This window comes from Paenibacillus qinlingensis, assembly GCF_013204845.1.
Lineage (GTDB): Bacteria > Bacillota > Bacilli > Paenibacillales > NBRC-103111 > Paenibacillus_E > Paenibacillus_E qinlingensis.
Genome location: NZ_JABMKY010000012.1, coordinates 173,015 through 223,530 on the forward strand (window position 1 = coordinate 173,015; position 50,516 = coordinate 223,530).

A 50,516-nucleotide genomic window follows, 5' to 3' on the forward strand; every position below is an offset into this window, starting at 1 on the left:
TTCTTCCCGTTGCCGTCTTGACCAGCTTCATCGCTGCTTCTACGGCATCGGCTCCTGTAGGTCCACAAAATTGAATACGGGCGTTTTTGGCAAATTCAACTGGCAGTATATCAAAGAGTTCGTCTACAAAATTCTCTTTAACCGGCGTAGTCAGATCTAGCGTGTGCAACGGCAGACCTGTCGTTAAGACTTCTTTCATCGCTTCGATTACGACCGGGTGATTGTGGCCTAAGGCAAGTGTTCCTGCTCCTGCAAGACAATCGTAATAGGTTCGGCCATCTGCATCTTTTACCTGAATACCTCTGGCCTCTGTAATAGCAATAGGGATTTTTCGAGGATACGTTCGTGCATTAGATTCCCTCCTCCTCTGACTTTCAAGATATTTCGCATTGCCCTTCATAAATTGATTGTTCCTCCTTTGGGAAAATGATCATGAAATGACTCTTGCTCCATTCTGGCGAAGAGGGTTGGTAATAATTTACACAACTCACCGCCATTGTAAATGATAATCATTATCAATGCAACCCTATATTTTTCTCTTTTTTATTGACCTTTGACCGAACATAATGAGTAGTCATACGGAGAGTGACCTTACACTGACGATTTGTGGATACCTTTCTGCATTGGACAAACAGGTAAAAACTCTCCCCATACAAACCTATTTCCCCCCGTGTTCTTCCCCTCAAGAACTAACAAAAAATTGGTAGTTGACAATTATATTTCCTTGATTTAACATTTATTAGTGATAATGATTCCCATTATCAGATTAAAACCAGTTCTGAAACAAGCTGACTGTTATAAAGCTGATGCCACAATTTGAAATACTTAGCGAAAAAGCCCGATATCTCTTCACGCCTAAGCGCTAGATATCGAGCTTTTTTTAGAAAATAGAACGAATTCTTGCCATTGCCATCCGAAACAGTTCCAGACGAAAAGAAATGGGAATGCATTGCTATGCCATGCTGTCCTTAACTTACGTTCTTCGCAAAAAGCGAACAGCACGACTGACCAGTGCAGGAAGCACCGAAACATGTCCTTCCCCTTCAAACTCGTAAAAGTCCACATGAAGCATCTCTCTTGGAAAAAGCGCTAGGCGCTCATAAAGCTCTCTTGCATTCTCACTCATGTTACTTGGATGCTCCCGCTCCAGTTCTGCGGTGGTGATGAGCAGCTTGTGGTTCGCCTGTCTGAAGCCGAGATTAGCCGTGTATTGATCTTCTTGTTCCTTCAGCATGACCTTGTTCCAGTGAATCGAAGGGCTGCCAGCTATATAGGTCTGGTACGTTTGAGGCTGCGTGAACAGCGTTTGCAGAACGAAAAGCCCACCCAGTGAATGACCAAAGATTGCTTGTTGCTTCGTATTTATCGGGTAATCGCGTTCGATGCGTGGTTTAAGTTCCTGCTCAATAAATGCTCGGAAAGCATCTGCGCCTCCAAGCTGTGGCAGGACAGCATCTTTGTTGCGTACAGGTAAAGCGTCCAGCACTTCTTGAGGCGTTGGCATCGTAAAATCATAAAACCGCGAGGAATCGAACGGCTCATTCGTCGGATAACCGATTCCTACCACGACTGCTGGGTAGACGCCTGTCTTTTCTGGGACTCGTGATTGTACACGCAGCGCTTCAACCATCGTGGCAAAAAGCGCATTCGCATCCAGCAAATAGATAACTGGAAATCCTTCAGGCGGTGCTTCTTGCGCCGGCTTGAATACATAAATTTGATAGGGCTGCTCTCGTGTAGCGCTATGAATAAGATATTGCTCGGTGTTCGGTAATGTAAAAGACTGACGGACAACTTCACCCGAAGTTGTAGGGGTCTTGATGGATGAATCGGCTAAACGGGTCATTAGGTTTCCTCTCTTCTCCTCTCGTTTCAGGGGGAACGATCAGGCTGGATCTAGTTTGGTTATGGAGCAACTATCGAAACATACATTGATAATCATTCTCATTGTTGATTATAGAGTATGGTAAACACATCGACCATGAACAATATCCACATAATGGAATGGACAATGTTCAGGTTAAATCAACAGGGCAGGTTGATGGAGATGGTGGGATTGAGATGGATTGGGATGGATTGCCCAGCTGCTTTCCAGTGAAGGAATTGGGTTAATCAATCGGAATCTATGAACGGCATGTTGATTTAGCAATCTAGAAGTGCTGAATTCCTCTTAAAGTGCGTTGAGACGTTCTGTTGGTGGGAGGCAATGAGTTTAAGTAGCTTGTTTGGCGTTTGACATGTTCCCCACTCCCTGCGAAGTATTAACTGTAAAAACTCCAGTTGTTATCTCTGGAATCTCTGGATCTTCCTGTTTAACTGGATTTCCTACATCTATTTCTACCGATTTGGCCAATATTCGCGATTTTCGCCCAAATTAGCTACATGAAATCCAGCTATTTGTTATAAAGTGTATTTTTACGCCACATTAACTGGAGGAAATCCATCTAATCCACTCAGAGTCTATAAACGCCCAGTCTTTTTTAACAATCAAAAGGTGCTTAATTCCTCTTGAGGTGTGTTCAAAAGCTATGTAGATGGGGATGAGAGGTTCATGTAGCTTGTTTGTCATTGGTGAGTATAAGGTGCGTTGGAACGCTGTGTTGGTGAGAGGCAAGGAATTTAAGTAGCTTGTTTGTCATTGGTGAGTATAAGCTGTGTTGGTGGGAGACAAAGAGTTTAAAGTAGCTTGTTTAGCGTTGGTGAATATAAGGTGCGTTGGAACGCTGTGTTGGTGGAGAAAGGTGAATCAAGAAGATTGTTTGGCGTTAATCCCCCCCACCCTGTCGGAGGAGTAACTGTAAAACCTCCAGTTAAATTCTTTAAAATCCCTCAATATTGAGATTTAACTGGATTTCCTACATCTATTTCTGTCGATTTGATCAATATCCGCAATTTCGGCCCAAATTAGCTACATGAAATCCAGCTATTTGTTAGAAAGTGTGATTTTCCACCACATTAACTGTAGGAAATCCATCTAATCCACTCAGAGGGGAATACGACAGGCTATTTGCCCGCCTCTAGGTTAGCCAGCACAGCCAATCCTTGCTCCGTTCTGCTCTACCTCCCTTGCTCATTCTGCTCTGCCTTGCCTTACACTTCCCTGTCTTGCTCGACCTGACCTACTTTGCCTTCCTTCCCTGCTCTGCTCTGCTCTGCTCTGCCCTTCCCTGCCCGCCCCAAACAACACAAAGCCGCCCCCTCCCAGGGGCGGCCACGAATCTCTATCGGCGATGCTTATTCCGATAGAGCAGCCAAACGAAGTACGGCACGCCAATAATGGCGATGACGACGCCGACGGGCATCTCAACCGGCGCGAACGCCATTTTGGCGATGAAATCGGAGATCATCACCAAAAGCGCGCCGACTATCGCGCTGACGGGCAGCAGCCGACGATGCGTTATGCCGACGAGTCGGCGAGCGATATGCGGCGCCATGAGGCCGATAAACCCGATGCCGCCGGAGACGGATACGCAGGCACTGACGATACCGATGCTGCTCAGCAGCAGAATCGCTTTCTCTTTGTCCACGGCTGCGCCCAGCCCGCGGACGCTCTCTTCATTCAGCTGGAACACATCCAGCACAAGGGATCGCCAGATCAGAACTGGCGTCAATACCAGCAACCATGGCAGCATGGAGAGGATATACTTCCAGTTCGCGCTATAGATGCTGCCGGATACCCAGACGGCAGCCATCTCGAAATCTTTGGCATTCATTTTGAGCGTAATGAACACCGTCACTGCCGATAAGCCCGATGCAATCGCGATTCCTGTCAGCAGAAGCCGCTGCGAATCTAGCCTTCCGTTCTTTTGAGAGAAGACATAGATTAGAAGCGCTGCGCCCAGGCCACCTACTAAGCCAACAAGAGGCATGGCCAGAATGGCCCCCCAGCTCGTTCCTTTCACCTTCCCTTGAAAGAAGAACAGGAAGATGACCATCGCCATCCCCGCTCCCGCGTTGATACCCAGGATGCCGGGATCGGCCAAGTTATTCCTAGTCAAGCTCTGCACGACCGTTCCTGCCATCCCTAACCCCATTCCCACCAACATAGCAATGACGATGCGTGGAAGTCGGAACTCCAAAATCACAAGATCATAATCATGCTGCGGATCAATTCGCAATAGGGTCTTACATACATCCTTCAACGTAATATCGAAGGCCTCGTTCGTCAGAGACATATACGCCGTCAATAACAAGAGGCTAATCCCGATAACGACTTGCAACGCGTAACGTCGATCACTCCTTTTATCGATTGCTCTCCCCTCCTCGCGTACGGATGAGATAGAGGAAGAACGGAACACCGAGTATAGCGGTAACGACGCCAATCGGCATCTCGAATGGATAGTTGAGGTAACGGCTCAACACATCACACAGCCCTAAGAATACAGCACCGATCACAGCCGAACATGGGACAATCCATTTGTAATCAATACCCGTTAGAAAACGAGTAATATGAGGTACAAGTAGACCGACGAATCCAATTTTACCTGCAATAGCCACGGAAATACCTGTCAGCAAAACGACACTTAATGTCGTTAACAGTTTAACTTGCAACGTTTTCTGCCCTAGCGATACAGCGATTTCGTCTCCTAATGAGAAAATCGTTACCGACTTGGACATCCAAATCGCGAGCCCCAAGCCTACGACAGCAAAAGGAACCGCCAGCATAATCAGCTGCGGGTCTAATTGATGCAGACGTGCGTTGTACCAGAAGCTAATATTTTGCGAAACTTGGAAATACATCGCGATCGCCGCAGACACACTACTGAGAAATGTCCCTATTAACGTTCCCAGAATCGCTAATCGCACAGGTGACAATCCCCCCGGCAATAGTGAAGCTAGCCCGAATACAATAACGATGCTTAACGCCGAGCCCGCAAAAGAGGCCATAATCATAGCCATCATCGAGGAATACGGTGCAATGACCATACAAACGGTTACCGCAAAGGCTGAGCCATCGGATATGCCCATGATTGAAGGGGATGCCAGATAATTCCTGGTCATCCCCTGCATGAGAGCGCCCGACACCGCCAGGAAAGCGCCGACGAGCAGCGCCCCAATAACCCTGGGTAGTCTAGCATGCCTAATAATCTGATGATCGACATTGCCCGGATCAAAGTGCACAAAGGCCTCAACGATACGGCTCATATCAATGCTTTTCGCCCCATAGGTAATGGACAGCACGATCGTAAAAACGATCGCGAAAGGTGCTGCCAACAAGATGAGGGTTGGTGCGGGAACTCTCCATTTCATAGCGCTACACTCACTTTGCCCCAACTATTTTAGAGCCATTAATCGCTTCTAGGAATTTAATTTTGCTGTAAGCTGTACCACCTTGTAAAAGTGGATCTACAAGATTGGTATATAATTGGCCATTTTTAACGGCATTAATGTTTTTGAAAATAGGGTTGTTTTTCAAGTCTTCAAACACTTTCGGTGTATCCTTGTTCTCTTCCTCAGAGAATTCAACGATTAAGTAATCTGGGTTCATTTCGGAAAGCTTCTCAAGAGAAATATTGGCCTGTGCTTTCGCTGCTTTTACTTCTGCTGGAACCGTTGCACCTAACTCGGCATAGATGGATGGATTGAAGAATACATCCTCCGGATAGATGAATAAGCTGCCTGAACGAACGCGAAGCGCCAATACCTTTTTGTCTTTGAAAATAGGACCGATCTTCGTTTTCAAAGCTGCCGAATCCGATTTGTACTTATCTAGCACTTGCTTCGCTTTATCTTGTTTACCTGTCAATTCACCAAGTAACGTCAAGTTATTCTCCCAATCTGTTGCGATGTGGGATACTGGAATCGTTGGCCCGATTTTTGAAATTTTCTCGATCGTTTCGGCAGGGAATTTCGTACTCATAAGGATAACATCTGGTTTCAGCTTCAAAATCGTTTCGAGGTTCGGCTGCGTTTTCTCGCCTACGCCCTCTGCTTTATCCGTAATTGGTGCGAATACTGCTGGGAATTTGCCACCAACCGTTAGTGCACCAACTGGTTTCACGTCTAGAAGCAAGGCATCTTCCAATGACTCAAGCGCACCCGTAATAACGAGTTTATCCGCTTTCGCAGGAACTGTGTACTCTTTACCAACGTATTTGATGACTCTTGGTCCTGATGGCGTTGCTGCGGGAGCAGCTGTTGGTGCAACTGTAGCAGTTGGAGCTGTTGTACCTGCTGCTGCAGGAGCCGTTTCTGTTTTTCCCCCGCCACATGCCGTCAATCCTAATAGAACCAATGTCGTAATACCGATTGTTGCTAACTTTTTCATTTTTCTTAAATCCCCTCTCTATCCGCTACGAATGATAATCATTCTCATTAAATTATAAAAGAAGTTGCCCATGTCGAACATGGACAATATACGGAAGTTCTCATGTACGATTGTCACATAAATGCTCACGAAGGTCTTCAACCATACGCTCCATGGCATAAGCAGAGTACTCTCGCCACGGATCTGAGGAGATAAGGTGAAGGCGATTTCTGCGCACAACCTTCAAATCCTGCCACAAGGCAGACGTTTTGATTCGCTCCCAGTGCTGCAAAGTCTCTGATTCCTGCCGTATATTCAGAAGCAGATGATCCGCATCGAGATGAGCCAACTCTTCGAGCGTCAAGCTTCGGTTATTCGCATACTGCTCTGCCCCTGAAGGCGACTGCAACCCCATATCTCGGAAGACATCTCGCATTCCACGTGTCGGGTATAGGAAGAAGCTATCGCCCAACAAGCTGGCAATCAATACATTGTCATTCTGAAGCACTTCGTGCAATCGCTCTCGTACTAATTTAACTTGGCGGTTATATCCTTCCATCCACACAACGGCTTCATCTAAAGCACCCACAATTTGCGCCGTGGCGTGCAATTGCTCCTGCCAGCTTTTATCATACAGAGGTACAATATGAACGGGGGCAATTTGCGACAAACGCTCCTTCTCCTTGGTTGCCAACTGGTCCGTGGTAATAATGAAATCCACCTGACTGTGCTCCAATGCTTCCACGTTCGTTTCCCAATCCTCATTAAACCGGTAGCCACTTAAGTGCAACGGGATATCTGTGCGATATTTATTATAGTAGTAGGAACTCCATTTGGGGTGTAGAGGGGCGGCGTAAGGCATGATCTTGAGCGCAAGCAATTGTCCGAGCACCGTCGAGGAATAGGCAACGATTCTTTGGCGGCGATTTTTCAAATAAACCGTCGGTGAAACACCAACCTCTTTCTTAAACATGCGGCTAAAATAAAACTCATCATTGTAGCCCACTTGGTAGGCGACATCCTTCAAACGCACATCGGTTTGCAGCATAAGCTGCTTCGCCATATTGACTCTCACTTCCGTTAAATAGTCGATGGCGGTTTTACCATACGTTTTTTTGAATAAACTCACATAATATTTCGGACTAATTTCGGCCATGCGCGCAAGCTGCTCAATCGTCATACCTTCTCGAAAATGGGCTTCGATATAGCTCTTGGTACGATCCATAGCAGCGCGTGAGTCCGATTTGGGATCCTGACGAATGTGCGTCATCACCCAATAGATCAGTTCTAGAAATAGCGGCTGTGCTCGAAATCGCTCCAGGGCGCTTTCACTTCGGCTGCTTAGACAAAGCTGCTCACACAACTGAGTCAGTGCACTCTCAATATGTACGGGCAACTCACCAACAAGCGGGAAATTCACCCCAACGTCCGAAGTATCATTCTGGATATCAAAAGCGATGAAATACATCTCCGACTTCTGTCCATCGCAAAGGCCAACCGTTTGGCCAGGCACTACGACATGTACCGTATCTGGTTGCATGCGATAGGTTTGCAAATCTATTCTCAAATGGCCTTCGCCTTGCTTGACAACCACCATGCAATAAGAAGAAATAAACTGCTGCGCTAATTCCCCTTCTTGAATGAGCTGCGCAGTACGAAATTTAAGCCATGTATGATCAAGGCAAAGGAACGTGTCTTCATCTTTAGTAAACACTTCAGACAAGATAGCAGGCTCCTCTCTATTTTTGAAAATGAGAATCATTATCAATTTAAAATTTAGCACACAAAGCAAAGGCCTGTCAACGAGTGACAGACCTTCTTGTTCTTAAATTATGCTTTGCATCCAAGCTCTCCAGCCTCGATGTTTACCTAAGTGGTGCGGCTGCGAAGCGTTGTATCGCTTGCTGCAATTGCTCAAAGGCTGGGGGATTCTCAGCGAGCTGCTTGTTCGACCTTACAGCTTGCAAAACATGGTGCAACAGGCTTTCTGGCATATCTACATCACCCGTATTCGCTGTCAATGCAACAATCAGCTTCAATTCCGGAATACCGAAGATACGTCGACCGCCTGAACCCGAAGCATAGAAAATCTCCACTTCCTTGCGGCTTCCCTTATTCAAACCTTTGGCAAGGGATTTGGTCCACCAATAATAGCCATATGAACCTTGCGTACCATTACTATAATTTAAAGTAATTCGCTTCATTAATGATGTGCGAATCCAAGATTGCGGAATAATGGACTTTCCTTCCCACTTTCCTTCATTCAGATAAAGCAAGCCTATCTTCGCCATATCTTCCAGTGATAAAGCCAATGCCCACGCGCCAATGGTAATGCCATTGTGATCATGATTCCAGTTCACATTCGTTATACCAAGCGGTTCGAATAACCGAGACTTCGCATATTCAAACATGGACATACCTGTTACTTTCCCTAGTACTGCCGAGAGTACATGCGCATCGCCGTTCGAATAGTTAAACACTTCACCAGGTTCATGATGGGCTGGACGGTTTAGAATATACGCTACCCAATCCGATGCATGCATCATCTCATTCGATGATTGTTCCTGATCATTATCCCATGAAAGTCCTGAAGTCATGCTAAGCAGATGCTTCAATCGAATCTTTGATTTTAAAGGATCGTTTTCTAACTCAGGAAAAAATGTTGCTAGACGCTGTTCTGGACTTTTTAGCTTACCTTCTTCTAATGCAATCCCAATTAAGGCGGATGTCACACTTTTGGTAACTGATTTCATATCTTGCGGGATTCCAGATTGAATCCCTTCTTTACTAGCATCCGCTACCCATACACCATTCCGAATAACGGCTATACTGTGCACGCCATGATCAAGAAAAACGTCAAAAGTCTTAGCTAACGTAGCCGAGTATAATCCTTGTGCCTCAGGCGTTGATGTTGGCCAACCATGTGCGGGCCATTGAGCCGATGGGTGAGATGTTGCTTCCATACTACTTCGTAGTGGACTAATCGCATTTGTTAACACAAGATCAATCCTTCCAGTTTGTTTTACCCCTTTTTCCCTGTAATATACCGAAAAAGTGTGAAGCAAATGTGGTGTGAATCTTAAGAAAACCTTAATTTAGCTGAAAGTTTCCTGAAATTCTGTGTTGTAAACGCTCTTATGTTACAATTTAATGAAATGTTACTCACACCGTTAGCTTCGGAGGTTACCTATGCGCAAATTAATTTTCTTCATCGGTCCTGCAGGTGCAGGCAAAACAACACTGGCAAAGGCTTGGGTCCGCCGACATGGCGGAGCCTTCTTAGATATGGACACGTTGCTGCGCCCCGCGGCAGAAGCAATCATGACACTTGCTGGGCAAGACCCCAGCGATCGGGATTCGCCATTTTATAAGGAACACTGCCGCGATTTGGGATATCGCATCACGATGGATGCGGCGCTTGAACAGCTTACACTTGATCAGGATGCTATCGTGATCGGGCCTTTTACGAAGGAGCAGGGGGATCCGCTGTGGTTGGAAGGAGAGCTAGCTCGTATCGGAGCTTCCATACAGGATGTCAGCGTTAAGGTGATTTATGCGTATTTACCAAGTGAGGACGTTTATAAGGAGCGTATTCGCTTAAGAGGGTCAGCGTTGGATGTTTGGAAGCTGGACAATTGGCCTCAATTCCGTTCCTCGCTGCAGCGCAAAGAAGTTACTTGGCGGATGAAACCGTCATCGCTCCTGTATTGGGATAACTCGGAGCCTTTATCGGATGCTAGGGAAGCGGAGTTAGCTGCTTTTATCTTAGCTTGAGGCTTGATTAGGAAGTAGACAACTAAGTTGAAAAGTGCAAAATGGGCTGTCTCCAGGTTCTAAATTGACCTTTGGAGACAGCCCTTTTGAGCATGTTCTATGCATTTTATGAAATTTTAAAATCCTGATTCCAGATAATCGTCATGGAGATCGAAAGTAGGAATATCCTTCTCCTGATTCGGATCTATGACTGATACGCCATCCGTTGTCGTTACATGCCAATCTTCGTTAGAGCTGAGAACTTCAGTTAAGAAAGCATCAATATCCATAGCTTGTAATTCCTTCCTTCATGTACTTCAAGGGTGTAGCCCTATTATTGGTGATGAAGGGTATGTTTATTCAAATCATTGGTATTCAAGATATGATGTTTTAATATCAAGGCTACAGCATCACTCGGTACTACAACAGAATAGTACTTATTTCTTCCATCATATACTGTTATCCTACATGTATACACATTTGCCCGAAATTTACCACTGAACTAAAGGGAGGTTGCTTCTTTGGACATTCATCATCGATTTGAGAACCTAGAAAAGAGAGTCATCGAGCTCGAGAAAGAACTCGCACTGCTAAAGCAAAGCAAAGTAAGTCATCCGGGTCCTGCTCCTGCTCCTGCTCCTGCTCCTACTTCAAATTCCAATTCCAATTCCAATTCCAATCCCAATCGCACTCCCGCTCCTGTTCACGTTCCGCTCACTGCACCACCTAAACAGGAAGTCATTAAAACAGACACCGACTGGGAGCACCTCATTGCCAGGGTATGGCTGCCGAGGATTTTTATGTTCGTACTTCTCATCGGTATCGTATGGGGATTCAAAGCGGCGGTTGACAACGGACTCCTCACAGAACAGATGCGCTGTGCGATTGGCTACGTGGTCGGTGGTTGCTTCGTCTTCCTCGGTTTCAAACAACACAAGGCTAACCGTCCACTGCTGGCACAGGCATTATTAGGCGGTTCCATCGGATTGTTCATGCTAACCACCTTTGCTTGCCATCAGTTGTATGAACTCATCGGGGCACCTCTTGCGTTCACCCTGAATGTAATATGGGTAGGCTTAGGTTTATGGTTTTCACACAAATTAAAATCACAATCCTTAGCCATAATAGCAAGTGCAGCAGGTGTTTTGACACCTTTCTTATTAAACAGTAACAACCCTTCTTCCCTATTTTTCGTTAGTTACGAGACGTTGTTATTTGTAAGTTTTATGTTGTATGCGATACGCAATCAATTTGTTGGTTTATTTTACACTTCGTTCGGTCTGCTGCCGCTTGCATTGTTCCTTTTTGGTCTTGGTGCACACGGGGATACAAAGTTAGCGGCCATGGGAATGTTAGCCCAACAAGTAGCTTTGCTAGCGACGATCTTTTTGAAAAGCCCCACAATGAATCATCAACTTCGATTGCTCATTCCGAGTTTTGCATTCACCGCCATTTGGTTTAAAGTGGCTTATACCGATACACAATTCAACGTTGCCATGGTTGCCACTTGTATAGGCTATGCCTTAATTTCCTACTGGTTCGGTAAGAAGGCACAAGAGAAGTTACCCTATACGATGACAATAGCATCCTATGCCTTACTTTTCTACTCGGCCAACTACTTCAGCGACGATGCATTACCTGGCTTCTTATTGGTTGAGGGAATGATTGCGCTGTTACTAGGTTTTATCGTGAAATCAGTATTACAGAAAATCAACGGAATCATCATCTATGCACTCGCTTTTGCAACGGCATTGGGTACAATCACTGAAGGTATGAGCAGCATCATGTCGGTTGTCATGTTAATATGGCTGCTGCTATTAGCAACCCTAGCGGGTATGATTGCCATAGTATCGCATTTCGGGGTCGGTACCAATACGAAGAAAACCTTAATCATCCTTAAGTATGGACTTGGCTTCCTATTCTTGTGTTTTCTAACGGAAGTAACACAAACGTTGACACGCGATTTCAGTGTGAATAGCCAACATCTGTGTGTCTCGACGGTGTGGGTCCTCTACGCGATTAGTGTGATTGCCTATGGACTCAAGAAGGAAGTCAAACAAATAAGACTCACCGGATTAGCATTATTATTCCTAACTCTAATGAAAGTCATCTTCATGGATTTGCCCAATGTCTCCCTGGCAATCAAAGCAATTATGTTCATTGGGCTTGGTTTCATCGGCCTATTGTTATCTCGCTTCTTCTACAAGAAATCATCCAGCACGTGAATACTTCCCTAAAGTTGCACAAAAGGCGTTCACTCCATAGAGTGGACGCCTTTGCTCTTTTATTCGCGTGTAGAATGTGTATGAAATGGCCCCGCTGGCAAGCCAAGTCCATTTACTAAATTGGCCTCCGTGTAATTCGCCCAGGCATATCTCACCTGAGTTGGCTTCGTGATCTCTGGATGCCACACTTCGACGGTATTACCAACGATGTTCGCTTCCGAGGTTAGGAATTGACCTTCCTCCGCGGCAATTTGGAATCCGATGAGTTGCTCACTCCCCCCAGCAAGTCCTAATCCCCCATCTGTGTGATCAAAATGAAGCACAATCCGCCCACCTTCGATGTGCAGCTCATGGTACACAGGGCCAGAGCTCGTAAGCTCTTTCCCATAGACATGCTCCAAGGCTGTTAGGGCAAGGCGCTGCCCGACGGTCCGCTTATCTCGCGGATGAATATCATCCCGCTCCCCACAATCTATGGTGATAGCCATGCCCGTATGTGGGACGCGCTTATTCACGATCGCTTGGGACTCGCGCAGCAACGGCCATGTTTCACCGTCGGGTTTACCATCCGAACAGAAGGATGTCAATTGGACGAAGTGGAAGGGAAGCTTATCGTTGTGCCAGAGTGAGCGCCAATTATGGATGAGTCCTGTCAGCAGCTTATCGTACATTTCCGCACGGCCTGCATCACTTTCACCTTGATAGAATAGGAACCCCTTTAGACCGTAAGGTACGATTTTGAGCAGCATGGTCTCGTAGAGACCACAAGGTCTCATCGGATTATGAGGATTCATTGGTGGAGGCCACGGATAACCCCCTAGTTCCTCGGGCGAAGCTCCTTCTGCTTTTCGTTTCTCATAATCCGCTGTGGCTTGATTATAAGCTCGTTGAACACTCTCAAAGGCCACCCAATCGAAATCCTTCATCTCTTCTGCAAATGTATCAAGATACACCTCCAGTTCAGGGTGTTGATGAATCGTCGACTCACTTACCCAACATGCCGCCGAGGTGCCTCCCCAGTTGCAGCCAATAATGCCAACAGGTACCCCTTCCGAGGCATGAATATGTTGGGCAAAATGGTACGCAACCGCTGAGAAATCCGGTACATGCTCAGGCAGCGCCTTATTCCAGGAAGCGATCATCGACGTTTCGACTGCGGGATCTTCCCATTCCACTTTGGGAACTTCGAAGTAACGAATGAGAGGGAAATTCGCTTCCGCGATGTCCGCCTGCGCGTGACTCGTATCTCGCACTTTCCACTCCATATTGGATTGTCCTCCAGCTAGCCAAACATCGCCAAAATAGACATCTCCAACAGAGGCAAGTTGCCGTCCCTCGGAACTGACCGTTAAGATATGTGGACCTCCCGCTTCGAATGCAGGCAGTATCGCCTGCCATTTGCCGCCTGTGATGGTGGTCTGTACCTGATGTCCTTGGCACTCCAAGATTAGCTGCATCCCATCAGGGCCTGTTCCCCAGACAGGATTTTCTTGATTTCGTTGCAAAATCATTCCTTCGGAGAAGATTGCATGTAGCTGAAAGCGGTTGCTCATTTCCACACCTCGTCATCTAAAATTGGATAATTATAGCTTGTATCTCTTTCTCATGATACACTATTTCGTAGACGAAGAACGTCCTTTTAGCCGAGTAGGCGGAGGGCGTTTTTTTGTTTTTCTTAAAGGAGGCGACGATTGCACGATGTCATTTGAACCTGCCCACACAACATTTATGGAAGATCACCTAGCTCGCCGTGCTGGAGAACGCAAGGGACGTTTGCTCCGCGGACATAACTATGCAGAGAAACTATTTCTCCAGCAGGTGTGGTGGCCTTTATTCGAAAGCTTCGACAATCTGCATCCCGAGTATGAGATTTATGACTGGAATCGAAAATCTCAATTCCTCGATTTCGCCTACCTCAGCCCTAGTGGACGTTTCGGGATAGAATGCGATGGTTTCCAGAGTCATATCAGAGAGATGGATCGCGAAAAGTTCAGCTATGCGCTGAATCGCGACACCTTTCTTACTGGGATGGGGTGGAGAATGATCCATTTCTCCTTCGACGATATCCAGAACCGTCCCGAAGTATGCCAAATGCTGCTGCAGTTAGTGATTGGTCCCCACCTCATTCGATCATCAACTGCAGCAACGCTGACTCCGGATGAAAAAGAAGTTCTTCGGCTAGCCTTCAACCTGAGCCGACCTATTCGCCCGAAGGACATCATTAGCCGATACGAGGTTAACTTTCGTACAGCTCGTAAATGGCTTACTGGTCTTGTTGCGAAAGGCGTGCTGCGCAAGAAAGAGGGTGGCGGTGCCTATGCGCGATACTATGAGTTAAGCGATGGCGCTTGGCAGAGGTTGTTGCGCTGACGTGAAACCATGACAAAACCAGAGCTAGAACAAGTGCTAGAACAAGTGCTAGAGCTAGAGCCGTCACACTCTCAGTAAGTTGCATTATGTGCAACATGATTGCAGGAAACAGCTGATTTCGCCAATAATGTTGCATTTCATGCAACATTATTGGCTGTTTTGGGCTGAATTGAGGCTTTCCGCCTCGTAATGTTGTATCAAATACAACATCAGGACAATTTAGCCCTGAAAACCCGTATCATGTTGTACAGTATACAACATGATTCGAGTCCCTCTACAAACATCCAATAAAAACTCATAATCAAGTTGTTTAAATAACCTGTAGGTTATACAATAGAAACAAATATGCCTACAAAGTTGAGGTTCCCCTATGCAAATTGAGGTTTCATCCAAAAACATGCCCTTCCTGGAATGCTTCTCATCGGAAACTCGCGTGAAGATGATTGAACTTCTTGGCGAAGCGCCATTAAATATTAAACAGCTCTCCCAGCGACTAGAGATTTCGTCGGCCATCGTGACGAAGCATATTCAGAAGCTGGAGCAAGCTGGCATCGTGCGTTCGGAGAACGTAGTCGGCGTGCGCGGCACACAGAAGATTTGTTACCTACAGCTTGAACAAGCCACGCTTCAGTTTAAGTCGAAGAAGCCCTATGAGCATCCGACAACGACGGTTGCGATTCCCATCGGCCAGTACGCCTCATTCGACGTGAACCCGACGTGCGGCTTGGCCTCACCGACACAGTTGATCGGCGTGCTGGATGATCCCCGGTACTTTGCAGATCCGCAGCATGTACAAGCAGGTATTCTTTGGTTCGGCAGCGGCTACGTGGAGTACCGTATCCCGAATTTTTTCCACAGCAACCAAAAGCTTCGCACGCTAGAGATTTCTTTTGAAATCTGCTCGGAAGCACCTGGCTTTAACGAGAATTGGCCTTCGGATATATCTTTTTCGATCAACGATAAGCCACTTGGTCAGTGGACATGTCCTGGTGATTTCGGTAAACACAGGGGCGTGCTCTCCCCCGACTGGTGGGGAAATGGCAACACACAGCATGGTCTGCTCAAAATTATTACCGTGAATCCACAGGGTTCTTTTCTAGATGGCACGCAAATCTCAGCGACCACTATTCACGACTTGAATATCTTATTCTCCCAAGATATTCATTTCCGTATTGCCTCCTTAGAAACGTCAGTGAATTGTGGTGGCGTAACGCTATTTGGCAAACAATTCGGCAACTATGCCCAAGATATTATTGTGACGATGCAAGAAGATAAATAGCAAACAAATAACCCTATCCCCCACCTCAAAAAGAGGGAGGAAATAGGGTTATTTGAACCTCTATTCTAAACATTCGCATAGGAAAATTGTAAGCCATCCTGAATCGGAAGATAATGATGCTCCGTTTCCAAAATCGCATCTACTGTGCGCAGCACATCCGGTTGACGATGACTCATCTGTGCATTCTTTTTGAGCTTGAGCAATACGGATTGGTTCGCGATGACCTCTAACAGCTGGCTTTTCATCTCAGCTGCGTTCTTCACTTCGACAGCTGCACCGATTCCAACGAGATAGGCAGCATTGGCCTGCTCTTGGCCTGGAATTGGCTTGTACAGCATCATCGGCAGATCCAGCGCAAGCGCTTCGGAAACGGTGAGTCCGCCTGGCTTCGTCACGATTAGATCGGACAGCGCCATCAGCTCATGCACATGATCGACGAACCCCGTCACCATCACATGATGGTGCGTATTCGAGCCACCCAGCTCCTCTTCCAAATGCTGTTTCAGCTTCTCATTGCGACCACAGACGAAAACAAATTGCACGGGTGCCTTCAGGTCATCCGACTGCAGCACAGATTTAAACGACTTCCCAATTAGCCCATGGCCGCCGCCCATTACAAGAACAGTTGGCATGTCGCGATGCAAGCCATATTTATCACGAAGCTCCTCACGATTGTAGGTTTGTGTGAATGGCATTCGAAGCGGTATCCCCGTCACAACGATACGCTGTTCAGGAATCGCATACCGCAGGAGCGCCTGCTTCACATGCTCCGCCCCAACTAGATACTTATCCGTCCCCGGATGAATCCAGTAGCTATGATCGGTGTAATCGGTGATGACCGTCACGGTCGGCACGATCGTAAGGCCGTTACATTTTAGATAAGACATCGCTGCCGCAGCACCTGGGAACGTACACACAACTTCCGTGGGCGCTTCCTCTTCTAACAAATCCAGCATCCGATCGGTGCTGAATGACTTCATTCTTTTGAACAAATGGGATAATGCGGTATCATGTCTGGTCTTGTGATATAGAAAACCGTACACGGACGGCAAGCTTTTCACCCATTGCATATAACAGTATTTACCGAACCCATGCAGATACGGATGCGTCCACGCCAAATAATCGACGACCTTCACTTCCATATCCGGTCTATACATACGCACCGCTTCAAGAATAGCTTGTGCTGCTTTATTGTGCCCATCGCCAAGACTGCCCGTCAGTATCAAAAGCTTTCCTTTGCTTCTCATTGCTTCAGTCCCCTTTCGAGCTTATCCTGCCGCGCACTAGCAGCGGTCGATCCTGTTAACCACGTTCTTCTACTTCTCTCCACTACATAGACGACTCCTTCAGCCACAAGCACTGCACCCACAATATCCATTAGCACATGCTGCTTAACGAACAATGTCGATACAATAATCAAAATGGACATACCCGCCGCTATCATTTTGTATCGCAGGGCAATCGGTACCGATCGAAGATAGCTTCTCATCATCAGATAGGCCGTTAGCACGTGTGTACTTGGAAAACAGTTAAAAGGTTGATCCGACCGATATACCCACTGGACCGTCTGCAGAAGCCAATCACTTCCACTAATATCCGGTCGCGGTACTGTCGTCTGATATATAGCATAGACGCTATAACACAAAAGCAAACCTATAATAAATTCTACGAGTGTCTGAAAATAATTCGAGCGATCTCTATAGGCTAAATAGAGGAATCCTACGGCAAGAAAGACATACCAGAATAAGTATGGAACTACGAAGCCCTTGATAAAAGGTATCTGTCGATCGAGATCCGTCATTAAACTGTACGCTGTTCCGTTATCTTGATTTAATTGTATATAAATGAGTCCTACTAACGGGATCATAAGTAGTCCGCTGCACGCCAGCAAGTAGGACACCCAAGCTTTTGTTCTCATGCCAAATCCTCGCTCTCCTCTACGTTATCTCTATCATAAAGGAGTATAGCCATTTACTAAACGCACCAAGGTACTGTCTTTCCTTAGCCAAAAGTCGTGAAAAAACCTAGACCAAAGGCGGAGTTGTCCACGTCCTTAGGTGCATACAAGGTGAGAGTTGATGAGGCATATAAAACAATTGTTACTGTTACAATATTATTACAGCAATGTTACAACATCATACAGCATACCAAATCACAAGCGGAAAAGCACCTTCTAGAGCATCTCGGCAGAATCCTGCTTATTGTTGGCGTTGGAATATGGACTAGCGTTATGTTCAAAAACCTATCCAACTCTCCACCTGTGGATAATATTTTCTGTGGATATGTGTATAAGATATTGAATTTATTATGCACAGCATGGGTTTGTGGACATGTTGATACTGTGGGTAATTTTGTGGATAAGTGCGTATAAGGTGGATTTACATGGAAAATTTGAGGGCAAAAAGAGGGAGGAAGGCGGTTAGATCGATCGAGAAGTATGAAGAGTGAGCGCGGGGAGTGAAGCGAGCTGAGTGAATGATGATAAAGGCTGGCGGGGTTGGACGATTGGAAGTAGAGCGCGAGCGTGTGGCATGGTAGATAGAGGATGACGGCTAGCAGCATGTAGATGGTTGAGTGACGCTGGTGGCGTCGTCACCAGATTAATTAACTGGGTTTTCTCCAGTTAACTTCAGGAATTTTCATTAAAATGGAGCATTAGATGGAAAATCTCCAGTTAAATCTGACCTTCCACGGCAAAAGGGGGAGAGATCGCCAAATTAGCTGTAGAAAATCCATCTAAATTGTGTTTCCGACGATTTACAGCGATTTTAGATGGAGGAAATCCATCTATTTGCGTATCTCCCCCTCCGCATCCACCATCAGCGTCAACCGACGCATTCAACAGCCGCGAACAACGACCTATTTTAAAAACTGATCCGTTGATCCCGTCGCCACAAAATCCTGCAACTTCAACAGCTTTTTCTTCCCCATGTTGCCTTTTATCGTGTGTGAGGTGGGCTTCTCAGCCTTCGGATCGTCAACGATTCTTTTGACATAATCACCTGTAAGCAGGTTATAGTCTTCTTCGTCACCTGTCGTTTCGGTCATCGTCCCCGAATAGAAGGATCCCACCGTGGCACCGATCAGGTACCAGTCCTCATTTTGAAATCTGAAACGGTAATTCCCGTACCATCTATCGTTACTTCCTCCATAAAAACTCACAACAAGGGAGCCTCTATCGATGAAAATATCAGCTAACGGATCGCCCCATACCCCGCCTTCATCGGCTTTCAGAATCGCCTTATCTGCCATGATCGAGCGTGTGTAGGTGCCATCTTTATGTCCAAAAGCAATCAAAAGTGCCCTTTCAGGAGCTTGATCCCCTCCGATTTTCAGCTTTTCGACAACCATGGCGACGTCTTGGATACCATCTTTATTCAAGTCACCTTCCACTCGCACAGGGCCGCTCTGCCGGATAAGCTGATGCCAACCTTCGGGCATAAGGACAGCCGGATTTTTAGCCTCGCTCACCTTGGGGGCTACTTCTTCCTTTTGCACACGAATAGAAGCCGTTGGCTCTTCTGTCGCAGTGCTCGGAACGGCTGTTGTAAGCTCATCTGCTTGGCACGCGGACAACCCTATCGTGAAAGCTACTACCATGAAATAATAGGGAAATTTCAACCGCATCCCCTCCTTTCGACGCATCGCTTAGCGCGAGTCTTATTATTCACGAAATGTGCGAAATCCTATCACTAACCCAATGATAGCTAGTATAAGTCCTACTACAGCTGTTCCATACGGGTACGCCAATGGGAAAATAAGAGATGGCCAACCAAGCAAGATGTCACTCTGATATCCCACGGCAGAAGGTGAAGTAGACGTCAGATTGATCATATTTACCCTTTTTGGAACCTCACCCAGCTCATCAAATGTGAATCGATCTTCTTCAACCTGACCACCACTATCAACACTTAGAATTCGCCATGATAAGTTGTGATCCGAGGTAAATGCAGTTCCAGAGATCCGTTGAATAACCACGAACTTCTCCCTTTCATTCTCCTCGACTGTCAAAACCCCAAAATATCCGTGGTACCGATTGTCATCCAAGAAATTCGGCCTTACCAAGACAGGCCCCTCCACAGTCCAATCCTTGTGATTGATTGTTATTTTCAAATTCGATTGTTCACGACTGGATTCATTAAATACGCCCGATTGGAATTGATCTGCAATTTCAATCGTCTGCCCCTCCCACTTGTATACTCTAGTGTAGGTAAGTCGTGTCGCATCTTCGCGTTGATTCATGTCCGTGTACTCTGCAATTGTATGAATAGCTTTATTGTCGTTGCTATCAGCCATATAATTCTCAACTGTAATGCGATCTACTGGAATGGGTGCGCCTCTCCCAAGAATCTCTACTTTCCCTAATTTCATGAAATTTACATAGATATGATCAAATGTAAAGTCACGGTTAACACGGCTTCCGATAATCATCTCTTGCCCTATCAAGAACAATGGCTGTGCCGAGAGCAACAGGAGCATTGCCCCCATAAGTAACGGGATTAACTTTATTAATTTCATGAGTTCGCCTCCAAACTTCAAGAAAGTTTATTCATTACCCCCTTTATGTTACACCTTTTTCAGAAACTTTTTGCCCCTACTTTACGTCTAATATTTGAAATATTTACCACATTGGTGATGGGAAGTGGTTGCGAAATGAATTGGCGAGCAAGTTGGATGGTAACGTTGTTAGTGGTAACACTAGCGGGACTCTTTGGTAAACCTGCAGGAACCTCGGCGGAATTCATGGCTCAGGGGCCCTATCCCCCTGATGGATTACGTATTCCTGGAACGATAGAGCTGTTGTCGGATACAGCTTACTATCCTGCGGCAGATACGCCTGCTGATCAGCCCGAGGGATGGTTTTCTCCACAAAACGTCAATGTCATCGAGACGAATGGCGCTTGGTCTATTGGCGCAGGAACTTGGAAAATTGAGACGATGTTCGGCCCTCGTTGGATTCGTCCAAATCCGTGGGAAATTGATATTGCTCCACCCGATCACATTTTGCTAACCTCAGACACACCGCTTTATAGCAAAATGAGCGAACGAGGCGGTTCGGTAGCAGCCCTTGCACCTCAAGAAGTGAAGGTTGTCCGTGCGGAGAAGCAGTGGTTCTATACGAACGACCCGTCCAGTAAAACATGGATTCAGATTCATACGTCATGGATGGGAGACTTGTGGGCGCACATCCCGGTGAAGCAGATTGGCACCGTTCAAGACGTCAGCAAACACGTCTATTATCAAGGTATATACGGCAGTAAGGAGTTGTTGCCCCTTTTACAATCCGCGCAGACTTCGATGGAATCTGCATCTGCTGGGGAAACACGAATCCTCCAAGAGTATACAACGATTTATGACCGTTACTTCTTGGTAGAAACCGAGGTGGGTCCCCTGTGGACTTTGCAAGCAGGTGTGACCATCGTCCCTTCCGATGAAACACTAAACCTGACTACTGAGATTCCATTATTCACTGGCCCTTCGAACAAAGAAACTGCCGTCCTCTCAGGGGAGAAGGTCACTGCCTTCGAAAAAATTACCCAACCGTTATGGACTGGCAGAGGTCCTTATGAGATTTGGCATTTCTCAACTTGGTACCATGTCCACACGTCAAAAGGAACAGGATGGATTAATCTCTTATACGGGGAGCCCGCGGACGCGGTGAACGTTCATTGGAAGGTATCCATTCGTGGTGACCGTGAGTTAATGCGTTATCCTGATGTGCACTATACCTCTTCTGTCCTTTTGCTGCGGAATCAGGATGTGGAGGTTTCCGCGGTATGGAGTCTGCCAAACGGCACCACCTTGCTCAAGGCCAGTAAAGAAGGACATACCGGGTGGATCCCTTTACAATCCTGGAACCAAGACAGATTCTGGGACCTCGATACGGGTACTGAGCTGCAGATTGAAACCCAATACCCACAACAGGTTATTTTTAAGCTGGATAGCCAAGGTGCTCTAAAGTGGAACGAAGATGTTGACGCAGGATTTGTAAAAGAAGGCGTGGATGTCCTGAAGCTGAAGGTTCTAGCTGAGCAGTTGGGGTACGAGCAAGCGGATGTAGAAGGAGCGAAGGAAGCCGTTCGGTTTACGAAAGGCGATTATGGCTTCGTTTTGCATAAGGGGGGCCAGAATGCTGAGATTTATTGGAAGGGTATTTTAACAAATAAAATTACACTTAGCAGCGCACCGACTCGATCGAGTGGCGATGGCGAATTATACTTGGAACAGCCCGCTGTTAAACAGTTATTCGGCCTTTCCCCCATTCCTTGGTACGAGGGGCACGCTTATTATGAAGGAAGCTACAAAGTCGAGCTCGGAAAGCTCCCTGAGAAGTTAACAGGAACAACGGTTAAACTGAATGCTTTCCTTTACGATACACAAGTACAATGGACTCAGAAAAATCTCAAAGACGCCATCCAGCCACGGCTATCTTTGGAGGAGAATAATGATCTTGGCGGCAAGGATGCCTTATCATCGATCGCGGTTGCACCCGCCAGTAAAACCGTTACCGCTGACACGGTCACGCCATTGTACCACTTGAGTACTTCAAGAACCCTGACTTCTGGCCCCCACGACTTGAAGATCATACTTCGTGTAGGTGAGCGAATCGTCTGGATGCAGCCTTGGCATGTGGTAATGGAGTAGTTGATGGACAGGAATAAACGAAAAAGAAGCCTCGGAAGAGGCTTCTTTTTTTTGACTTCCTATGTGCCTTAGTCGCCGTTTCAAGCAAATAAAACTCCCTCTAACTCCCTGTGACTTCGTCCAGTCTACCTTCAAATGATTCCACAGATCTCTCTTCGCCATACAATTCATTCAAATGGTTGAGATGCGACATTCCCCAGTCATTCATAGCCTGCAAAACGGTAGACATGCCTTTGCCATGTTCTGTGATAGAATATTCAACTTTGGGTGGAATTTGGTGATAGATCTTACGATGAACAATATCGTGATACTCGAGCTCCCTTAATTGTTGGGTTAGCATTTTTTTCGTTATATCGGGAATCGCTTTTTGAAGTTCACTAAATCTCATCGTGCCATTCGAGAAAAGGTGAAACAAAACGATGGGCTTCCATTTGCCTACAAGAATCTCTAGGACGGTTTCAAATTTACAATGGGGTTCCTCCATGTTGAATTTCCTCCTCATTTTCATATAGGTATCTTTTAGTATACTAGGTATATTTGGAGTAACTACTTCTCAGTATCGCTCCTAGGGATTATTATACGACTATACACTTACTTAATTCAAGGAGGTAATTTTATTTTATGAATATCGCATTGTGGATCGTACAGGGAATTTTAGCATTAGCGTTTATTATGGCAGGCTCAATGAAATCTTTTCAGTATGAGAAAGCCAAAGCGGGGATGCCCTGGGTCAAAGAATCATCAAAAGGCTTGGTAATGTTCATCGGGGTATCCGAACTACTTGGAGGATTAGGTTTGATTGTCCCTTATGCCACAGGAATCGCCCCTATTTTGACACCAATTGCCGCTATTGCACTAGGTTTAATTATGGTACTTGCAGCCATCTTTCACGCAAAGAGAAATGAAAACTCAGGTATTGGAATGAACATCCTTTTCTTGGCGATATTACTATTTGTAGCAATCGGACGTTGGTAAGTTGCCTACAGCACAACACAATGACGAGTAGGAGGTTTCACTATGCTTTCCCCAGTCTTCTTGCCTCACGGCTCACCCTATACCATTTTTGAAAAATCTGAATTTACTGCGTTCCTGAACCGATTTGGCCAGGAGAACCGTCCAAAAGCCATCGTCATCTTCTCGGCCCACTTCGAAAGTGACATAACGACCATTGCCGCGACAGACGATGTGCATGACATGGAATATGATTATTACGGGTTTCCTTCCTCTTATTATCAAGTTCAATATCCCGCTAGAGGCTCAACGATCGTTGCTTCTATGGTAGAAGAGCGCCTGCGTCAGCATAACATTCCGGTTCAAAGGAAATATCGCGGCTTGGACCACGGTGTATTCCCTATCATGATGCACGCATATCCGGAAGCCGATATTCCTATCGTTCCCGTTTCGGTCAACCCCTTCTTGCCTGCGAGACAACAGATTGCGATCGGTGAAGCACTGCAGGGGCTTGAGGAAGATGGCATTCTCGTCATCGGGAGCGGATTTCTAACGCATAACTTTAATGAAATTGACCGTGATAAGGAAGCTCCACCTCGCGCATGGGCCGTGCAGTTCAGAGATTGGATTCGGGAGAAGGTGCTTGCCAGAGATATCGAAGCCTTAAGCCAATACGAAACGCTTGCCCCGCATGCCGCCCTAGGCGTCCCACGTCCCGAGCATTTCGTGCCTTTGCTCATTGCACTCGGCAGCGGAAGTCCTGGACGAGAGATCCAAGTGTTGCACGACACTATCGAACATGGTTCATTAAGCACACTGTCCTTCAAATTTTAATGAACAAGAAAAACGCCTCTTCCAGCCGTGGACCAAACCCTAGAGTAACTGTATTTTGTACAGCTAATTTCACGTCTAATTCGTGTTTCAGTGATTTAACTGGAATTTATGCATGTAATTTCAAGATTTCAACAGAATACGGATGAAATCCGATGATTTAACTACATGAATTCCATCTAATCGTGAATTTTGGAGTAATTTACGAGAATTAACTGTATGTATTCCATTTAGCCGGGTAAGAAAGCCGAAATCATATAAAGTGAAGTATGATTTTACATGAAATAGAGGAAACAAAAAAAGACACTTCGATTAGAAGTGTCTTTTTCATTGCAAGATTCATATGATTATTGAGCTTGTACGATCTCTCTACCCTTATATGAACCGCAGTTTTTGCAAACATGATGCGCTTTTTTAAGTTCAGCACATTGTTCACACTTCACCATTCCTGGCACAGCCAGTTTAAAGTGAGTACGGCGCTTATCGCGACGTGTTTTGGACGTTCTCCGTTGAGGAACTGCCATAGTCAAAACACCTCCAGTTACTTTACTAAACAACAAGAGATATCATAGCCTTCTCGAAGCCGTTTGTCAATGCTAGAACCCATCTTTTAACTTAGCCAATAGCGTATACTTACCATTTTCTTCTTGCCCTAATCATTAGCAGCCCTGCTCCAATAACTAGGATGACGGCTACTTGCACGAATTCAAGCAGATGATACCGAACCAACCGATGATAGATCGCTTTGAGCAAAGACCATTTATTCGTATACGCCATCGTATCCATCTTGCCTTTTAAACTCACATTCTCTATCGGCTCCACGCCTTGCCCCATCTTACTCAGTTCCGAAGTAGCATTGGTAAGCTTTTTCGTTAATGAACAAGAGCTTGTTTGCAGCATATTCCCCTTAAAATCATAGTCATAAGCAAAAACAAGATAGGATTCGCCCTGCCCAAACGTATAGCCACACGAAGGTTCACCCAAGTTGGTGAGAACAATGGCCTGCGTCTCATTCATCCCTTTCCACGATTTCTCTACATCGAAATGAACGGCGATTTTATGATCGAGAATGCCATTGATATCTAGAACCTTGGGTTCGATGGCAAGTACTTTACCAGAAAACACAGCCTTAGATTGTTCCACAGCCTTTATCGGATCTGTTTGCAGGGCACAGCTGCAAGCATAACTTTTACCCGGCAAGACAAGGCTCGTAACAATTAATATACATACAACAGATATAGCCATCACAACTCTATTCACAAGCTTCGTCCTTCCATTGGAAATCTTCTAAACTAACAGACGTGGATTTCCAAATAATGTTTCACTCACAGGACTAGAACAGAAAAAATCCTCCTACCCCGAAGGGCAGCAGGACAATGGTTACTTCTTAACCGCTGAAATCAATAGAAAAATGGGACGGCGCGTCTCGTCTTTCATATCGGGATACTTCTCCAAAGCTTCTGGCGTCGGTTGAGGCTCGGCAATCTTCGTAATCAGGAATCCCGCTTCAATTAACGCATTCATATAGGAAGCGATCGTGCGATGATATTTGACTACATCATGATCTAGAAACCTCGCTACCCGCTGCCCCTCGTTCTGGTAATCGTCGACAGGCCAGTGCATACGCTCGCCTCCAGAACCATAGTGCCAGTCTTGCGCAGCGCGTGCGGTAAAGATCGGATGCTCCACAGAGAGGACGAAGGTGCCTCCAGCGGCCAGACAATGCTGCACCTTACGGCAAACCGCATCGAATTGCTCAACGTAGTGAAGAGCCAGTGAGGAGATGATAACGTCAAACTCGCCTGCTGCGAAGTCGATATCTTCAATCGCCACTCTCTGATACGTGATACCTGAATCGCTATGATTCGCACTGGCATATGCCAGCATTTTCTCCGAAAGATCTACACCGACAACGGACGCAGCCCCTTGCTCGCGGGCGTACTTGCAATGCCAACCGTAACCGCATCCAAGATCAAGAACACGTTTGCCTTGAAGCGCAGGCAGCATCGTGCGAAGTACAGGCCATTCCCCAGCGGCATTGAGGCCGCCAATGGAACGAGGCATTTCGCTATATTTTTCATAAAATCCTAGCTCATCGTATTTATTCTGTTTCATGGCTCCCAGAACTCCTCATTTGAATTTATGGTATGATTTATATGGCAACATCCATTTAGCTCTGTTAACCAGTTTACAATACAATGAGTTCCGAACTCAAAGAATGACCAGAAGTGGGTGATTTCTCTTGTTTAAAATCTTACTTATTGAAGATGATGCAACTTTGTTCGCAGAAATCAAAGAGCGCTTGGCTCAATGGTCCTACGAGGTTCATGGCATCGCTGATTTCAATAAAGTAGTTGAGACCTTTATTCAACTAAAGCCTGATCTCGTCATCATTGATATTCAACTGCCGAAATTCGATGGATTTCATTGGTGCCGCATGATTCGAACGCATTCCAACGTTCCCATCGTCTTCCTCTCTTCGCGCGACCATCCGACGGATATGGTGATGTCTATGCAGCTTGGCGCAGACGACTTTATCCAAAAGCCCTTTCATTTTGACGTGCTGATCGCAAAAATCCATGCTATTCTTCGCCGTGTGTATAACTACAATACGGAGCAAATCAAGCTCAAAACATGGTGCGGTGCTACGATCGATTTCGAGAAAAATATCGTGAGTCATGAGTCCGGGTCGATTGAACTGACCAAGAACGAAATCTACATATTAAAGCTCCTCATCGAGCATAAGAATACGATTGTCAGCCGGGAAGACATCATCAACAGCTTATGGAATGACCAGCGTTTTGTAAGTGATAATACCTTGACGGTGAACGTAAATCGGCTTAGAAAGAAGCTGGACGAGCTGGATTTAGGAAAGTTTATTGAAACAAAGGTCGGGCAAGGCTACATTGCAACGGAAGAGACCCCTCAATATGATTAAAGTGTATCTCAAAGAGCGAATAAGTTGGCTAGGGATGTTCCTCTTGGGTCAAGTCCTTTTGTTGCTTATTGCCTATCTTGACCACTCGATTCCACTCCAATCCGTTCTATATATTGTTTTCTTATCTACGATGCTCTTCGTAATCTTTCTGATCTTTCGTTATCACAAAGAAACGGCTTTTATCAAGCGGTTAAATGACTGGGAAACCAGCCTTGATGTATCCGGTTTTGCTGACGCAGCAAGTCCATTTGAGAAGATCATGGAAGCAGCACTGGTCAATCAAACCGAGCAGCTTCACCAGACTGCATCGCGGCAGCAAATTGCGTTGGAACAAGAGAAAGACGAACTGCTAGCTTGGATCCATGAAGTGAAGACACCTCTCACAGCCATGCATTTGATGATTGAACGTTTGGATAACGATAAGGCGAAAGCCTCCATCACCTTTGAATGGCTGCGCATTCATCATCTTCTAGACCAACAGCTTCATCAGCTGCGACTTCCCTCTATTGACAATGATCTCTACATTGAAAAAGTACAGATCGAAGATCTCCTCTATATGGAGATTAAATCGCTGCAATCTTGGTGCATTCAAAAGGGAATCGGTTTCGACGTCCAGTTAGATGCGACGGAGACGGTCCTTAGCGATGCGAAATGGCTTGCTTTCATCCTGCGCCAGCTCCTAACCAATGCCGTCAAATACAGCGACAGCTTCTCGCCCGATATTGTCGTGAATAGTTTGTTCGCACAGGAGCGTACCATCCTTCAAGTAACGGACTTTGGACGCGGCATTGATGCCAAGGATCTTCCCCGTATCTTCGATAAGGGCTTTACCTCCACGACCTGGCATCAGGACAGCGCCGCGACGGGCATGGGCCTATATCTGGCTCGCAAAGCAGCTGACACGCTGCACATCCAGATCACTGTGAATTCGGAGGTTGGCGTGGGAACTACGTTCACCCTCGCTTTTCCACAGCCCAACGAACTCGTGCGGATAACAGGCATGTGACAATAATGTCACATGCTTTTCTACTTTGTTCGTCCAATCGAAGGATAAATGCGGCCTAGCTTTTTATAATAAAGCTAATCGTATAAAGGAGTGTGTGATTCATGTCTATCTTACAAGCCGTTAAAATTCATAAAAGCTTCGGCAATAAACATAACAAGCAAGAGGTACTTCGGGGTCTTGATATATCGATCGAAAAAGGGGAATTCGTCAGCATCATGGGCCCTTCAGGTTCAGGGAAAACAACGCTGCTCAACGTGCTCTCTTCCATTGATAAGGTGAGTCATGGCTCCATTCAGATTAACAAGGCAGAAACGACCAGCATGAAAGAAAAACAATTGGCAGAGTTTCGGAAAAATCATCTCGGCTTTATTTTTCAGGATTATAATTTGCTGGATACACTGACTGTGAAAGAAAATATCCTGCTTCCGTTATCCATAACGAAGATGTCTAAGGTTGAAGCTAATCAGAGGTTTCATGACCTTGCTTCTGAGCTCGGCATTTATGAGTTGAAGGATAAGTATCCGAACGAAATATCCGGCGGGCAGAAACAACGAACGTCCGCTGCTAGAGCGTTTATCCATGATCCTGATATTATTTTCGCGGATGAACCTACCGGTGCGCTCGATTCCAAATCTGCCTCCGATTTGCTGAATAAACTCAGTGAAATGAATGTAAGTCGCCAAGCGAGCATTGTGATGGTCACGCATGACCCCGTTGCAGCCAGCTACAGCTCCAGAGTAATATTCATTAAAGACGGGCAGATTTACTCCCAAATCTATAAAGGGCAAGAAACGAGACAAGCCTTCTTTCAAGATATTATGAAGACCCAAGGCGTGCTTGGCGGTGTGCACAATGAGTATTAATCAGCTCATCTTCCAGAACTTGAAGGCTAATATCAAGCATTACTACTTGTATGTGTTCGCTTTAATGTTTAGCGTTGCGCTCTATTTCGCTTTTGTCACGTTACAGTTTGATCCTGCTTTAGACGCGACCAAGGGGACTATTAAAGGCGCCGCTGCGCTGAAATCTGCATCCTTTCTGCTTATCGCCATTGTTGCTATCTTCAATTTATATGCGAATAACATTTTTGTGAAAAGACGGAGTAAAGAAATCGGCCTTCTGCAACTCATCGGCATGACGAAGGGGAAAATTTTTCGCATCCTAAGTACCGAGAATTTCATTCTCTACTTCGGTTCGCTGATCGTTGGGGCGTTTATCGGCTTCTCCGTGTCAAAGCTCATACTGATGGTATTATTACAAATCACAGGGGTAAAAGCTAACGCTACTCTCCACTTTTCAGTTCAAGCGTTTATCCAGACCATCGTTGTTTTCAGTGCCGTTTACGTATTAATTCTGCTGGTCAATTATTTCTTTATTCGGAGGCAGACGATTCTCTCGTTATTCCATGTCGCAACCTCCACCGAAGCTAAAGTGAAGCAAATGTCGAACAAGGAAGCGATTCTTGGATTCGTTGGGCTTTTTCTCGTTTTGTTAGGCTACTATGTATCCTCCAAACTGTTTTCAGGAAGCATTACGACAGCACCAGGATTACTGAGCAGTATGCTATTAATTCTTGCCTCGGTGATCATCGGTACTTATTTGTTCTACAAAGGGTCTGTCCGTTTGATAATGAATGGGATCCGTAAGAGGAAAAACGGCTATTTGAACGTACAAGAGGTACTTTCCCTCGCATCCATCATGTATCGGATGAAATCCAACGCGTTACTTTTGATGGTGATTACGACGGTATCTGCCCTAGCTATTGGATTACTGTCCTTGAGCTACATTACGTACTATTCGGTTGAAAAGACCGCCGAAAGGAATATACCCAATCACTTTGGTGTGACGGAACGTCACTATGCGGAGAGCTTCACGAAAGCTTTAGATGCGGGTGGCATTAAACACCGAGATACAACAATTGAGGTCATTCAAATCAAGGCTGATCTTGGCCAAGTCATGGAATCGAAAAGTGAACTTTATATGAATCAAGATGTCAATCGGATGGCCGTTATTAGCGATACCGCTGCAGGCATCGATTTGACTGCTGACCAAACCTTTTTTACCGGGGCTAACGATGAAATGCAAAAATTTCTTAACTTCAAACCGAACAGCCAAGCCCAGCTAATCACTCTAAATAACACCTTTCCGCTAACGTATACCGGCATCGAGGAACAATCCTTCATTTCAAGGCGCTTCTCGATGAGCAGCCTGCCTGTTGCCGTCGTTGACGTATCGGTCTTTCAGCGATTAAAGCAAGATCTAGACCCTCACATTCAAGGAACATCATCGCTATATTTCGGTTTTGATATCGTGAATGCGAAGGAACTCGAGAAGGCCAATCAACTTTTTCACGAAGTCAAATGGGATGATCGAGCATCTTATGATTCGCGCCAAGATATGGCTAGTGAATCCAAAAATCGCATGGGCTTGATCATGTTCATCGTCGGTTTCCTAGGACTCACCTTCTTGATCACTTCTGGCTGTATTCTTTATTTCAAGCAAATGGATGAGAGCGAAGATGAGAAGTCATCGTATACCATTCTACGAAAGCTCGGTTTTACCCAAAGCGATCTGCTAAAGGGAATTCAGGTTAAACAACTGTTCAATTTCGGGATCCCCTTAATTGTTGGGCTGGTTCATAGTTACTTCGCAATCCAGTCAGGATGGTTCTTCTTCGGAACCGAGCTGTGGACGCCGATGATGATCGTGATGGGGCTGTACACGGCACTCTACTCCGTCTTCGGGGTTCTATCGGTTCAGCATTATCGGAAGGTGATTAAGAGGGCGTTGTAAGTATCTGTCCAAATGAAATAAAACTTACATCCTTAAGGCTGCTCCAAGTAGATTCATCTACTTGAGGGCGGCCTTTCTCTATTTCGTCATATAGACGCGTGGAGGGGTAGCGAAAGGGAACGTGAGTGCGCTATTCAGAGTCTGAACAGGTGTTTCTACCTTTAAAGGGAACCACAGTGCGCTAACTACCCAATTATCCGCCTTTCTAAGAATTTATCTGACAAATAGGATACTGACGTTCTCCTTAATGACCATTTCGCTCCTTTAATTGCTAATAGAGCATCCTAGTTCCCCTTATCCCTGAAACTCAACAAAAAGAGGCCCGCAGAAACTACTGCGGACCCCTTCCTTAATAGCTGCGAGCTACGTTACCTTACTCACAATTTTCAAAACTGCGTCGCGTGTCAATTTGCTTCCACCAGCAGAAAGCAGATTAAGCGTCGCATGCGCGAGCGCCAACGGTACCTTACAGAACTTCAATGCTGGACCTTGCTTCAGGTCTGCGATATAAGCATCGGCAAGCTGTAGATTACGGCGCGTGTACTGCTGCATTTCCTTGAAGCCCCAGCCTTCCGGGAAGAAGCTAACGCCACGTTTCGCGTCTTCTGCTTGGTTTCGAAGGATATTAACCGCCTGCAACCCTCTTCCGAAGGCAATGGCCTTATCACGATCTGATTGCGTGCCGTCATTCCACTGCCACAGCTCAGACAGCATTTCGCCAACCATACCAGCCACACTGTATGTATATCCATCCAAATCTTCTTCCGTACGGATGCTCCACCCTTTTTGGACCCATTCCGACATTTGGAGTGACATTTTCGCAATGTATTTCTCAATAATTGGTCTCGCCGAAGACGGACAAAGATGCAGCCATTCAGCAAGTCGCAGAGAAACTTCTGGAAGTTCTTGCGCCGTATAAGGTGACAATAATTTCTGGATGGCATCCATAATATCCGATGACTGGAATGCTCCGTGCACACCAGCTAACAGCTCTATTTTCAAAGCATCCACCAGATTCTCATGATCTTCGATTTCATCTATAGCCCGCATGCACAGATAGGCAGATGCTACCGCTTCTTTCAGACCTGCATCCAAGCTGCTAATCGGTATATAAAAGGTGCGGCTCGTTTGTTTCAACATGGTCATTGCATCTTTCACAGTATCGGTACTAATGGTAATTACCTCCAAGTATAAACTTACCTTTAACTTATATAATGTTACCTCATGATAACATACTTTATTATTGTTAATCCAAGCTCAACCACCAATAGTTTCAGAATCTGAGCTTTATTACACAAAAGTGTCAAATTTTCAGAGAGGAGTCATCGCCAATTTCAATATATTGGGAACGATGCAAGTAATGACCCCCTTTTTTGGATATTATGTCCAAATTGTGAGAGGAATAAAATATTGTATTCAAAATTCAGCTCTAAGCCAAGATCAGTGCTTGACTATCTAGCTACAACAATATACTAATCCATTCAACATGAAGACCGCTACTATCGCTTACTCAGGGTACACGTCGGATTGATCGCCGGTCTTTGCTATATTTTCGCGCAGTTTACTCGGTGATGCTGCGTAATGCTTGCTGAAAGCCCGGGTGAAGGAATACAAATCGGGATAACCAAGCGTCATTGCGATCTCCGTGACTGTATGCGTTGTTTGCTGCAGAAGCTGAAGTGCTCTCTCCATGCGGAGCTTTTGCAAATATTGGATGGGCGTCATTCCGGTCTGCTCGGCGAATATTTTGGAGAAATATGCCCGGTGAACCGAAATATACGCCGCGACGTCTTGCACGTTGATATTTTCGGTGTAATGCATATTCATGTACTCTATGCTTCGGGGAATCCAGCCGGCAGGTCCTGTATCGGATTTGTCGGTGCTTTTTTGCGGAATCATAAGTCCGAATATACGGTAGATAGCCGCAATCAATTCGACTTGTCTCCGGCTGCCGTTATCTTCCTGTTGACTAAACAGATGAACAAGCGACGTCTCGAGCTCTTTACCGATCACACCTTCGACATAAGGGACAGATGGGCGGAAGCCGGCTTTTTCGAGCAGCAGTGGAGTTTGCCCGCCATTAATGGAAACCCAAATCATTTCCAAAGGCTGGTCGGACGGAGTAATGAAATGACGGTATATGACGCCCGGATATGCACAAAAAACATCGCCCTTAGCCAGCTCGATCTGTTCTTCTCCGTAGAGATGACGAATGTTTCCGTTCATAACAAAATGCAATGCGTAATAATCAATCATCCTCTGTGGGAAACGATGCTCCGGACCTGCTTTGATGCGTCCCATTCGGACTGGCCATAAGCCGCCGTTCAAGGCCAACTCGTCTACAACATAATTGCGTGATTCCTCATACTTGTCAGAATGCTGCCTCTTGCCCATTAATTCATCCGCACCTCCTGAAACCGGTCTTTTGAAAGTGGGCTAAATTATAGCATTGACCTTACAAAATGACAAATTACAATTACGAAATACCATTTTCGACCGGGCAGTCCTAGTTTTATGATTGATATGTAAAAACATGCACCCGCAAAATGTGCCGAAACAAAAAAAGGGGATGAAAACATGAGTATCTTAGGAGCATCGGCCAACAAGACAAAAGTACGCAAAGGCATTGGAGTTATTGATTGCGATATCCATCATACTTTTAAGGACATCAAGCAGCTGTTCCCTTACTTACCGCGAAAATACAAGGAGCGTATTGAACTGTGGGGATCGAATTTTGGCGGTGGGCCGGGTACGATGAACGGAGGCAGTGTCGGAAAAAGAGCCGATTCCTTTCCTCCAAGCGGCGGTCCTGCCGGTTCGGATCTTGATTTCATGATCGAGCAGCTTTTGGAACCTTTCGACATCCGCTATGGAATTTTGACCGGCGAATTTATAGCGTCCACAAACACTGCCGATACGTATTACTCGGCCGCATTGTGTTCCGCTTTCAACGATTATACGATTGAACATTGGCTCGACAAGGAGCCCCGGTTCAGAGGCTCCATCTACCTGCCGATTCACGATGTAGCCGCATCGGTTCGGGAAATCGAACGGCTCGGCTCCCATCCCGGAATGGTTCAGGCTTATGTTCCATCGGGCTCTGCCCATCCTTACGGAAATAAAATGTTTCATCCGATATATGAGGCTTGTTTGAAGCATGGAATCAATTTCACCATGCATGTAGGAGCTATCGGCGATGCGATGAACGCACCCGCTACGAATGTCGGCTATCCATCTTACTATATTGAATATCGCGCTGCCCGTACGCAAGCTTACATGGCCCATATGGCCAGCTTTATTTTCGAAGGTGTATTTGAGATATTCCCGGAGTTGCAGGTGGCATTTATAGAAGGAGGCGTCTTTTGGGTCGCTCCTTACTTGTGGCGGCTCGACCAGGATTGGAAGGCACTGCGCGAGCAGACTCCTTGGGTGAAGAGAAAGCCTAGCGAATATTTTCTTACCAACATGTACATCGGCTCCCAGCCGATTGAGGAAGCCCCGAACCGTCAAGCCTTCGATACGTTGTTCGAGGCTATGCACGCCAAGGACAAGCTGCTCTTCTGCAGCGATTACCCGCATTGGGATTTCGACTCGCCAAAGCTCGTTTTCCCAAAAATGGACAAAGAAACAACAAATAATGTGTTTTACTATAATGCTGCCAAATACTATGGCCTGCCTATGCCGGACAAAACGGAGGAATAACGATGGCGCACCATTATTTAGGAACAGTTGATGAATTCAAGGAGGATGCACCGAAAATTGTTGATGTTCAAGGGCGGAGCGTAGGAATTTATAAATTATCCGGAAAGCTTCATGCAATTCTTAATTATTGCCCTCATCAGGGAGCCCATCTTTGCAAAGGGCCGGTTACTTCATGGGTCACATCGCCTCTGCCTGGGCAATTTATTTACGAACAAGAAGGGGAAATCGTCCGTTGTCCCTGGCACCATTGGGAATTTGACATTAAAACCGGCGGTCTTGTTGTAGATAATAAAGTCCGCACAAAAACCTATGAGGTTGTAGTAGAAACGTTTGATTTGTCGGTCGAGAAGGGAAAAGTATTCATCGATATGTAGCAGTATCAACGATATCTTATGCCCGAACGGTCAGTCATCTTTCCCTCTCGATAAAAAAGGCTGCCGATTCACTCTAATCGGCAGCCTGCTTTTACTTATTATCGCTCGTACGAGCATCTAACATATAGTCGACCCGATCCTCACAAGATGTAACGTTATCGGTCGCAGCGTACGATACACTCGATATAACAGTGACGATTCCACCCGTTCATTGTTTCACGATTGGTTCTACACTTATGCGGTATAATCCATCTTTACCTTGAACAGGCATGGCATTTTTCTCCCCATTGGGCGCCTCCCATATCACCCATTTATTTCCAGAAAGATCATATTTAACAATCCTATCCTCCAGCCTTGCAAATAAATCCGTGCCGCTAGTAAAGGTAAAGCTGTCCTCTGGCGGGTTCGTCATTTCTTTCGCGGCTTTGCCGGGTTGCCATATTGCCCATCCTGAGGCTTGCAGTTGGAACTCCCCTTTTTCATATTGCTGTAGGTACGCACCTTGTTTTGTGACGAGCCGAGCAATTCCTTTGGCGGTAAACTTTTCCCCTGCTTGATTAACGTAATCCGTGTAGGGAACACCATCTTGTATTCGTGTCCAATAGGTGCCCTCCGGCAGAGGGGTTATGGTCATATCCAAATCGGAGTATTTGGCAACCAGTACACTTGTTGTGTAGGCAGGCATTCTTTGGGGCATGGTATCTCCTGAGGCATATGTCAATCGTGCCAATTGACTCGTTTCATGCCGGTTCTCATAGGCCAATACATGAAGCAGCTTTCTCGTCGTATCATAGGCAGCGTAATTGATATTATCATTCTCATCAGGATCAGCTTTGTGTAGAATACGTTTCTCACCTTTCTCAATATTGTAGACAAACACGCCGTAGTAGGACGCATAAATGAGTGTTTTTGCATCTATCCATTGAATGGGCTGCTGATCAGGTTCAATCGTGGAGTAGAACACATTCTCTATGACAATAGGGTCCTTCCCCTTTTGCTCCAAAATATACGAATAGCCCGTTCCGTCCCCGTCTCCCATAGACCCGCCAAGTCGAACAATCCCGACATAGGTTTGTTTATCTTCTGAAATAACCAATTGATCGTATAAAGAATCCCTCGGGCCCCCACCAGCCAACTCGCCTGAATCCGCATAGCGCCATACATACCTCGGCATTTGTTGAACCCAGACTCCCTGGAGACTACCACCCAAGCGATTGCCGCTTACATCCACCAAGTTATCCATTCGCAGATATTGCTCTTTCATTCGATGCTCTCCGGCTCCCATATTGTCTAGTTGGACCAAGAGGTGTTTGGGATCTATCCATTTAGCTGCTACAGGCACACCTTCTATCGTCGTAGGCAGGTCATTTCGCATCTCATTCGAAAAAACTAGTTCTACCGAGCTTTCCCCCTCGGGGATACGCAGTCGTGGTCCATATTCCTGTGCCATTACCAAAAGGTGAGGTACATCGTGACCTGCAGGTGAACTAAAAGTAAAGCTCACAGGTTCTTTTCGCATGAACGTCATGGCAGGCAGATCCCCTACGCGCAGGATGAACGGTTCATTTGCATGATGGAATTGAACCCTCACCTGATTGATTGGATCGTTACTTTCTACAATCTCCCAATCCGCATTGCCCTCAACCCTAATCTGCTTAATCAGCAGCTGTCGTTCTTCTTCGCTCATGTTCGCAAAAGTTGCATTTACACTCACATCCTCTAGATGATACACAACTTGGAAAGGTTCCTGAGGGACATCCGTAGCCTTCCATTGTTGGAATACCCTCCCCTCAGAACTATTGTGTTCACCGAAAGTAAGGCTTTGCAGCTTAGTCCGAGTCATGGATCCAACCGTTGCGACGGGCGCAGTTGTAGGAATCGCCGCTGTTTCCTGAATGGTTGCTTGTGGCGATACGGATACGGCTGAACCCTGGGTATTACTTTCACACGCATTCAGCAGCAGCATGACGAATAATAGTGATCCCAAACCACATAATCTGACCATCGCATACACCACACCAATCCTTGTTCAATTTTATAATATTTCCCATATTTTGTTAGACGCACAGCACTGACGAAAAGTTCCCATCGAAACCGCTACTACGGAACGGAAAAGCAAAAAAAGCTACTTTGAAGTAGCTGATTTTTCTCATTTGTGCCCCGCGGCATGGTTAGATATAAAGCTTAAGGTAAACAATGTACAGGAGTGAAAAATCTGAGGGAGTTGAAGCCATGTTTAAACGAATGGATGAAATTTCGATTGAGATTCCTGACATTGAGAAACCTGACCCTAATGCCGCAGCAGCTGTACAGGAATTGTTAGGTGGCAAATTCGGTGAGATGTCCACTTTGAACAATTACTTGTATCAATCTTTTAATTTCCGTTCTAAGGAGAAACTGAGACCCTTTTACGATTTGATAATGAGTATTACGGCCGAAGAACTTGGCCATGTGGAGTTGGTTTCCCATGCAATTAATAAATGCTTAAGAGGCTCTACAAGCTACAAAGAGCCCGACCAGACACCACTGGATGTTGTCAAAGACGCTCGTCTTTCCTATCACTTTCTTGCAGGAGCGCAAGGGGCCATGCCGGTTGATTCTATGGGCAACCCATGGACAGGTGCGAATGTGTTTAACAGCGGCAACTTGGTAGAGGATTTACTGCATAATTTCTTCTTAGAATGCGGCGCACGCACCCATAAAATGAAAGTGTACGAAATGACCGACCACCCTGCAGCACGGGCTGTAATTGGCTACCTGCTTGTTCGTGGAGGCGTTCATGTTGTTGCCTACGCCAAAGCGTTGGAAGTAGCAACTGGGGTCAATGTCACCAAATTAGTCCCCATTCCTTCCTTAAGCAACAAGTCGTTTAATGAGACCAGAAAGTATGAGGAGAAAGGCGTTCATACTAAGCTTTACACATGGAGCGACAGCGACTTCACTACAATTGGCCAGATTTGGAAAGGTACGCATCCCGAAGATGGCTCTGCCTTAGAAGTCATCCCGGGTACGCCTCAAGGATACCCCATTGCTGAAGCGCCGGCGGTCGATGAGGAGTTTGCTCCTGGCATCTCGCCTGAAGACTTCCAACAAATCGCAGCGAGACTTAAAATGGCTGGAAATATCAACGCATAACTCCTATCAGTCTGATGATCCTTATGTATGTAGGGATCATTTTTTTATCCAAACTTTCTCATAGGCAGCCCTTACTCTGTAATCGGCTTCAAATCACTGAACTTCAGCAATACTTCTCTACTCGTATCGAGATAGATAACCCTAATGTCTAATTCCTCGTCGTTAATCTCGAAAGCAAGAATCATACATTTCCGCCCTCGATTCTTAGTCTTTCTAGGATTATCTGGTGCCACAACGTAGGAGCCTCCAAGACTCAAACTTACCGTTTCGCTCATAGTATTCTGCTACCCTCTCATGTTGTTTTAGGATCCTGCTATCAACCTAATCTTCTTACCTTTTCCTCGATTATACATTGATTAGTCTCATCCCACACAACCGAAATTTCAAAAGTTCCCGCCTCAAAAAATAAAGGAAACCTCCGCTTAAACCAATCTTGCATCGGCATCTGTAACGCATCGTCTATATCTACCCAGGCTAACTCGCCTTCAGGTGGATCGGTTAGCAACTCCCCAGTAAATGTCCGAGTGAGATAATTAAACACCATATATCTATAGTTTTTCTCGGGAACTAAATATTCGTCGACGCCCTTGTATATAAGGTCTTCCGGTTTCACCACGAGTCCCGTTTCCTCCCACAATTCTCGGACGGTTCCCTCCGTGAAACTCTCCGCCAAGTCCACCTTACCGCCTGGGCCAAGATATCCGGGAAACCCTTTGGACTCGGGACGATTGATCAGAAGCACTTTGTTCCCATCTTGGACTAAGCACATTGTATACATGCCACATTCAACTTTGCTCACTTAGGCAAATCCCCCTACTTTTCCAATCACTCAAAAGGACTCTCCAACAAAATAACCTCATTCGTCCCCGGATTTAACTCTACTCGTCCACCTAATGGCAGAATCAATTTCGGGTCGGTATGCCCAAAGTCAAAATCAACAACAATCGGTACATGACCAGCCCCAAACTCTTTTGCAATAATAGTCACTAGGATCTCTCTAAGTTCTGCATTCTCAGCTACACTATAATCCTTCGCTCTCCCAAATATGACGCCTTTAACACGTGAAAAGATGCCCTGCATCCCATAATTTCTCAGCATATAACCTACTTGCATGGGTGAAGGCTTCTCTTCCGATGTTTCGAAAAATAAGACCCTATCCTGCCAGCAATCATCCTTGGGCCAATAGATCGTCGATTTCATAAACTCTAGGACTTCGATACATCCACCCCACAAATACCCTTGCTCAATCGCTTCCCCCTGAATAAACGTCCACCCATTCTCATTCGCAACAAACGGCTGACACTCACCCAAGGTTTCCAGATGACTCCAGTCTTTATAGCCGTTCGTCCACTCTTGATATGGCGTATAACGATATGGGAACTGCTCTTCAAACCATATTGCTTTGAGATGCTCGCTATAGGCTTTAGGTAGACTACTTAATTGCGCGATCCCTGCCATAATAGATGGGCCATAGAAGGTTACCATCCCCCAATTATTTAAGTACGTTAAGAATGTCGTCGCATCTGAAAAACCCATGATAAACTTAGGATGACTCATGATCAAGTCCTTATTTAAAAAGGGTAAAATCCTCACCGATTCATATCCACCAATTGAAGTGATGATGCCATCAATTTCTTCATTTTCAAAACAATCGTTTATATCCTGAGCACGCAACTGTGGATTCTTATACAGTTCCTCCGGTGACATCCTGGCTGATGGCATTTCAACAACCTCTAGGCCAAAGACCTCCCCCAGGTGCTTCAAGCCCATCTCATAGATGTCCGGGAATAAATAAGGCAGCCCATTGGATGGTGAAATAATGGCTATCTTGGATCCTGACTTTAATCGTTTGGGTTTGATCATGTTAAGCCTCCTATCAACAACTGCCAGACACTTTCAAAGTCCTCATCCATACTCCCCATTCCCCATTCTAGGGCATGCGATGGATGATGAAAACGCGAAGTAGCCAAGAATATGGCTCTGGCAAGCGATTCCGATTCACCTGGCTTCAACTCTTTACTCGCCATCCCCTGCTTAATGATCTGTTCCAGCTGCTTTATTAAACAATACATATGGGTGCTAATCATTTCAACTTCAATCTCTGTAACATTGGCGTACATTGCAAACATTTCCGCATCTTCAGCTGCAAATTTCCGCTTGGTTTGAATCAGCGTGTCTAGCCACAAATGCAAACGCTCAATGGCACTGCCGCCAGTCTCACTGGCAATAGCCTCCAGAGGCGTCACGATGCTCGTATGCAACCAACGGGATGTCACCGCTTCCCGCAGCGCAGCTTTACTTTCAAAATGCCGATACAACGTCCCATGACTCACTTGCAGCACCTTAGCTATGTCCACTACGGATGTTTTGTCCGGTCCATATCGCCGAAGCACTTGCTCCGCTGCATCCAAAATCTCGTCCTTCGATAACGGCAACTCATTCTTCGTCATTTTATACAAAACCGCCGTTCACACGCAGCGTTTGTCCCGTTACCCACTGGGACTCCTCGCTTGCCAAGAACAGCACAACCCGCGAAATATCTTCCGCTTCTCCTAGTCTGCCGAACGAATTCATGTTAGCGATCGCTTTGATTTGTTCCTCTGATTTCCCCACTGTGAATAATTCGGTATTCACTGGACCTGGTGCAACGGCATTAATCGTAATCCCCTTAGGTCCTAACTCTTTGGCCAGCTGACGCGTGAACTGTTCAACAGCCCCTTTCGTACCCGCATAGGAGCTATACCCCGGAAACATTTGCCCATTAACTGACGTAGAGAAATTGATAATCCGACCATTCTCCTTCATATGCAGCGCCGCTTGCTGAATCGCAAAGAATGTCCCTTTCACATTAATGTTAAACTGCCTATCGAAATCCTCCTCGGTAATCGAGAGAATCGGCTTCGTAATCATAATCCCCGCATTATTGACCAAAATATCAACCTGTCCATACGCCTCCAACGTCTTCTGGAACAAAAGCTCCACTTCCGCCACTTGGCTAATATCCGCCCCAATCGCGATAGCTTCCCCGCCTCGTTGCTTAATGCCGTTAACGACTTCTTCTGCTTTACCTGGACTGCTCGCGTAATTCACGATAACCTTAGCCCCGTGCAGCGCAAGCTCCTCTGCGATCTTCTGACCGATCCCTCTCGATGCACCTGTAACCAAAGCTACTTTACCCGATAATTTCCGCTCCATGCATAATCCCGCCTTTTCGATGTAATGAGAAGGTAGAGTAGCCTTCCCCAAACCTTATTACCTTTATTATAAAATCACGAATGACAAAAATCAAATAATGTCATTTGTTCTTTGTCATTTGTGATTTTAGTAAAGCGATATAACCTCCCGCGCCCGGGGATGCCAATAACCTAAAAGTTCCAATTCACCTGCAACTTATCCCAATCCTCCTCCGTCATTCATGTCATACAGATTATAAATAAGGGTGGGCTACAGATGATCCTAATGCGTTATGCCATACTCACTGTAATAGGCACTTCATTAATCCTTGTAGGATGCTCTAAGAGTGAGGTCACACCACCGGAAAAATCAACGACACCAGTGGTTTCAACTCCTAAGGAAGTCAGCCTCCCAGTCATGCAGGGCATCGCAACGGTAGACAATGGAGTCAAAGAGACGAAAGTAACCTATACATTCACAAATCAGTCTAAAAAAACGATTACTGTCATTGGTGGCGCAAAATATACCCTTTTGAAGGATCATACCGTATTCGAACAAGGCGCCGTTGCGATCAAGGATTACTTGGACTTGGAGCCAGGGCATTCCTATACAGATTCGAAAACCTTTACGAATTTACCTCAAGGAGATTATCTCATCGAAGTCACGTGGAACAAAACGAAGGCGACGGCAACATTTAAGCGCAGCTAAATGTAACCTGTGAAACGCATAGAGGCGCTTGATTTCAGGACTCCCATCCTCTACATCAAGCACCTCTATTTCAATCGTATTCCCCTGTTCACTCCGCTATCCATGTTTCTCCATGCTTCAACAAGCGCAGCAGGCTTGCGTCTAAATCTCTCCGCTGCCAGTCCGCCAGCAATCGATCCAATGCCTCTTTGGGCGTATCGTCAGCAAGACGGAATGCCCCGTAGTGCATCGGGATAAACTGCTTTGCCCCCACATCAAGGAACGCCTGCACCGCTTCCTCTGGGGAAACGTGCTGCATCCCCATGAACCACTCCGGCTCGTAGGCGCCAATCGGCATCAGCGCGTAGCCAATACCCGGAAATTTCGCTCCGATCTCCCGAAAGCCTTCGAAGTACCCGCTGTCTCCAGCGAAGTAGATCGCAGGAGGAACCTGCGTCCCTTCCGACACCGCGCTGCGCTTTACAAGCCATCCTCCCCATAGCGAGGTATTGGTATCGGTTAACGTACGTCTCGTCCAATGCTGCGCAGGAACGAAATGAAACTCTAGCTGGCCAATAGTCTGACTCCCCCACCACGGCAATTCGTACACTGTGCTGAACCCCAGCTTCCGCAGCTTAGAACCAAGTCCTTCGGGCACCAGCACGTATGGCGTGCCTCGCAGCTTTTTCAACGAACCTACATGCAAGTGATCGTAATGCGCGTGTGACAGCAAGATCACATCGACAGGCGGGATCTCTTCTATAGATAAACCTGGCGCCTCGAGCCTCGGAGTAAAGCCCATTCGAGTAGCCCAGACCGGATCAGTTACTATCGTCATACCACCGACTTGCAGCAAGAAGGTTGAATGTCCGATCCAAGTAATCGTAACTTCATGCTGATTATTTCTGAGCAGTTCCTGCTGCTTGTGGTCTGCCTGCCCGATTCGGTAGGATACGTCTTTCACTTTCCCCTTCCGCTCTTTCTGCCAGCGACGTACTTCTTTCCAGGTTTTCGTCTTCGCATTCGGATCCAAGTTGCTATATCGCTGCCGCGCCATACGCTCATCCCCATTCATCTTCTTACAATCTATATCTGTTCTAACCCCGCTTTAGCGGATGCAAACTCCCTTTAAATACTGGGTCAGGCTCTCGATATTCTTACGGATATGTCGGTTGTTCCCTTCAAGCTTGCTCATCATAATGCCGCCTTCCATAACAGAAAGCGTGAAAGTAGCCAATGCCTCGATATCGAGATCTGCTTTAAATTCACCACTTTGAACACCTTCAGCAATAATCTCATTCATGTTCTGCAACGTGCTCTTCAGTCCCCGCTGAGCTCGTTCTCGTAAAATAGGATGACTATCATCGCTCTCAGTAGCTAAGTTAAGCAGCGGACAACCTCCGATAAAAGGCGGGGTTTCCACGACATTTTCATACACGCGCAAATAAGCTAACAACTTGCCACTGGCCGTCCCTTCCACACGAATGGCATCGTTCATTTTCTCACTAACTACACCACCTGCATAGTCATAGGCCTCTAGAGCAATCTCATCTTTACTGGCAAAATGGCGGTAAATGCCGCCCTTCTTAATGCCTGTCAGCTCCGTAATATCCGATAAGGATGAGCCTGCATATCCCTTCTGGTTAAACAGTTCCGCGGCCTGAGCGATAATATGCTTGCGAGTTCGTTCACCTTTTTGCATAGTAACCCTCCCTTACACGCGTAGAATCCTATCTTTTAGTATATCAAAAGAGAGCAAGACATTAAAATGTAGCTCCCACGCAAACATATGTCATATTTATTTACATGTAAATTTACATAATCACAATCAGCCTGCCTATTTTAATGAAAAACACAATCCACCTACCAGATCATTGACTATTTCAAGCGAACAGACCTATAATCCAGTTAACAAATTTAATTTACGTCATATTATCTAACATTAAAGAGGTGCAAGGTATGGAGTCTGATTTGATCATCCGATGCTTCTCCAACCCCCACTTCGGCACCTTAATGGATGTCGGCATTCGGGAAGGGAAAATTATATACCTTCAAAAGCATCTCCCTGGCAACCCTAACGCTCTAAGTGCTGGTCAGCTTATTGAAGCCAACGGGCGAATTCTACTCCCCGGTTTAATAGAACCACATATTCATCTGGATAAAGCCTTTCTACTAAATAGCATGACGAAGGACGCCTGCTCTATCGAGCAAGCCATCGCCTCCACCTTGGAGCTTAAACGCTCTTTCACTTCAACGGATATCGCGGCCCGTTCGATCCAAGTGATCCAACAAGCCATTGCCCACGGTGTGACCCACATGCGGTGTCATGTGGAGATTGATCCTATCGTCGGCCTCATCGGCCTCGAAGTGATGCTAGCGCTGAAGGAACAATACATCAACCAGATCACCCTGCAAATTGTCGCCTTCCCCCAAGAAGGCATTGCCAAGCAGCCTGGAACTGAAGAACTGCTCACCCAAGCCCTACGACTTGGCGCCGATGTTGTCGGTGGAATTACGTATCAGGATGCAGATTTACAAGCGCATCTCCGTACCGTTTTTAACTTAGCCAAAGCCTTCAATAAACCCTTGGACTTGCACGTCGATTTCTCCGATGACCCGTCCATGTTAGCTATCCTCAGCATCATTCGCATGACGCAAGAATATGGGATGCAAGGTCGCGTAAGCGTTGGGCACCTCACTTCACTCGGTTCACTCCCTTATGAAGAGGCCCAAATCATCTGCACAGCCATTGCTGCGAACGGCATCCACGTCATGTCATTGCCAGCAACTGACCTCTTTTTGAATGGACGCGGTGACGATCACCGTCACAGACGGGGGCTTACCCCAGTTGCCCTTCTTTTGGAGCAAGGAGCTAATGTTATCTATGGAAGCAATAATATCCAGAATCCTTTTACACCTTTCGGCACTGCAGATCCACTGGACACAGGCATGCTCCTCGCTCATACCACGTATATGGGCTCTAAACAGGATGTTGTCACGCTGATCGAGATGGCGACAACCCGTGCGGCGAAGGCATTAGAGCTTGCGAATTACGGCCTGCACATCGGAGCGGATGCTGATCTCGTCCTATTCGAGTCAACTAATCTGCGCAGTGCTTTCTATGAACGAGTACCCAGAAGCTATGTCTGGAAGCGCGGGCAACTGGTAGCTTCGACTGTGAAGCAGACGACCTTTTACAATCAACAAGTAAGCTCCTAATGAGGGAAAGGCGGGGGATAAGATGCACCTGACCGTTGAAGAAGCGTTAACCATTTATCCTTTGTCACGTGCCAAATTAGTTGCTGGCGAGAAAGGCTTGTCACGCATTTTACGATCCGTTAATGTCATGGACGCCCCTGATGCTGGCGATTGGATCAAATCCGGTGAGATGCTGTTTACAACCGCTTTTGTCATGAAAGATCATTTGGATATGGCTCTTTCCACCTTACGAATGTTGGATGAGCGAGGCGGAGCAGGACTAGGAATCAAAGTAGGCCGATATTGGGATCAAATTCCACAGGAGCTATACGATGAAGCTAATCGACTCCAAATGCCAATCCTAGAATTGCCTTTCGAATTCACCTTTTCCGACCAGATGGATGCGCTATTCAACGCCGAACACACCAAGACGACCAAGAAACTGCAGACTGTCCTAGAAAAACAAAAACAACTCATGCAATTCGCCCTGCGGAATAAGGAATCCTCCGATATTTTTCATATGATCTCAGGTATTCTAGGGCAGCCTATCGCCGTATTTGGGCAAGGTGGCAATGTGCTTTTTCACAACACTTCCTGGTCGGAGGAGATCATCCTTCACCAATGGCCTTGGACCAAATCGCCGCAATGGGAAGGCTTCGGAGACACCAGATGCTTCCGCATCCCACTAGTGGATTCACTAGGCTGCACGGGTTTCCTCAAGGTGTATGTGAATTCCCCGTTGATGTTGAAGGAAGAGGAAGCTTTGTTCCATCAAGCCGCCGAAATCTTAACCTATCATCTCGGTCTCGATATTCAAAAAGGTAAAGACCCCTCGCGCCAACATGCGCTTAGTCAGGTGTTTACGGACTTTTTCCAGCGGGAGCTTTCCTTTCACGATTTCATGAAAACCTGCAAAAGCTACCATCTCAACGTCATGTCCACCACCTACCAATGCGTGCTTACAACGATCCCGTCGGAGCAACCTGGTGCAACTAGGCTCCTAAATGAGGTTCGACAGTTGCTAATCTATCATCCGCAGTTGCAGCATTATGAATCCGAACACTTCTACTTAGCTGAAGGATTACTCTCGATCTTCGCTCTTCCGGAGGCACAAACTTTTCATAAAAAGGATTTCCTATCTTCTCTGAATTCCTGCTTGTCCCATCTAACTACCAAAACCTCCGCCTCTGGTCTGCATTGTTGGGTCAGTCGCGTGAAAGCTCAACCCGAACTCATCTACAATGCATTCAACGAATGCTTGGAAACACACCATGCTGCTGAGCGGCTGTGCATGAGTCAAACTGTCTTGCATCATGATTCCATCGAGCTTTTCTCTCTCTTCCAACATCTATCCAAGGAAGCCATGCACAGTTACTATGACTACGTTTTGGAACCCATCTACGGCAAGAACAAGCAGGTCGACCCTGAGCTCGCATTAACCTTGGAGGTTTATTTTGAGTATGATGGATCCATTAATGAAACAAGTCGCTATCTCTTCGTTCATCGCAATACAGTTTCTTACCGGTTAGAGAAAATTGCAGATTTATTGCAAATGGATTTTAAAAAGATGAGTGATCTCCTGCGCTTGAAGCTAGCTTTTCTCTTTCGGAATTATTTGAAATAGCAGCAATCATCTAGAAAATAGGCATACAACGCTTACCTGCTGCGAAAGGAGTTATCTTGGTGGAACAATGGATAAGTAACGTTCTTGTAAACGGCGCCCTACATAATCTGCTAGTGAAGCAAGGCAATATCGCCGAGATTGTACCTGCTTCTAATCGTGAAGAAATTTCCTCATGGGATGCACAAGGAATGCTCATGGTACCTACATTCAAAGACTATCACGTGCATCTGGATAAGGCATTCCCTGATGATCAGTGGATCTCAAGGCACCAAGTTGCTTCCTTATATGATCAATTTCAAATGGAGAAAGATCTTCTTGCTCCTCTCAAAAATGGCCAAAAGGAACGAGCTCGAGGCATTTTACAGGGGATGCTGGCCTTCGGAACGACCTGTCTCCGCGTTCACGTCGACATTGACCCGGAAATCGGTTTATCCCATCTCGCTATGGTTCGGGAGCTCCAGGAGGAATTCTTAGGGGCATTAACTATCGAAATTGTGGCCTTCCCGCAACAAGGACTAATCCGTTCACAATCGATTAACCTCATTAAACAAGCCCTTCAGGAGGGTGCCACAATTGTCGGCGGGGTGGATCCTGCTGGCGTTGACCGCGATATCGAGGCTAGCTTACACGCCATCTTCGAAATGAGCGTCGCTCATGACGCCGAAGTCGATATTCACTTGCATGATCCTGGACATCTAGGACTCTTCACCTTGGAGCGCATCATGGACTACACCGAGCATACGGGTAAAATGGGAAAAGTCGCCGTTAGCCACGCCTACTGCTTAGGTGAGGTATCCGAGAGCGAATCCCTTACGATAGCAAAACGCTTGGCCGAACTAGATATCGCCATTATCACCAGCGTGCCGATCGATTCCGCGATGCCTCGCGTGGCGCAATTAAGAGCTGAAGGCGTGCGAGTTTACCTCGGCTCCGATCATACCGGGCTGGATGCGTGGACACCCTTCGGTTTCACCGATCAGCTCATGCGGGCCCGAAGAATGGCGGATATGTACCGCTGGAATGACGATGAGCGCCTACGTTCCGTTTATCAGCACCTAGGTTCTACCGCAGGGATATTCCAAATCGGCGATCCTGCCGACTTCATCCTCCTAACTGCGGTAAATGCCGAGCATGCCGCAGCGTCTGTCCCTCCGCGCGAGATCGTTAGTGTTCGTGGTGTTCCTGTTGCTGGCAGACAGCTGCAGAACGCTTGGAAGATATAGATAACATGACCATACACATTTAAAGGGAATGGGGAGATTTCGAATGACATTACTGGGGAAAACAAAGGTAGGTACAGCCGCAATTGCAACAGTCCTTCTACTCTCTGCTTGTGGAACGAGTACGTCAACAACATCAGGATCACCTGCAGCATCTACCGCCGCGTCCAGCTCCAAAGCGCCAGACAAAGTAACTCAAGCAATGAGCTGGTTTGCTCAACCAGAAATGGGTGGACACTACGCTGCGCAGTTGGCGAAAATCTATGAGAAAGCTGGCATCGATATCACGCTTCAACAAGGTGGACCTCAAGTTTCCAACGTTCAGCTCGTTGCAGGTGGCAAAGTGCAATTCGCCATGGCCAATGCCGATGAAGTGGTCCTTGCCCGCAAGGAAGGTATCCCCGTCAAAGTTATCTATGCCAATCTGCAAACCAATCCTCAAAACCTGATCTTCCATAAGGACTCCGGCATCAAGAAAATCGAAGACCTCAACGGTCGCAAAGTGTACACAGCCGTCGGCTTTCCGTTCTGGCAGTATATTAGCTACAAATACAAGCTCGACAAAGTACAAATCCAGAACTACACAGGCTCCCTAGCAGGCTTCTCCGCCGATAAGGACTCCATCACCCAAGGTTTCGCTACCAACGAGCCATACGTGCTGAAAAAACAAGGCGTCAACGTCGACTGGTTCCTGAACGCGGACCTTGGCTACAACCCTTACGGCAACGTCGTTATTGCCACAGATGACTTTATCAAGAAAAATCCCGACTTGATTAAGCGCTATATCAAAGCCACCAGCGAAGGCTGGGACTATTACTACGCGCACGGCGACGAAGTCAACAATGCCCTTAACGGCGTTAACAAAGATTACGACGTCGATCACCTGAAGGATGCGCAAGCGGTTGCCAAAGATTTCATTTTCGGCGGCGATGCCAAAGCCCACGGTGTCGGTTACATGTCCGACGAACGTTGGAAAACACTCGTTAGCCAAATGAAAGAAGCCGGCATGATCAAGGAGGATATCCCGGTGAAGGATTTGTATACGAATGAGTTTTTGCCGGTGAAGTAAAAGTGAATAGCACCTGCCTATGCAATGAAAAAGACCACCCGAGGGTGGTCTTTTTTTTGTAAGCGGGCGGCGGGAATACTCCAAATTTCGATTATAAAGCTTCCTGCGGAAGCAACTAGTGGTATATTTGGACGCTCGTCCTATGTGAGTACAATCAATGAAGCTGCACGGACGGTCGAACCCTTGGTTCAATTCCCTAGCTAAAAAACAAAGAAGCCACCCGAAGGTGGCTCTTGTTTTAAGCGGGCGGCGGGAATACTCCAAATTCCGATTATAAAGCTTCCTACGGAAGCAACTAGTGGTATATTTGGACGCTCGTCCTACGTGAGTACAATCAATGAAGCTGCACGGACGGTCGAACCCTTAGTTCAATTCCCTAGCTTAAAAACAAAGAAGCCACCCGAAGGTGGCTCTTGTTTTAAGCGGGCGGCGGGAATCGAACCCGCGCGATCAGCTTGGAAGGCTGAAGTTCTACCATTAAACTACGCCCGCGTAGTTTGTTGTTTAAGCAAAGATGGCGCGCCCTGAGAGATTCGAACTCCCGACCTTTTGATTCGTAGTCAAATACTCTATCCAGCTGAGCTAAGGGCGCATCTATGAGGTTAATAATGCCGAAGACCAGACTTGAACTGGTACGGTAGTCACCTACCGCAGGATTTTAAGTCCTGTGCGTCTGCCGATTCCGCCACTCCGGCTTATATATAAAGGCGCTACCCAGATTCGAACTGGGGGTAAAGCTTTTGCAGAGCTCTGCCTTACCACTTGGCTATAGCGCCGAAATCTTGTTCTCAACCAAATTAAATGGTGGAGGCTGACGGGATCGAACCGCCGACCCTCTGCTTGTAAGGCAGATGCTCTCCCAGCTGAGCTAAGCCTCCATGGGATAAATCTTTGTGTGGGAATTAATGGTGACCCGTAGGGGACTCGAACCCCTGTTACCTCCGTGAAAGGGAGGTGTCTTAACCACTTGACCAACGGGCCTTGAAAGAATGGCTCCCCGAACAGGACTCGAACCTGTGACAACTCGATTAACAGTCGAGTGCTCTACCAACTGAGCTATCAGGGAATAATGGTGGAGCCAAGCGGGATCGAACCGCTGACCTCCTGCTTGCAAGGCAGGCGCTCTCCCAGCTGAGCTATGGCCCCAGACAAAAAAAATACCCCAAAGGGTAACTGCTTGGCAACGTTCTACTCTCCCAGAACCCTGCGGTTCAAGTACCATCGACGCTGGAAGGCTTAACGGTCGTGTTCGAGATGGGAACGCGTGGATCCCTTCCGCCATCATCACCAAACAG

General features: G+C 46.4%; 45 protein-coding genes, 8 tRNA genes, 1 rRNA gene and 1 pseudogene (1 of these 55 cut by a window edge). 19 read left to right on the top strand and 36 right to left on the bottom strand.

Features of this window, described 5'->3' with window-relative positions; genetic code table 11:
• The 7 genes and pseudogenes from HQN88_RS21310 to HQN88_RS21340 form a co-directional block, all read right to left on the bottom strand.
• Positions 1–406, bottom strand: a pseudogene (locus tag HQN88_RS21310) (diaminobutyrate--2-oxoglutarate transaminase); its annotated part reaches 962 nt to the left of the window's first position; the annotation flags it as partial.
• A gap of 567 nt (positions 407–973) precedes the next feature.
• Complete coding sequence (locus tag HQN88_RS21315; protein WP_173116283.1) at positions 974–1,846, bottom strand: alpha/beta hydrolase; 873 nt, start codon at positions 1,844–1,846, stop codon at positions 974–976.
• 1,375 nt (positions 1,847–3,221) lie between these two features.
• Positions 3,222–4,250, bottom strand: a complete 1,029-nt coding sequence (locus tag HQN88_RS21320) for a FecCD family ABC transporter permease (protein ID WP_173116383.1) — start codon at positions 4,248–4,250, stop codon at positions 3,222–3,224.
• Positions 4,243–5,250, bottom strand: a complete 1,008-nt coding sequence (locus HQN88_RS21325; protein WP_173116285.1) for a FecCD family ABC transporter permease — start codon at positions 5,248–5,250, stop codon at positions 4,243–4,245. The genes HQN88_RS21320 and HQN88_RS21325 overlap by 8 nt, the downstream gene beginning before the upstream one ends.
• 10 nt (positions 5,251–5,260) lie before the next feature.
• A complete protein-coding gene (locus HQN88_RS21330) occupies positions 5,261–6,268 on the bottom strand; it encodes an ABC transporter substrate-binding protein (RefSeq protein ID WP_173116287.1) in 1,008 nt (335 codons plus the stop codon).
• 100 nt (positions 6,269–6,368) lie between these two features.
• Positions 6,369–7,961, bottom strand: a complete 1,593-nt coding sequence (locus tag HQN88_RS21335) for an AraC family transcriptional regulator (protein WP_274318782.1) — start codon at positions 7,959–7,961, stop codon at positions 6,369–6,371.
• Positions 7,962–8,112: 151 nt separating this feature from the next.
• The gene (locus HQN88_RS21340; protein WP_173116289.1) at positions 8,113–9,246 is read right to left on the bottom strand and encodes a serine hydrolase domain-containing protein; all 1,134 of its coding nucleotides are present in this window, start codon (positions 9,244–9,246) and stop codon (positions 8,113–8,115) included.
• Positions 9,247–9,436: 190 nt separating this feature from the next.
• Here HQN88_RS21340 and HQN88_RS21345 point away from each other — a divergent pair, with 190 nt between their 5' ends.
• Positions 9,437–10,021, top strand: coding sequence for a P-loop nucleotide/nucleoside kinase family protein (locus tag HQN88_RS21345; RefSeq protein WP_173116290.1), 585 nt, complete (start codon positions 9,437–9,439; stop codon positions 10,019–10,021).
• A gap of 116 nt (positions 10,022–10,137) precedes the next feature.
• Here the strand turns inward: HQN88_RS21345 and HQN88_RS21350 are convergent, their stop codons facing one another.
• Positions 10,138–10,290, bottom strand: a complete 153-nt coding sequence (locus HQN88_RS21350) for a hypothetical protein (RefSeq protein WP_173116292.1) — start codon at positions 10,288–10,290, stop codon at positions 10,138–10,140.
• A 231-nt stretch (positions 10,291–10,521) separates the two neighbouring features.
• On the opposite strand from HQN88_RS21350, the gene HQN88_RS21355 reads away from it, so the two are divergent.
• Positions 10,522–12,225 (top strand): DUF2339 domain-containing protein, encoded by a 1,704-nt coding sequence (locus tag HQN88_RS21355; protein ID WP_173116294.1) that lies wholly within the window; start codon positions 10,522–10,524, stop codon positions 12,223–12,225.
• Positions 12,226–12,284: 59 nt separating this feature from the next.
• Here HQN88_RS21355 and HQN88_RS21360 read toward each other — a convergent pair whose 3' ends face one another.
• Positions 12,285–13,778, bottom strand: a complete 1,494-nt coding sequence (locus HQN88_RS21360; protein WP_173116296.1) for a sialate O-acetylesterase — start codon at positions 13,776–13,778, stop codon at positions 12,285–12,287.
• Between the two features lie 145 nt (positions 13,779–13,923).
• Between HQN88_RS21360 and HQN88_RS21365 the strand changes: the two genes are divergently transcribed.
• Together HQN88_RS21365 and HQN88_RS21370 are read left to right on the top strand one after the other, a co-directional pair.
• Complete coding sequence (locus HQN88_RS21365) at positions 13,924–14,595, top strand: PDDEXK family nuclease (RefSeq protein ID WP_173116298.1); 672 nt, start codon at positions 13,924–13,926, stop codon at positions 14,593–14,595.
• Positions 14,596–14,965: 370 nt separating this feature from the next.
• Positions 14,966–15,874, top strand: coding sequence for an ArsR/SmtB family transcription factor (locus HQN88_RS21370; protein ID WP_173116300.1), 909 nt, complete (start codon positions 14,966–14,968; stop codon positions 15,872–15,874).
• Between the two features lie 65 nt (positions 15,875–15,939).
• Here HQN88_RS21370 and HQN88_RS21375 read toward each other — a convergent pair whose 3' ends face one another.
• The 4 genes from HQN88_RS21375 to HQN88_RS21390 form a co-directional block, all read right to left on the bottom strand.
• Entirely contained in the window at positions 15,940–17,121 is a 1,182-nt protein-coding gene (locus HQN88_RS21375) for an MGDG synthase family glycosyltransferase (RefSeq protein ID WP_173116302.1), read from the bottom strand.
• A complete protein-coding gene (locus HQN88_RS21380) occupies positions 17,118–17,792 on the bottom strand; it encodes a phosphatase PAP2 family protein (protein ID WP_173116304.1) in 675 nt (224 codons plus the stop codon). The genes HQN88_RS21375 and HQN88_RS21380 overlap by 4 nt, the downstream gene beginning before the upstream one ends.
• Positions 17,793–18,733: 941 nt before the next feature.
• Complete coding sequence (locus tag HQN88_RS21385; RefSeq protein WP_173116306.1) at positions 18,734–19,495, bottom strand: hypothetical protein; 762 nt, start codon at positions 19,493–19,495, stop codon at positions 18,734–18,736.
• A 42-nt stretch (positions 19,496–19,537) separates the two neighbouring features.
• A complete protein-coding gene (locus HQN88_RS21390; RefSeq protein ID WP_173116308.1) occupies positions 19,538–20,392 on the bottom strand; it encodes a hypothetical protein in 855 nt (284 codons plus the stop codon).
• 135 nt (positions 20,393–20,527) lie between these two features.
• On the opposite strand from HQN88_RS21390, the gene HQN88_RS21395 reads away from it, so the two are divergent.
• The gene (locus HQN88_RS21395) at positions 20,528–22,519 is read left to right on the top strand and encodes a hypothetical protein (RefSeq protein WP_173116310.1); all 1,992 of its coding nucleotides are present in this window, start codon (positions 20,528–20,530) and stop codon (positions 22,517–22,519) included.
• Between the two features lie 100 nt (positions 22,520–22,619).
• Here the strand turns inward: HQN88_RS21395 and HQN88_RS21400 are convergent, their stop codons facing one another.
• On the bottom strand, positions 22,620–23,003 hold the full coding sequence (locus HQN88_RS21400) for a winged helix-turn-helix transcriptional regulator (protein WP_173116311.1): 384 nt from the start codon (positions 23,001–23,003) through the stop codon (positions 22,620–22,622).
• Positions 23,004–23,140: 137 nt separating this feature from the next.
• Between HQN88_RS21400 and HQN88_RS21405 the strand changes: the two genes are divergently transcribed.
• On the top strand, positions 23,141–23,494 hold the full coding sequence (locus HQN88_RS21405) for a DoxX family protein (RefSeq protein ID WP_173116313.1): 354 nt from the start codon (positions 23,141–23,143) through the stop codon (positions 23,492–23,494).
• Positions 23,495–23,536: 42 nt separating this feature from the next.
• On the top strand, positions 23,537–24,304 hold the full coding sequence (locus HQN88_RS21410) for a DODA-type extradiol aromatic ring-opening family dioxygenase (protein ID WP_173116315.1): 768 nt from the start codon (positions 23,537–23,539) through the stop codon (positions 24,302–24,304).
• 344 nt (positions 24,305–24,648) lie between these two features.
• On the opposite strand, the gene rpmF is transcribed toward HQN88_RS21410, so the two are convergent.
• The 3 genes from rpmF to HQN88_RS21425 all read right to left on the bottom strand — a co-directional run bounded on the left by rpmF (position 24,649) and on the right by HQN88_RS21425 (position 26,416).
• Positions 24,649–24,825 (bottom strand): 50S ribosomal protein L32, encoded by a 177-nt coding sequence (gene rpmF, locus HQN88_RS21415; RefSeq protein ID WP_047680282.1) that lies wholly within the window; start codon positions 24,823–24,825, stop codon positions 24,649–24,651.
• 109 nt (positions 24,826–24,934) lie between these two features.
• Positions 24,935–25,561 (bottom strand): cobalamin biosynthesis protein CbiN, encoded by a 627-nt coding sequence (locus tag HQN88_RS21420; protein ID WP_173116317.1) that lies wholly within the window; start codon positions 25,559–25,561, stop codon positions 24,935–24,937.
• Between the two features lie 120 nt (positions 25,562–25,681).
• Positions 25,682–26,416 (bottom strand): class I SAM-dependent methyltransferase, encoded by a 735-nt coding sequence (locus tag HQN88_RS21425; RefSeq protein WP_173116319.1) that lies wholly within the window; start codon positions 26,414–26,416, stop codon positions 25,682–25,684.
• A 127-nt stretch (positions 26,417–26,543) separates the two neighbouring features.
• Here HQN88_RS21425 and HQN88_RS21430 point away from each other — a divergent pair, with 127 nt between their 5' ends.
• The 4 genes from HQN88_RS21430 (at position 26,544) to HQN88_RS21445 (ending at position 31,038) form a co-directional block, all read left to right on the top strand.
• The gene (locus HQN88_RS21430; protein WP_173116321.1) at positions 26,544–27,239 is read left to right on the top strand and encodes a response regulator transcription factor; all 696 of its coding nucleotides are present in this window, start codon (positions 26,544–26,546) and stop codon (positions 27,237–27,239) included.
• Positions 27,232–28,245 carry a sensor histidine kinase gene (locus HQN88_RS21435; RefSeq protein WP_173116323.1) on the top strand — a complete coding sequence of 338 codons (1,014 nt, stop codon included), beginning with the start codon at positions 27,232–27,234 and terminating at the stop codon, positions 28,243–28,245. Before HQN88_RS21430 ends, HQN88_RS21435 begins: the two co-directional genes overlap by 8 nt.
• Before the next feature lie 101 nt (positions 28,246–28,346).
• Positions 28,347–29,108 (top strand): ABC transporter ATP-binding protein, encoded by a 762-nt coding sequence (locus tag HQN88_RS21440; protein WP_173116325.1) that lies wholly within the window; start codon positions 28,347–28,349, stop codon positions 29,106–29,108.
• Positions 29,098–31,038 (top strand): ABC transporter permease, encoded by a 1,941-nt coding sequence (locus HQN88_RS21445; RefSeq protein ID WP_173116327.1) that lies wholly within the window; start codon positions 29,098–29,100, stop codon positions 31,036–31,038. Before HQN88_RS21440 ends, HQN88_RS21445 begins: the two co-directional genes overlap by 11 nt.
• A gap of 363 nt (positions 31,039–31,401) precedes the next feature.
• On the opposite strand, the gene HQN88_RS21450 is transcribed toward HQN88_RS21445, so the two are convergent.
• Both HQN88_RS21450 and HQN88_RS21455 read right to left on the bottom strand, forming a co-directional pair.
• The gene (locus HQN88_RS21450) at positions 31,402–32,184 is read right to left on the bottom strand and encodes a squalene/phytoene synthase family protein (RefSeq protein WP_173116387.1); all 783 of its coding nucleotides are present in this window, start codon (positions 32,182–32,184) and stop codon (positions 31,402–31,404) included.
• Between the two features lie 360 nt (positions 32,185–32,544).
• Entirely contained in the window at positions 32,545–33,432 is an 888-nt protein-coding gene (locus HQN88_RS21455) for a helix-turn-helix transcriptional regulator (RefSeq protein WP_173116329.1), read from the bottom strand.
• Between the two features lie 183 nt (positions 33,433–33,615).
• On the opposite strand from HQN88_RS21455, the gene HQN88_RS21460 reads away from it, so the two are divergent.
• A complete protein-coding gene (locus tag HQN88_RS21460) occupies positions 33,616–34,740 on the top strand; it encodes an amidohydrolase family protein (RefSeq protein ID WP_173116331.1) in 1,125 nt (374 codons plus the stop codon).
• Positions 34,741–34,742: 2 nt separating this feature from the next.
• Entirely contained in the window at positions 34,743–35,114 is a 372-nt protein-coding gene (locus tag HQN88_RS21465; protein ID WP_173116333.1) for a Rieske (2Fe-2S) protein, read from the top strand.
• Positions 35,115–35,322: 208 nt separating this feature from the next.
• On the opposite strand, the gene HQN88_RS21470 is transcribed toward HQN88_RS21465, so the two are convergent.
• Positions 35,323–37,119 carry a hypothetical protein gene (locus HQN88_RS21470; RefSeq protein ID WP_173116335.1) on the bottom strand — a complete coding sequence of 599 codons (1,797 nt, stop codon included), beginning with the start codon at positions 37,117–37,119 and terminating at the stop codon, positions 35,323–35,325.
• 227 nt (positions 37,120–37,346) lie between these two features.
• Between HQN88_RS21470 and HQN88_RS21475 the strand changes: the two genes are divergently transcribed.
• On the top strand, positions 37,347–38,249 hold the full coding sequence (locus tag HQN88_RS21475; RefSeq protein ID WP_173116337.1) for a manganese catalase family protein: 903 nt from the start codon (positions 37,347–37,349) through the stop codon (positions 38,247–38,249).
• 71 nt (positions 38,250–38,320) lie between these two features.
• Here HQN88_RS21475 and HQN88_RS21480 read toward each other — a convergent pair whose 3' ends face one another.
• The 5 genes from HQN88_RS21480 to HQN88_RS21500 are packed head-to-tail and all read right to left on the bottom strand — an operon-like array spanning position 38,321 to position 41,444.
• A complete protein-coding gene (locus HQN88_RS21480; RefSeq protein WP_173116339.1) occupies positions 38,321–38,524 on the bottom strand; it encodes a hypothetical protein in 204 nt (67 codons plus the stop codon).
• Positions 38,525–38,565: 41 nt separating this feature from the next.
• Entirely contained in the window at positions 38,566–39,027 is a 462-nt protein-coding gene (locus tag HQN88_RS21485; RefSeq protein WP_173116389.1) for an NUDIX domain-containing protein, read from the bottom strand.
• Positions 39,028–39,074: 47 nt separating this feature from the next.
• The gene (locus tag HQN88_RS21490) at positions 39,075–40,112 is read right to left on the bottom strand and encodes a S66 peptidase family protein (protein ID WP_173116341.1); all 1,038 of its coding nucleotides are present in this window, start codon (positions 40,110–40,112) and stop codon (positions 39,075–39,077) included.
• Complete coding sequence (locus HQN88_RS21495; protein WP_173116343.1) at positions 40,109–40,699, bottom strand: TetR/AcrR family transcriptional regulator; 591 nt, start codon at positions 40,697–40,699, stop codon at positions 40,109–40,111. Before HQN88_RS21495 ends, HQN88_RS21490 begins: the two co-directional genes overlap by 4 nt.
• Position 40,700: 1 nt before the next feature.
• The gene (locus HQN88_RS21500; RefSeq protein WP_173116345.1) at positions 40,701–41,444 is read right to left on the bottom strand and encodes an SDR family oxidoreductase; all 744 of its coding nucleotides are present in this window, start codon (positions 41,442–41,444) and stop codon (positions 40,701–40,703) included.
• Positions 41,445–41,699: 255 nt separating this feature from the next.
• Between HQN88_RS21500 and HQN88_RS21505 the strand changes: the two genes are divergently transcribed.
• Complete coding sequence (locus HQN88_RS21505) at positions 41,700–42,131, top strand: hypothetical protein (protein WP_173116348.1); 432 nt, start codon at positions 41,700–41,702, stop codon at positions 42,129–42,131.
• 88 nt (positions 42,132–42,219) lie between these two features.
• On the opposite strand, the gene HQN88_RS21510 is transcribed toward HQN88_RS21505, so the two are convergent.
• Both HQN88_RS21510 and HQN88_RS21515 read right to left on the bottom strand, forming a co-directional pair.
• The gene (locus HQN88_RS21510; RefSeq protein ID WP_173116350.1) at positions 42,220–43,167 is read right to left on the bottom strand and encodes an MBL fold metallo-hydrolase; all 948 of its coding nucleotides are present in this window, start codon (positions 43,165–43,167) and stop codon (positions 42,220–42,222) included.
• 51 nt (positions 43,168–43,218) lie between these two features.
• Positions 43,219–43,812 carry a TetR/AcrR family transcriptional regulator gene (locus HQN88_RS21515; protein WP_173116352.1) on the bottom strand — a complete coding sequence of 198 codons (594 nt, stop codon included), beginning with the start codon at positions 43,810–43,812 and terminating at the stop codon, positions 43,219–43,221.
• A gap of 257 nt (positions 43,813–44,069) precedes the next feature.
• Between HQN88_RS21515 and HQN88_RS21520 the strand changes: the two genes are divergently transcribed.
• The 4 genes from HQN88_RS21520 to HQN88_RS21535 are packed head-to-tail and all read left to right on the top strand — an operon-like array spanning position 44,070 to position 49,221.
• Complete coding sequence (locus HQN88_RS21520; protein ID WP_173116354.1) at positions 44,070–45,329, top strand: amidohydrolase family protein; 1,260 nt, start codon at positions 44,070–44,072, stop codon at positions 45,327–45,329.
• Positions 45,330–45,351: 22 nt separating this feature from the next.
• Entirely contained in the window at positions 45,352–46,932 is a 1,581-nt protein-coding gene (locus HQN88_RS21525; protein WP_173116356.1) for a PucR family transcriptional regulator, read from the top strand.
• A 59-nt stretch (positions 46,933–46,991) separates the two neighbouring features.
• Positions 46,992–48,155 (top strand): amidohydrolase family protein, encoded by a 1,164-nt coding sequence (locus HQN88_RS21530; protein WP_173116358.1) that lies wholly within the window; start codon positions 46,992–46,994, stop codon positions 48,153–48,155.
• Positions 48,156–48,183: 28 nt separating this feature from the next.
• Positions 48,184–49,221 carry an ABC transporter substrate-binding protein gene (locus HQN88_RS21535; protein ID WP_173116360.1) on the top strand — a complete coding sequence of 346 codons (1,038 nt, stop codon included), beginning with the start codon at positions 48,184–48,186 and terminating at the stop codon, positions 49,219–49,221.
• Positions 49,222–49,642: 421 nt separating this feature from the next.
• Here the strand turns inward: HQN88_RS21535 and HQN88_RS21540 are convergent.
• From HQN88_RS21540 to rrf, 9 genes are all read right to left on the bottom strand, one after another.
• A tRNA-Gly gene (locus HQN88_RS21540) sits at positions 49,643–49,713 on the bottom strand.
• 23 nt (positions 49,714–49,736) lie between these two features.
• Positions 49,737–49,813 (bottom strand) — tRNA-Arg (locus HQN88_RS21545).
• Positions 49,814–49,830: 17 nt separating this feature from the next.
• Positions 49,831–49,916 (bottom strand) — tRNA-Leu (locus tag HQN88_RS21550).
• A 10-nt stretch (positions 49,917–49,926) separates the two neighbouring features.
• Positions 49,927–49,997, bottom strand: a tRNA-Cys gene (locus tag HQN88_RS21555).
• 26 nt (positions 49,998–50,023) lie between these two features.
• A tRNA-Val gene (locus HQN88_RS21560) sits at positions 50,024–50,099 on the bottom strand.
• Positions 50,100–50,127: 28 nt separating this feature from the next.
• Positions 50,128–50,202 (bottom strand) — tRNA-Glu (locus tag HQN88_RS21565).
• A gap of 9 nt (positions 50,203–50,211) precedes the next feature.
• Positions 50,212–50,287, bottom strand: a tRNA-Asn gene (locus HQN88_RS21570).
• A gap of 4 nt (positions 50,288–50,291) precedes the next feature.
• A tRNA-Ala gene (locus HQN88_RS21575) sits at positions 50,292–50,367 on the bottom strand.
• Positions 50,368–50,396: 29 nt separating this feature from the next.
• Positions 50,397–50,513, bottom strand: a 5S ribosomal RNA gene (rrf, locus tag HQN88_RS21580).
• Between the last annotated feature and the right edge of the window lie 3 nt (positions 50,514–50,516).

Coding starts and splice junctions, on each gene's coding strand:
- HQN88_RS21400 (WP_173116311.1), bottom strand. CDS start 23,003: ATGGAGGAACCCCATTGTAAATTTGAAACCGTCCTAGAGATTCTTGTA.
- HQN88_RS21535 (WP_173116360.1), top strand. CDS start 48,184: ATGGGGAGATTTCGAATGACATTACTGGGGAAAACAAAGGTAGGTACA.
- HQN88_RS21390 (WP_173116308.1), bottom strand. CDS start 20,392: ATGAAATTAATAAAGTTAATCCCGTTACTTATGGGGGCAATGCTCCTG.
- HQN88_RS21395 (WP_173116310.1), top strand. CDS start 20,528: ATGAATTGGCGAGCAAGTTGGATGGTAACGTTGTTAGTGGTAACACTA.
- HQN88_RS21425 (WP_173116319.1), bottom strand. CDS start 26,416: ATGAAACAGAATAAATACGATGAGCTAGGATTTTATGAAAAATATAGC.
- HQN88_RS21375 (WP_173116302.1), bottom strand. CDS start 17,121: ATGAGAAGCAAAGGAAAGCTTTTGATACTGACGGGCAGTCTTGGCGAT.
- HQN88_RS21365 (WP_173116298.1), top strand. CDS start 13,924: ATGTCATTTGAACCTGCCCACACAACATTTATGGAAGATCACCTAGCT.
- HQN88_RS21370 (WP_173116300.1), top strand. CDS start 14,966: ATGCAAATTGAGGTTTCATCCAAAAACATGCCCTTCCTGGAATGCTTC.
- HQN88_RS21330 (WP_173116287.1), bottom strand. CDS start 6,268: ATGAAAAAGTTAGCAACAATCGGTATTACGACATTGGTTCTATTAGGA.
- rpmF (WP_047680282.1), bottom strand. CDS start 24,825: ATGGCAGTTCCTCAACGGAGAACGTCCAAAACACGTCGCGATAAGCGC.
- HQN88_RS21455 (WP_173116329.1), bottom strand. CDS start 33,432: ATGGGCAAGAGGCAGCATTCTGACAAGTATGAGGAATCACGCAATTAT.
- HQN88_RS21440 (WP_173116325.1), top strand. CDS start 28,347: ATGTCTATCTTACAAGCCGTTAAAATTCATAAAAGCTTCGGCAATAAA.
- HQN88_RS21345 (WP_173116290.1), top strand. CDS start 9,437: ATGCGCAAATTAATTTTCTTCATCGGTCCTGCAGGTGCAGGCAAAACA.
- HQN88_RS21495 (WP_173116343.1), bottom strand. CDS start 40,699: ATGACGAAGAATGAGTTGCCGTTATCGAAGGACGAGATTTTGGATGCA.
- HQN88_RS21325 (WP_173116285.1), bottom strand. CDS start 5,250: ATGAAATGGAGAGTTCCCGCACCAACCCTCATCTTGTTGGCAGCACCT.
- HQN88_RS21410 (WP_173116315.1), top strand. CDS start 23,537: ATGCTTTCCCCAGTCTTCTTGCCTCACGGCTCACCCTATACCATTTTT.
- HQN88_RS21470 (WP_173116335.1), bottom strand. CDS start 37,119: ATGGTCAGATTATGTGGTTTGGGATCACTATTATTCGTCATGCTGCTG.
- HQN88_RS21475 (WP_173116337.1), top strand. CDS start 37,347: ATGTTTAAACGAATGGATGAAATTTCGATTGAGATTCCTGACATTGAG.
- HQN88_RS21505 (WP_173116348.1), top strand. CDS start 41,700: ATGATCCTAATGCGTTATGCCATACTCACTGTAATAGGCACTTCATTA.
- HQN88_RS21445 (WP_173116327.1), top strand. CDS start 29,098: ATGAGTATTAATCAGCTCATCTTCCAGAACTTGAAGGCTAATATCAAG.
- HQN88_RS21360 (WP_173116296.1), bottom strand. CDS start 13,778: ATGAGCAACCGCTTTCAGCTACATGCAATCTTCTCCGAAGGAATGATT.
- HQN88_RS21525 (WP_173116356.1), top strand. CDS start 45,352: ATGCACCTGACCGTTGAAGAAGCGTTAACCATTTATCCTTTGTCACGT.
- HQN88_RS21515 (WP_173116352.1), bottom strand. CDS start 43,812: ATGCAAAAAGGTGAACGAACTCGCAAGCATATTATCGCTCAGGCCGCG.
- HQN88_RS21480 (WP_173116339.1), bottom strand. CDS start 38,524: ATGAGCGAAACGGTAAGTTTGAGTCTTGGAGGCTCCTACGTTGTGGCA.
- HQN88_RS21465 (WP_173116333.1), top strand. CDS start 34,743: ATGGCGCACCATTATTTAGGAACAGTTGATGAATTCAAGGAGGATGCA.
- HQN88_RS21350 (WP_173116292.1), bottom strand. CDS start 10,290: ATGGATATTGATGCTTTCTTAACTGAAGTTCTCAGCTCTAACGAAGAT.
- HQN88_RS21380 (WP_173116304.1), bottom strand. CDS start 17,792: ATGAGAACAAAAGCTTGGGTGTCCTACTTGCTGGCGTGCAGCGGACTA.
- HQN88_RS21500 (WP_173116345.1), bottom strand. CDS start 41,444: ATGGAGCGGAAATTATCGGGTAAAGTAGCTTTGGTTACAGGTGCATCG.
- HQN88_RS21450 (WP_173116387.1), bottom strand. CDS start 32,184: ATGACCATGTTGAAACAAACGAGCCGCACCTTTTATATACCGATTAGC.
- HQN88_RS21520 (WP_173116354.1), top strand. CDS start 44,070: ATGGAGTCTGATTTGATCATCCGATGCTTCTCCAACCCCCACTTCGGC.
- HQN88_RS21510 (WP_173116350.1), bottom strand. CDS start 43,167: ATGGCGCGGCAGCGATATAGCAACTTGGATCCGAATGCGAAGACGAAA.
- HQN88_RS21490 (WP_173116341.1), bottom strand. CDS start 40,112: ATGATCAAACCCAAACGATTAAAGTCAGGATCCAAGATAGCCATTATT.
- HQN88_RS21460 (WP_173116331.1), top strand. CDS start 33,616: ATGAGTATCTTAGGAGCATCGGCCAACAAGACAAAAGTACGCAAAGGC.
- HQN88_RS21485 (WP_173116389.1), bottom strand. CDS start 39,027: ATGTATACAATGTGCTTAGTCCAAGATGGGAACAAAGTGCTTCTGATC.
- HQN88_RS21435 (WP_173116323.1), top strand. CDS start 27,232: ATGATTAAAGTGTATCTCAAAGAGCGAATAAGTTGGCTAGGGATGTTC.
- HQN88_RS21405 (WP_173116313.1), top strand. CDS start 23,141: ATGAATATCGCATTGTGGATCGTACAGGGAATTTTAGCATTAGCGTTT.
- HQN88_RS21315 (WP_173116283.1), bottom strand. CDS start 1,846: ATGACCCGTTTAGCCGATTCATCCATCAAGACCCCTACAACTTCGGGT.